This is a genomic window from Stenotrophomonas sp. S4 (genome assembly GCF_054187805.2).
Genome location: NZ_CM196188.1, coordinates 113,921 through 171,591, shown reverse-complemented (window position 1 = coordinate 171,591; position 57,671 = coordinate 113,921). Strand labels below are relative to the sequence as shown.

Annotated in this window: 37 protein-coding genes (2 of these 37 running past the window's edge); 16 read left to right on the top strand and 21 right to left on the bottom strand. The window is 67.3% G+C overall.

Features of this window, described 5'->3' with window-relative positions; all coding sequences use genetic code 11:
* From ACUZUJ_RS00670 to glnA, 9 genes are all read right to left on the bottom strand, one after another.
* Positions 1-7 carry the start of a hypothetical protein gene (locus tag ACUZUJ_RS00670; RefSeq protein WP_008268793.1) on the bottom strand. It extends 308 nt beyond the left edge of the window, so 7 of the gene's 315 nt are visible here — the first part of the coding sequence; the start codon lies at positions 5-7; the stop codon falls past the left edge of the window.
* Between the two features lie 72 nt (positions 8-79).
* Positions 80-1,246: a murein transglycosylase A gene (gene mltA / locus ACUZUJ_RS00665; RefSeq protein ID WP_119007405.1), complete on the bottom strand. Its 1,167-nt coding sequence runs from the start codon at positions 1,244-1,246 to the stop codon at positions 80-82.
* A gap of 67 nt (positions 1,247-1,313) precedes the next feature.
* Positions 1,314-2,060: an N-acetylmuramoyl-L-alanine amidase gene (locus tag ACUZUJ_RS00660; RefSeq protein WP_119007358.1), complete on the bottom strand. Its 747-nt coding sequence runs from the start codon at positions 2,058-2,060 to the stop codon at positions 1,314-1,316.
* Between the two features lie 258 nt (positions 2,061-2,318).
* Positions 2,319-2,666, bottom strand: a complete 348-nt coding sequence (locus ACUZUJ_RS00655) for a hypothetical protein (RefSeq protein ID WP_147416465.1) — start codon at positions 2,664-2,666, stop codon at positions 2,319-2,321.
* Between the two features lie 10 nt (positions 2,667-2,676).
* A complete protein-coding gene (locus ACUZUJ_RS00650) occupies positions 2,677-18,150 on the bottom strand; it encodes a hemagglutinin repeat-containing protein (protein WP_458220608.1) in 15,474 nt (5,157 codons plus the stop codon).
* A gap of 106 nt (positions 18,151-18,256) precedes the next feature.
* Positions 18,257-19,981 carry a ShlB/FhaC/HecB family hemolysin secretion/activation protein gene (locus ACUZUJ_RS00645; RefSeq protein ID WP_458220607.1) on the bottom strand — a complete coding sequence of 575 codons (1,725 nt, stop codon included), beginning with the start codon at positions 19,979-19,981 and terminating at the stop codon, positions 18,257-18,259.
* A gap of 295 nt (positions 19,982-20,276) precedes the next feature.
* Positions 20,277-21,707 carry an ammonium transporter gene (locus ACUZUJ_RS00640; protein ID WP_101764672.1) on the bottom strand — a complete coding sequence of 477 codons (1,431 nt, stop codon included), beginning with the start codon at positions 21,705-21,707 and terminating at the stop codon, positions 20,277-20,279.
* Between the two features lie 21 nt (positions 21,708-21,728).
* Entirely contained in the window at positions 21,729-22,067 is a 339-nt protein-coding gene (locus ACUZUJ_RS00635; protein WP_004134334.1) for a P-II family nitrogen regulator, read from the bottom strand.
* Between the two features lie 323 nt (positions 22,068-22,390).
* On the bottom strand, positions 22,391-23,800 hold the full coding sequence (gene glnA / locus ACUZUJ_RS00630) for a type I glutamate--ammonia ligase (protein WP_004153533.1): 1,410 nt from the start codon (positions 23,798-23,800) through the stop codon (positions 22,391-22,393).
* A gap of 223 nt (positions 23,801-24,023) precedes the next feature.
* Here glnA and ACUZUJ_RS00625 point away from each other — a divergent pair, with 223 nt between their 5' ends.
* The 3 genes from ACUZUJ_RS00625 (at position 24,024) to ACUZUJ_RS00615 (ending at position 26,320) form a co-directional block, all read left to right on the top strand.
* Positions 24,024-24,818 (top strand): undecaprenyl-diphosphate phosphatase, encoded by a 795-nt coding sequence (locus ACUZUJ_RS00625; RefSeq protein ID WP_049444436.1) that lies wholly within the window; start codon positions 24,024-24,026, stop codon positions 24,816-24,818.
* A gap of 73 nt (positions 24,819-24,891) precedes the next feature.
* Positions 24,892-25,719: an META and DUF4377 domain-containing protein gene (locus ACUZUJ_RS00620; RefSeq protein ID WP_049444434.1), complete on the top strand. Its 828-nt coding sequence runs from the start codon at positions 24,892-24,894 to the stop codon at positions 25,717-25,719.
* 142 nt (positions 25,720-25,861) lie between these two features.
* Positions 25,862-26,320 carry an META domain-containing protein gene (locus ACUZUJ_RS00615; protein ID WP_049444482.1) on the top strand — a complete coding sequence of 153 codons (459 nt, stop codon included), beginning with the start codon at positions 25,862-25,864 and terminating at the stop codon, positions 26,318-26,320.
* Between the two features lie 126 nt (positions 26,321-26,446).
* Here ACUZUJ_RS00615 and ACUZUJ_RS00610 read toward each other — a convergent pair whose 3' ends face one another.
* The 9 genes from ACUZUJ_RS00610 to ACUZUJ_RS00570 form a co-directional block, all read right to left on the bottom strand.
* Entirely contained in the window at positions 26,447-27,058 is a 612-nt protein-coding gene (locus ACUZUJ_RS00610) for a YbhB/YbcL family Raf kinase inhibitor-like protein (protein WP_049444432.1), read from the bottom strand.
* 10 nt (positions 27,059-27,068) lie between these two features.
* Entirely contained in the window at positions 27,069-29,138 is a 2,070-nt protein-coding gene (locus ACUZUJ_RS00605) for a tetratricopeptide repeat protein (RefSeq protein ID WP_049444430.1), read from the bottom strand.
* Positions 29,139-29,194: 56 nt separating this feature from the next.
* On the bottom strand, positions 29,195-30,184 hold the full coding sequence (locus ACUZUJ_RS00600; protein WP_042359058.1) for a YheT family hydrolase: 990 nt from the start codon (positions 30,182-30,184) through the stop codon (positions 29,195-29,197).
* A 52-nt stretch (positions 30,185-30,236) separates the two neighbouring features.
* Positions 30,237-31,028, bottom strand: a complete 792-nt coding sequence (locus ACUZUJ_RS00595) for a lysophospholipid acyltransferase family protein (protein WP_049444428.1) — start codon at positions 31,026-31,028, stop codon at positions 30,237-30,239.
* Positions 31,029-31,146: 118 nt separating this feature from the next.
* Entirely contained in the window at positions 31,147-31,581 is a 435-nt protein-coding gene (locus ACUZUJ_RS00590; protein WP_049444426.1) for a hotdog fold thioesterase, read from the bottom strand.
* Positions 31,582-31,591: 10 nt separating this feature from the next.
* Positions 31,592-33,649, bottom strand: coding sequence for a phospholipase D family protein (locus tag ACUZUJ_RS00585; RefSeq protein ID WP_049444424.1), 2,058 nt, complete (start codon positions 33,647-33,649; stop codon positions 31,592-31,594).
* Positions 33,646-34,263, bottom strand: a complete 618-nt coding sequence (locus ACUZUJ_RS00580; protein WP_049444423.1) for a YceI family protein — start codon at positions 34,261-34,263, stop codon at positions 33,646-33,648. Before ACUZUJ_RS00580 ends, ACUZUJ_RS00585 begins: the two co-directional genes overlap by 4 nt.
* Before the next feature lie 4 nt (positions 34,264-34,267).
* Positions 34,268-34,744: a SixA phosphatase family protein gene (locus ACUZUJ_RS00575; protein WP_101764668.1), complete on the bottom strand. Its 477-nt coding sequence runs from the start codon at positions 34,742-34,744 to the stop codon at positions 34,268-34,270.
* 38 nt (positions 34,745-34,782) lie between these two features.
* Positions 34,783-35,412 (bottom strand): nucleotide-binding protein, encoded by a 630-nt coding sequence (locus tag ACUZUJ_RS00570; protein WP_010487235.1) that lies wholly within the window; start codon positions 35,410-35,412, stop codon positions 34,783-34,785.
* Positions 35,413-35,535: 123 nt separating this feature from the next.
* Between ACUZUJ_RS00570 and ACUZUJ_RS00565 the strand changes: the two genes are divergently transcribed.
* Positions 35,536-37,020 (top strand): AAA family ATPase, encoded by a 1,485-nt coding sequence (locus ACUZUJ_RS00565; RefSeq protein ID WP_005420987.1) that lies wholly within the window; start codon positions 35,536-35,538, stop codon positions 37,018-37,020.
* 629 nt (positions 37,021-37,649) lie between these two features.
* Here the strand turns inward: ACUZUJ_RS00565 and ACUZUJ_RS00560 are convergent.
* Positions 37,650-38,285: a tetratricopeptide repeat protein gene (locus ACUZUJ_RS00560; protein WP_049444419.1), complete on the bottom strand. Its 636-nt coding sequence runs from the start codon at positions 38,283-38,285 to the stop codon at positions 37,650-37,652.
* 169 nt (positions 38,286-38,454) lie between these two features.
* Between ACUZUJ_RS00560 and ACUZUJ_RS00555 the strand changes: the two genes are divergently transcribed.
* The gene (locus ACUZUJ_RS00555; RefSeq protein ID WP_101764667.1) at positions 38,455-42,141 is read left to right on the top strand and encodes an indolepyruvate ferredoxin oxidoreductase family protein; all 3,687 of its coding nucleotides are present in this window, start codon (positions 38,455-38,457) and stop codon (positions 42,139-42,141) included.
* 47 nt (positions 42,142-42,188) lie between these two features.
* Here ACUZUJ_RS00555 and ACUZUJ_RS00550 read toward each other — a convergent pair whose 3' ends face one another.
* Positions 42,189-42,803: a DUF938 domain-containing protein gene (locus ACUZUJ_RS00550; RefSeq protein WP_458220985.1), complete on the bottom strand. Its 615-nt coding sequence runs from the start codon at positions 42,801-42,803 to the stop codon at positions 42,189-42,191.
* Between the two features lie 472 nt (positions 42,804-43,275).
* Between ACUZUJ_RS00550 and ACUZUJ_RS00545 the strand changes: the two genes are divergently transcribed.
* The 11 genes from ACUZUJ_RS00545 (at position 43,276) to ACUZUJ_RS00495 (ending at position 57,098) form a co-directional block, all read left to right on the top strand.
* Positions 43,276-43,569 carry a transposase gene (locus ACUZUJ_RS00545; RefSeq protein ID WP_087921478.1) on the top strand — a complete coding sequence of 98 codons (294 nt, stop codon included), beginning with the start codon at positions 43,276-43,278 and terminating at the stop codon, positions 43,567-43,569.
* The gene (locus ACUZUJ_RS00540; RefSeq protein ID WP_101764920.1) at positions 43,566-44,426 is read left to right on the top strand and encodes an IS3 family transposase; all 861 of its coding nucleotides are present in this window, start codon (positions 43,566-43,568) and stop codon (positions 44,424-44,426) included. The genes ACUZUJ_RS00545 and ACUZUJ_RS00540 overlap by 4 nt, the downstream gene beginning before the upstream one ends.
* Positions 44,427-44,746: 320 nt before the next feature.
* Positions 44,747-46,378 carry a TldD/PmbA family protein gene (locus tag ACUZUJ_RS00535; protein WP_049443616.1) on the top strand — a complete coding sequence of 544 codons (1,632 nt, stop codon included), beginning with the start codon at positions 44,747-44,749 and terminating at the stop codon, positions 46,376-46,378.
* A 30-nt stretch (positions 46,379-46,408) separates the two neighbouring features.
* Positions 46,409-48,043, top strand: a complete 1,635-nt coding sequence (locus tag ACUZUJ_RS00530) for a TldD/PmbA family protein (RefSeq protein ID WP_049443614.1) — start codon at positions 46,409-46,411, stop codon at positions 48,041-48,043.
* 21 nt (positions 48,044-48,064) lie between these two features.
* Positions 48,065-49,399, top strand: a complete 1,335-nt coding sequence (locus ACUZUJ_RS00525) for a TldD/PmbA family protein (RefSeq protein WP_014035492.1) — start codon at positions 48,065-48,067, stop codon at positions 49,397-49,399.
* A complete protein-coding gene (locus tag ACUZUJ_RS00520; protein WP_014035491.1) occupies positions 49,399-50,106 on the top strand; it encodes a DUF4159 domain-containing protein in 708 nt (235 codons plus the stop codon). Before ACUZUJ_RS00525 ends, ACUZUJ_RS00520 begins: the two co-directional genes overlap by 1 nt.
* Positions 50,107-50,122: 16 nt before the next feature.
* The gene (locus tag ACUZUJ_RS00515) at positions 50,123-51,106 is read left to right on the top strand and encodes an AAA family ATPase (protein WP_458220847.1); all 984 of its coding nucleotides are present in this window, start codon (positions 50,123-50,125) and stop codon (positions 51,104-51,106) included.
* Between the two features lie 7 nt (positions 51,107-51,113).
* The gene (locus ACUZUJ_RS00510) at positions 51,114-52,010 is read left to right on the top strand and encodes a DUF58 domain-containing protein (protein ID WP_101764665.1); all 897 of its coding nucleotides are present in this window, start codon (positions 51,114-51,116) and stop codon (positions 52,008-52,010) included.
* Entirely contained in the window at positions 52,007-53,128 is a 1,122-nt protein-coding gene (locus ACUZUJ_RS00505; RefSeq protein WP_458220848.1) for an N-terminal double-transmembrane domain-containing protein, read from the top strand. The genes ACUZUJ_RS00510 and ACUZUJ_RS00505 overlap by 4 nt, the downstream gene beginning before the upstream one ends.
* Positions 53,125-55,293, top strand: a complete 2,169-nt coding sequence (locus tag ACUZUJ_RS00500; protein ID WP_458220849.1) for a hypothetical protein — start codon at positions 53,125-53,127, stop codon at positions 55,291-55,293. Before ACUZUJ_RS00505 ends, ACUZUJ_RS00500 begins: the two co-directional genes overlap by 4 nt.
* Complete coding sequence (locus ACUZUJ_RS00495; RefSeq protein WP_101764662.1) at positions 55,290-57,098, top strand: hypothetical protein; 1,809 nt, start codon at positions 55,290-55,292, stop codon at positions 57,096-57,098. The genes ACUZUJ_RS00500 and ACUZUJ_RS00495 overlap by 4 nt, the downstream gene beginning before the upstream one ends.
* 60 nt (positions 57,099-57,158) lie before the next feature.
* On the opposite strand, the gene ACUZUJ_RS00490 is transcribed toward ACUZUJ_RS00495, so the two are convergent.
* A protein-coding gene (locus tag ACUZUJ_RS00490; protein WP_197622187.1) for a hypothetical protein crosses the window boundary here: on the bottom strand, positions 57,159-57,671 show its 3' portion. 162 nt of this gene lie beyond the right edge of the window; only the last 513 of its 675 coding nucleotides appear in the window; its start codon lies off the right edge, out of view; the stop codon is at positions 57,159-57,161.

Below are 57,671 nucleotides of genomic sequence, written 5' to 3'. Positions count from 1 at the left end.
AGGTCATTGCAGGGGTCCTGGCCGCAGGCGCGGCCGGAAAGTTCGGAATGGCGCCATTATCAGGCATCCGGGGGCCAACCTACTGCGGCAACGCCACGCCCTTCGGCCACAGCATCCAGATGTTGCCCTTCTGCTTCATGTCGCCGGCCAGCTTGCCGGCGGCATCGCCGCTGCCCCAGTACAGGTCGGCGCGCACTTCACCGGCGATGGCGCCGCCGGTGTCCTGCGCGGCCACCGGTCGCACCACCGGGCTGCCGTCCGGGCGCGTGGTGGACAGCCACAGCAGGCTGCCCAGCGGCACCACGGTGCGATCCACGGCGACGCTGTAGCCGGCGGTGAGCGGCACGTTCAGTGAACCGCGTGGACCCTCCGGGCTGTCCGGATTGCGCACGAAGAACACGTAGCTGGGGTTGCTGCGCAGCAGCTCCGGCACGCGCGCGGGGTTGGCCCGGGCCCAGGCGCGGATCGCGTCCATGGTGACGTCTTCCTTCTTCAGCTGGCCCTGGTCGACCAGCCAGCGACCGATGGCGCGATACGGGTGGCCATTCTGCTCGGCATAGGCCAGCCGCACCTGCGTGCCGTCTGCCAGGCGCACCCGGCCGGACCCCTGGATCTGCAGCAGCTGCAGGTCCATCGGATCGGTCAGCCAGGCCAGCACCGGGGCCTTGGCGCCCTTGGCCGCGATGGTGCCGGCGTCGTCATAGGGCTTGAGCACCTTGCCGTCGAGGCGACCGCGCAGGCGCTTGCCCTTCAGTTCCGGGTAGACGCTGTCCAGCTGCACCACGATCAGATCATCCGGCGTGCCGTAAACCGGTACGGTGGCAGCGGCCGTGCGGGTGAGGCTGCCGGCGTAGATCGGCTCGTAGTAGCCGGTAATCAGCCCATCGGCCTGGTGACCGCCGGCACGCAGCGCATAGACATCGAGGTCGCGCTGCAGGAACTGGCGGATCGCGGCCGGGTCCTTGTCCGATACCGCGGCGGCGGCGGCGCAGGGCTTGGCCCAGACCGCATCGTTCTTCAGGCGGGTGCAGCTGCTGCGCCAGGCAACGAAGCCGGCCTGCAGGTCGCTGTCGGCGACCGGCGGCAGCGCACTCCAAGCGGCCTTGGCATAGGTGGCCGCGGGCGGCGTGACCGGCGTCGGCACTTCGGATCCAGTGCGGGGAGCGGTGGTGGAGCAGCCTGCGAGCACGGCCGCTGCCAGCAGGATGCAGTGCTTGCGCTTGAAGAAGGTGGCGGAATCGATCATGCCGCCATGGTGGCCGGCCGGCCGCTGGGCGGCAACCCAGCGCGGGGTCAAGCGTTCATGCGCGTGGTCACGGCGTCTGCAGCAGCAGCGAGTGCAGGATGCGGGCGTCTTCGGCATCCAGCGTCTTCGGCAGGTCGTCGCGGCCACGGAAACGGCGGTGGAAGGCAGCGACGGTGGCGTCGCGGTTGTCCAGCGGATAGCCGAAACGGGCCAGCGCATTCCACGCGTCGAAGCCTTCCGGCGCAGCACCATCGGCCGCACGCGGCCAGACGCCGAATCCGGCCTCGGCCAGCTGCTGCCACGGGAAGAACCGGCTCGGATCCTGCTTGCGCGTCGGCGCCAGGTCGGCATGGCCGATCACCTGTCGCGGCGAAATGTTCAGGCGCGTGGTGAGATCGCGCAACAGCACGATCAGCGATTCGATCTGCGCCGCACTGAACGGGCTGCGGCCATCGTTGTCGAGCTCGATGCCGATCGAGGCGGAGTTGAGATCGGTGATGGTGCCCCAGCGCCCGGCCCCGGCGTGCCAGGCACGGCGCTCATCGGCGACCAGCTGGTAACGATGGCCATCGGCGCCGATCAGGTAGTGCGCACTGACCGGTCCACCGCTGTTGGCCGTGCGCAACGTATGCAGGCTCTGCTGCACCGACTTCTGTTCGGTGTGGTGGATGACGATGATGACCGGCGTGCGCGCGTTCTGGTTGGGTGACGGCACCCAGGTGGCGAGCGGGTTGTGCTGCACGGGCGCGGTGGCGGTGCAGGCCGCCAGGGCCAGCGCCAACAGTGTGGAAGCCAGGAGGCGGGGGCTGATCATGGGCAGATTGTAACCATGGACCGCAGCCGTGGTTCGGCGCAGCGCGCCGATCGTCCAGACACCCCTTGGCCCTGAAACCGGATATTCGACAGTCAAAATTCGCCTAATGACCTGCACGAGTCCAAAGGAACAATTGCACGCAGAAAAGCCTGCCCGACACCAGCCACAGCCCCACCCCCAATAACAACCAAAATAATCAAAAATCCGTAACTTCAATCAGACCCTAAAGTACCAACTAGCACCCGAAAACAGCTGACATCAAACTATCACTTCAAATACCAATTCATCCCTAAAAAGCGTAAGCCTTGAAACTTCCGCAATGGACGCAAGGTCTCTCCGGGTCGTCCCTTCGCGAACTACTCCCGATATGAGGATCTCATCAAAGTATGAGGCAACACCACCAACCCATCCTCCCACGGCCTCATCAAGCAATCTTTCGAGACCAGGTGAACTCACCTCCACCCTAAGATCAGAAAATTGATGATCACGACTATCTACCAGAAAGCATTCCCTACCACGAACAACCAGAAAAGCCCTCAACGATACAACGCTTCCATACAGAGCCGGAAAATCAATACAAGAGAATTTTTCGAAACCATCAGACATTAAATATCACCTATTTACTAGTAATAATTGCTTCACCAGAGAATTTTCTTTTAAACTCATCAATGGGCGTGAAATACTGCCTGCCCATTGCAGGGTCACGTATGGCAACTACATATTGCCCGTTCCTCATCGTAACACCGTCCACGACAACAGCATGACCTCCTCGATCCAAGCTCATTCTAACGATTGCAGGATCACCCTTCGCTGTTGCTTCCGCGAGCTCTTCAATAGTGACCGACGCCCTTCTGGTTGAAGAAAGTCCGTTGTTTCTTAGAACTTGGGCCAAGGCAGGCATAGTGGTCCCTTCAGCTCTTACATTGGACTGTATGATAATGGCGCCCAGGTCCACCTTTTTACCGGCGGTATCCAGCACCATTGCACAAGAAGTCGGCCCACAGGTGGGAAGCTGTCCCTGATCAATTAGCAGCCTATCCCCGAAACGCGGGAGACTTGAACTACTTGGGTTGCCCGGCTCAAGTTTGCCGATGACATCGCCTGATGGTGCATCTGAATGAGGCGTTCCATCTTTGACGCCGACTGCTGGCTTCGCACCTTCCACGCCATTCGTTGCGACCTCCCTCTCCAACGCCGCCAGCTTCCTGGCCTTCGCGGCCGCCCGCATCGCGGTGACATCACCCAGGCTGACCACGGCCAATGCGACGTCCAGTCCCATGTCGCCCTTGATGAAGCCGTTTGCTGCCACATCTGCCAGGTTCCACTTCTGGTTCAGGCCCAGCTCGTAGGTCGCCGCATCCCAGCCGTTCCCGAAGTAGCCTGAAATGGACGACCAGGCGCCGGCACCCTTTTCCTTCACGACACCCCAGCCGCCAATTTCGCCGATGCGCTGGAAGTCGTTCAAGGCCTGCTTGGTGCTCTCAATGGACATGTAGATGGCATTCATCTTCGCCATGTCCATGACCATTCCACCCGCGTTGGTCACCACGCCTGCTCCCGAGCCCACCTTGTCGAACAGCAGATTCAGTGCCGCGTTGGCTGCCGCCTCCTGTGTCTTCCCATTCAACGCGAGCACGCCGGCGGTGAATGGATCGCAGCGCCCTGCCGCTGCACAGGTGATCTTGTAACGGGCATCCAGCGAGGACGTATGCGTCAGCAGATCGGAGGCGACCTGGCCACCATTGCCCTTCGTCAGTGCCGCCTGGGCCAGATCAAGGCCATTGTCCTTGATCCATCGCAGATAGGTGGAATCATTCTGGGTAAGTGACCAATAGGCGTCACCCAGCTTCGTCTGCTCTGCGCGGCAGGCAGGCGAATCGGCAGCCGCGGTACATGCAGCAATCAGTGCCGCATTGCGCGCGTCCGACAGTGCTGCCAGCTCCTTCTGTTCGCCGCAACGCTTCCCGCTCTTCATGCAGCTCAGCATGGCGTCGAGGAACTGCATGCGCTCGGCATGATTCAGATAGTTGTTCTCGACGGAGTTCCTGGCGATGGTGGCTCCCAACGCCGCACCCATGGCTCCGTCTCCACCAATCCCACCTGCCATCGCGCCGACCGCCTGGCCCAATGCCTTGATCTGCTGTTCCTGCTCCGGAGTCAGCTGCCCGCCATTCTGCCGCGCGTAGTAGTCACCCAGGAATTTGGCTGCCAGTTCACCCCCTCCGGCAGCAGCGGCTCCGGTACCCGCCGAACCCCCATTCGCCTCCGCAAGCAGCGCGCCCAGAAGCGCATGCGAGAGCATCTGCATCGCCTCACTGGGGACGGCGCTCTGCTTGTTGGGATCGAATGTCTTTCCAATCAGCTCAGCGGCGTAGGGCGCGAGTGTGTTCGAGATGACCTGACCACCCGCCTGCCCTGCCACGCCGCCGACCAGCGCGGTGGAGACCGCGTTGAGCGCACGGCCATAGGTACCGTCGGGTGCCCACTTCTGCTGCGTGACCAGCGCATCAGGGTAAGAGCTGTCAAAGCCGGCAAGGGCGGTGTACTGGTCCTTGGGACTGAGGTTGGCAAAGGCCTCCTTCTCTGCGGCGCTCTTACCCTCCAGGTAGGCATCGGTGATCTTGTTGATCCCATAGCTGCCAATGTCCGATGCGATCTGCTTGCTGGTGGCCAGTACTGTGCCGGCTGCGTTCGCCAGTGCCTGCTGGTCGGCCAGCATCTTGTTGGCATCAGGCATCGCCTCCAGCGCACGGTGTGCCGCAGCCGCATCGGTATTGACACCAAGTTCGGCCGCCGTGGTCTTCCTGCCGCCGATGGTGATATTGCCCTCGGTCAGTGTTGCACGCGTGCTTGAGCTGTCGCTGCCACTTTCATGCATCGGCAGTCCACCGCCGAACGCGATACCATCCACGCCGCCGAACGTTCCGGATTTGATGTTGCTGCCGATGCCTTGCAGCTGCTCAACCGCTCCCACACCCTTGTCCGTCGGGCCCTTGCCACTGCTGCCGAAGCCACCACTGATGCTGCCCGACGTGGCCTTGTAGTCCATGTGGTTCTGCAGGTCGGTGAACGTCAGCGAATCCGCAGTCAGTTCACTGTTGCCCGCATTGGTGCTGGCAATCGTGCCGCCCACCAGGTTCACGTGACCTGCATCGACGTGGTACCCGCCATTGCCGGCAAACAGGCCGCTCTGCTGGCCAACACCCTGATAGCTGCCGTTGGCCTTGCCCGCACTGGCATACCCGTCAGCATTCCATGCGGTACCGAACGACACCTGCACGCGACCGCCCACCTGGCTGTTCTTCGACATGCTCTCGGCGATGTCCTGCAGCGATTCGATGGTCAGCGTCCCGCCGGTCTTGACGTCGATGCGATCAGCGGTCGCCGTGGCGCCACGCAGCGTGGTATCGCCCTCGGCCTTCATCGAAATGTTCTTGCCTGTCAGTGTGGTGTTCTGCCAGGTGCTGCTCTCGGCATTGGACTTGCTGCTGCCGACGCTCGCTTCGGCGTACACATACACACCGGTCTGCGCGCCCACCGCAACGCCCACGCCGACTTCGGCGCCGGCATTGCTGCTCTTGCTGCGGTCGGCCACATGCGCCTTGCCCGCTTCCAGCAGGATGTCGCCGGCCGAATCCAGACTGAGCGTGTTACCCGCGCTCAGATTGCCCTGCACCACGTGGATGTCGCCCTGGGTACTGGTCAGGTTGACGTTGCCGCCACCTTGGATGGTAGAGCCGCGCGAGACTTGGCTGCTGCCATCGGCACTGCTGCTGGAGGTCTTGAAGCCGACGCCGGCCTCGGCACTGAGCAGTGCCCCGCCTCCGCCCTTGCCGGCCATGCTGGAAATCGCACTGGCCGCTTGATAGGCATTGGCACCAGCAGCAAGTCCCTGCATCTTCTGCAGGCGATCGTCGGACTTGCGCGCGGCGTCGACGTTGTTCAACAGATCGATCAGCGGCGACTTCACCCGCGCGAAGGCACCGATCTTCAGGTCCTTGTCGCTCTGCGAGTAATGACCACTTTCGTCGGCGGTCAGCAGCTCGATCTCGGCAGCGGTGATGTTCACGTCCTTGGCGGCCACTACATTGCTGGCGCTCTGCGTGTACTTGCCACCTGCGGTGAGGTTGACGTTGCCGCCAAGGCTGCCGACAGTGCTGGCCACCTGTGAGACCTGCGCGCTGTCATCGCGATGCTGTTCGCGATGCCAGCCGGAGAACTTCTCGGTGTCGGAGATCTGCACAGTGCCGATCGCCTTGCTGTCGGAGCGGTTGGCATTGCTGACCGTATCCTGCCCGCTACGGATCGTCAGGTCGCCCGCAGCGCGGATGTTGACATCCTTCTCGGCCGCGATGTTGGCGGCGGTCAGGCTGATATCACCCTCGGTGGTGGCCATGCGCACGCCACCACCGACCGACAGCTGGGTGCCGGTGATGGTGTCGCTCTGTCCGGCGCCATCGCTGCGTGAGTTGTTGGTGCCGAACGGCAGCCCAGCGGAGTTGGTGGCGATACCCCAACCCTTGCCACGGCTGTCGCTGCCACTACGCTCGGTGTTGTGCGCGACGTCGAAGACGATGTCCTTGGTGGCCAGCAGGACAGCATCGCCCTCGGCCGACATCTGCGCGCCCTGGCTGGTGATCGAGCCGCCATTGGCGATCAGCGAGAGATTGCCCCCTGCATTGAGGTTGCTGACCCGGGCATCACTGCTGGAGTGGCTCTGGTTGCTGTTCGAGCGCTGGCTGCCGGCCGTGATCGCCGGCAGCACGGCGGCCACACCGGCCGCCACGCCTTCGGCGGTGCGCGTGATCCGGCCCATCATCGTGCCGCTGTCGGCCATGCCTTCGGTGGCCTTGTCGCGTGCGGTGCGGTAGGCCTTGGCGGGATCGTAGGTGACGCCCACCGAGAACCCGCTGGACTTGGTCGACTGGCTGGACTGGGTGTCCTCGGTGTCCTGGCGGGCAATCAGATTGATGTCCTTGCCAACCAGGGTCAGGTCCTTGCCGGCCGCCACGTCCGAGGCAGCGATGGTCAGCTGGTTGCCCGCGTTGATCAGCACGCTGCCCTCGCGCGAGGCAATGGCCGAGCCGACCTGGGTGGTCGACTGCTCGGCAGTGCTGCTGCTGTTCTTCGAGCTGCCGTAACCGATCGAGGCGGTGCCATTGGAGAAGCCACCGGTGAAGCCGGACTTCTTCCTGCTCTCACTGGACTCGCTGCTGTGATGGTCTTCAGCGGAGGTGATCAGCACATTGTTGCCGGCGCCGAGAACGACCGTACCGGTGGCATCGACTACCGCACCCACCGCGGTCAGGTCACGGCCGGCGGTGACGCTCACGCTCTCGCCCATCAGACCGGTGCCGATCGCGTAGCTGTCGCTGCTCTCGGCATGGCGGGTGGTGGTGGTGCTCGAAAGTGTCTTCTTTTTCTTATCGTAACTGTCCAGGCTGAAGTCATGCGTCTCGCTGGCCGAGAGCAGGTTGAGGTCGCGACCGGCGGTGACACTCAACGTGCCATCCGAGCTGGTGGCCTGGGTAGCGGTCAGATTGATATCGCGGTTTGCCCTCAGCACCATGTTGTCGCCAGCCAGCAACTGGCTGCCGCGCACGGTCTCATCACTCTGGCTGATCTGCAGCGAACTGCGCTTGCCGCCTGCATTGAAGTCGCTGCTGCGGCTGTCCACCAGCACCTGGCTGTTGATATCGCCGCCGGCCTGCAGGGCCATGCCGCCATCGGCCTTGATGCGGGTCGCAGCCAGGTTGATGTCCTTGCCCGCTGCCAGCACCACATCGCCGGCGCCCTCAATCGAAGTCACCGCGTGCGTGGTCTGGCTGTTGCTGGTGTGGTTGCGGCTGTCGTGGTTCAGCGCGCTGCTCTGGCCCAGCGTCTGTGCACCGAGGTCCAGGTTGCCGCCGGCAACCAGCTGGGTGATGCCATCCTTGCCGGCATTGCGGATCTCCGCCGCCTTGAGGCCGATGTCACCGCCAGCCACCACCGACAGCACACCGTCGCCGCTGGGATTGGTGACATACAGGCCTGCCACGCGGTCGAGCGTGGTCTTCTGCTGCGACAGGCGATCGCCCTGGTCCTTCCATTCCGTGGTGGTCGAGGCCACGGTGATGTTGCCGCCGGCCTTCAACGCCAGCGCGTCGGTAGCCTTGACGGTGCTGCCGATGATGTCGATGTCCTGCCGTGCCGACAGGCCCACCTGGGCACCGCTGATCTGGCCGCCGGACAGGTTGCGGATGTTGCCGGCATCGATGCTGACCAGCTGGCGGCCGGCAATCGTGCCGCTGTTGACCAGGTCACCGCGCAGCTTGACGTCCACCTCCGCGCCGGCCAGCAATGCGCCATCGTTGCCAAGGTCGCCCGGCAGCACCCGCAGGTAGACCTGCGGCACCAGCGCGCGAACCACCGAGCCATCGGCCAGGGTGACGTCCTTTTCCACCAGCCAGACGATGTCGCTGGTCAGGCGCGCCATCTGCTCGGCCGTGAGCGCTACGCCGGGGCGCAGGCCCCATTCGCTCGCCACTGTGGCACCGGCCTCCAGCAGCGCGCGGTACTGCTCCTCGTCGCTGGCGTGGCCGGTAAGGAAGCGACGGCCGGTGAGTTCGCCGATCTGTTCGCGCACCAGCTTCTGCTCGTAGAAGCCATCACCCAGGCGCTTCTGCGTCTGCGCGGGATCAAAGCCTGCGCGCTGCAGAAGGTAATCCGAGCTGAGCCAGTCACGGTAGCTGGTAAAGCGCGGATCGGTTTCCACGATGTGGCTGCCACGGTTGGCGTCCACGTTGAACAGGCTGGCCGTGGGCGCACTGGCATTCGGGCGGGTGGTCACCACCACGCGCGGGTCAGAACCGGTCGTCGTGGTGGCCTGCTTGCCCTCCACGGCGGTGTTGCCACCACTTCCAGTGTGCTCCCCAGCGCGGACCGTGCCCGGGCCATTGGCATTGGCCTGCCCGGCCTGTGCCGCACTGATGTCCTGCGCCGTGCCGGCACCGGTGCCTGCATTACCGGCCTGGCCCGGTCCTTGTGCACCGGCTGCATCCGCGCGCACACCGTCGGCCTGGGCTACCGCCTGCTGGTGGCCGCCATTGGCGCCCTGCGCCGCGCCGGCCGTGCCCGGCCCCTGCGCATCCACGCTGCCCGCACCCTGGCCGGTGCTATGGCCAGGCCCCTGCACGCTGCCCGCGCCCGGACCGACCGCGCCTGTGCCGCGGCCACCGGTATCCAGCTGCGCCGTGCCCTTGCCGCCACCGGCATTGGGGTTGCTGCCACCGCTGTTGTCGTTGCGCAGGTTGCCGACATCGATGGTGAGCTTGCCGCCCGCCGTTATCGACGAGCCCAGCGCACCGGTCTTCTCGGTGATGGGGGCCGCCTTCCAGCGGCTGGAGGAGCCACCGTACGTGATGGACACATTGTCGAAGGTGCTGGTGCGGGTCAGCTGCTCGGCGGCATTGATCACCTCGGACTGGTCACGGTTCAGGCCGACGATGGCCAGGTCGCGACCCGCGGCGATGTTGGCGAAACGGTTCTCCAGCCGATCAGTGTTGATCCGCATGTTGCCACCCGCATTGATCACGGCATTGTTGCCTGCCGAAACCACCACATCCTCCACGGTAGTGCGGGTGGCAATGCGGGTCTTCTCGTTGCCGCTGGTCTCCTGCGGGTGACGCTGCATGTTGATCAGCGTCGCGTCCGGATTGTCATAGTCCGGATAGGTGATGATCTGCACGCAGGTGGTGGTGCAGGTGCCGTAGGCGTTGTTGTACCTGAGGGTGTCGGTCACGTACTCGACGGGCGGCGAACCGGGCCCCCGGGTGGACAGGTCGCGGAACGGATCCTCCGCCCCCGCACCGAGCTGATCGGGGTTGTTGCGGTTGTCGGCACGGCCGATGTAGTAGACCGTAACGGTGCCGTCCTGCACGTTCAGGCGTTCGCGCGAAGCGCGCGCACCATATGCGCCACCGCGGGCGAAGGCATAGGCACTGGTGTTGCTGGTCAGCCGGATGACCGCCTTGCGGATCTGTTGGCCATCCGGGGTGACATAGGGGGTGTCTTCGAGGATGTCCGACGGATCAAGGTAGTAGATCTCGTACGGCTGGTAGTTCGAAGTCGCCCTGAAATCGCGGTTGTTGTTGGTGGCGTTCTTGAACCAGCCAGGCTGCTCCAGCCGGACCGGCGCGTGCACGGTGGTGACCTTCTCCACGACTACGTTCTCGCGGATGTTGTTCACTGCCAGTGCGGACAGGTCCAGATTGCCGCTGACCTCGATGGTGGAACCGATGTTGTCCACCTTCTGGGCACTGCCTACCGCGCCCAGGCCGTTCAGGGCGCCGCCGATCGCGGCGTCACCATCACTGAAGATCAGGCTCTTGCCGCTGTTGGTCAGCGTGCCGACGCCGAGGTCCAGGCGCTGACGCGCGGCGATGGTGCCCGCACGGTCCGCGCCACCGATGTTGGCGGCGAGGTTGTTGAGCGATCCTGCCTGGATGGCGACGTGGTCACCGTAGATGCGGCCGCTGCCGATGTTGTCGACGGTCGCGGCGGTGATATGGGTGACATTGCCGTCCAGCAGGCCGTAGTTGACCAGTGCGCCACCCGCTGCAAGGCGGGTCAGGCCGATGCTGCTGATCTCGCCGGTGGAGGCGTTGGTGATGTTGCCGGCGTTGATGTTGACGTTGGCGCCGGCCAGCTTGCCGCTGTTGTCCAGGTTGCCCTGGATGGACAGGCTCAGCGTGCCGTTGGCCACCATCTCGCCACGGTTGGTGTGGCTCTGGCCCAGCTCCAGGGTCATGTCACCCTGCGACATCAGCCGGCCGTCGCCGATGATCTCGCGGGTGCGGAGCGTCTGCTGCCGGCCGGCCACCAGGGTGCCTCCGCTGTTGACCAGGGTATCGGCGCGGACATCGGAGGTCAGTGCCGCCGACACCTGGCCACCGCTGTTGTCCAGGCGCTGGTTCACCTGCAGCAGCAGGTTGTCGGCAATCACCTGGCCGTTCTGGTTGTCCAGGTTGCCGGTGGTCACCTGCAGGGTCTTGCCCTGCAAGCCCAGCGCAGGGCCATTGGCCTGGCTGAGCGTATTGCGGTTGTCGATGTAACCGGCCTGCAGGTCGAGGCGGCCGGTCGCGGCCACGAGGCCGCCACTGTTGAGCAGCGCGCCCTGCAAGCCGATGTCGGCATTACCACCGGCGGTTACGCTGCCACCGCTGTTGGCCAGCTGCTGCGCACGCAGCAGTAGATCGGCAGCACTCACCAGCGAGCCGCCACCACTGTTGTCGATGTTGATGGCCTGCACGTCGGCACCGGCCTTGGCGAACACGGCGCCACCACGATTGTCGAGATCGCCGCTGCGGATCTGCAGCGTGCCGCTGCTGACGATGCCATTGCCATTGGAACCGGCATTGATCAGCCGCTGTCCCGCGGTGTTGATGCTGAGTGCCGCCGCCGACTGCAGCAGCCCACCGGTGTTGTCCAGCGCACCACTGCGCAGCTCCGCATTTCCGGAGAGGCTGGCAATGATCCCGCTGCGGTTGTCCAGCGCCTGGCCGCGACTATCCAGCTGCAGGTCGTTGGCAATGATCCGGCCACTGTTGTTGTTCAGGCCACCGGCCGAGACCTGCAGGTGCTTGCCGGCCTGGACCAGGCCGCCGTCGTTGCGCAGCAGATCGGCACTGGTCAGCCGCAGATCCTGCCCCGCGGCCACAGTACCGCCGCTATTGTTGATGGCCTGTGCCTCGGCCAGCAGCGTGCCTCCCGCGGACAGGGTGCCCTTGTCACTGTTGTCGAGCAGTCCGTCCACGCGCACGGTCAATGCGCTGTTGCCATCGCTGTGCACGGTGCCGCCACGATTGTCGAGCGTGCCCGCGCTGATGCCTGCGTTGCCTGTGGTCAGGATGCGGCCGCCGCGATTGTCCAGCGCGTGGGTGATCGCCAAGGTGCTGCTGCCGCTGCCGGCGGCCTGGATCGTGCCCCGATTGTTGAGCAGTTGCGCGCTGCGCAGATCCAGCGCGCCATTGCCGGCAAGAGTGCCTCCGCTGTTGTCCAGCCGATCGCGGGCGGACACCTTCAACGCATCGGTGCCGGAGGCGATGATCGAACCGCCCGCGTTGAGCAGCGTGCCCGTATCCACGGCGATGCGGACCGCGGACAGCGTGCCATCACGCAGGTCGGTGGTCTCGCCGGTCAACTGCAGGGCGCCATTGCTGAGCAGCTTGCCGCCCTGGCCATTCAAGGTGTGCGCGTTGATGGCCAGCGTGCCGGTACCGGCCTGCTGCACGGTGCCGCCGGCATTGCCGAACCGTGCGCTGGTCAGGGTCAGGTCGCCATTGCTGGCGATCAGACCGTTGCCACCATTGTCCAGTGAGGTGGTGGCCTGCACGCCGCTGGCCTGCGTGCCCGTCGCCAGCAGCTTGCCATTCTGGTTGTCGAAGCGGTCGGTATTGATGTTGAAGTGATCGGCACTGAGCGTGGCGTCGCGATGGTCCACAGTCATCGCATCCAGCTGCAATGCGCCTGCCGTGGCGATGCTTCCGGCGGCTCCATCCAGCTGGTCGGCATGCACGTTCAACACGCCCTTGCCTGCATGGACGATGCTGCCCGTGGCGTTGACCAGCTGCCCAGCATCGATACGCAGGTTGGCGGCATTGCTGGCGAGGGTGCCGCCACCGTTGTTGAATCGGCCGGTGACGGAGATCCGGCTGTCGGACGTACCTGCCGAGCTCAACGTGCCGCCTGCATTCGACAGCGAATCGGCTCTGATCTGCTGCGCGCCGTTGGCGGCAATGGTGCCGCCGTCATTGCCCAGCGCGCCGCGCACCTGCAGCGCCATCGCCTGGTTGCCGGTGGCGTTCAGCGTACCGCCCGTGTTGTCCAGCTGCCCGGCCTCGATGCTGACCTGCTGCGCGGCAGTGGTGCCTGCGCTGAGATCCAGCGTCTCACCCTTCAGCTGCAGCTCGCCGTTGCTGACGATGCGGCCGGCGTGGCCCTGCAGTGTGGTGGCATCGATCTGCAGCAGGCCGTCGCCTGCCTGCTCGATGCTGCCGCTGCGGTTGTCCAGCGAAGCCGCCGCCACCTGCATGCCCGCGCCGCTGGCGATGGTGCCCTTGTTGCTGTTGTCGAGCAGGCCATCGGCCTTGACCACCAGCCGTGCTGCGCTGTGCAGCGTGCCGCCCTGGTTGTCGATGCTGCCGGAGGTGATGCCGAGCCCGCCGTTGGCCAGGATGCGGCCGCCGCGGTTGTTGAGGTCCTGGCCGATGATCAGCTGGCTGGCCGCCGTGCCAGCGGACTGCAGCGTACCGCCAGCGTTGACCAGCACGGTGCTGCGCAGATCCAGCCCACCGTTGCTGGATACGGTGCCGCCGCTGTTGTCGATGCGCTCGCGCGCGCTCAGCCACAGCATGTCGCTGCCGGTCGCAGTGAGCGTGCCGCCGGCGGTGATCAGGGTGCCGGTATCCACCTCGATCCGCTTGGCCGAGGTGACACCCGCCCGCAGGTTGGTGGTGGTGCCCTTGAGCAGCAGGCTGCCATTGCTGACCAGCGTGCCGCCAGTACCGTCGAGCGTTCCGGCGTTGATCGACAGCACGCCTTCGCCGGCGTGCTGCACGGTACCGCCGGCATTGCCGAACACCGCCGCATGGACATCCAGGTCGCCGTTGCTGGCCAGCAGACCGCCCTCACCGTTGTCCAGGTTGCCGACCACGTCGATCCGGCTACCCTCTGCACCGGTCGCGATGACCTTGCCGGCCCGGTTGTCGAACGACTGTGCATCCAGTTCGATGCGCTCGGCCTGCAGGGTGGCGCCGCGATGGTCCACGCTGCCCGCCTGCAGGGTGATGCCGCCTGCGGTGGCGATGGTGCCGCCCTGGCCATCCAGTTGCCCGGTGCGCAGCAGCAGGCCCTGGCTGCCGGCATGGCTGAGCGTTCCCTTGACGTTGGTCATGTGGCCGGCATCGATCTTCAGCGCGGCGCCGTTGCTGGCGAGCACGCCGTTGCTGTTGTCGAACAGGCCCGCTACGTGCAGCTCGGTCGTGGCGCTGCCTGCCGAACTGAGCGTGCCACCGCGGTTGGAGAGTTCGCCGGCTTCGATGCGCTGCGCACCGTTGCTGGCGATGGTGCCCGCGTCGTTGGCCAAGCGGCCGCTTACCTGCAGTGCCAGCGTCCCGCTGCCGGTTGCGCGCAGCGCGCCTGCGCTGTTGTCCAGGCTGTCGGCCACGATATCGAGCTGCTCGGCCGCCACGCTGCCGCCGCGGAGATCCAATGACCCGCCCTGCAGTGACAGCGCGCTTGCGGCACCGATGCTGCCGCCCTGGCCCGACAGCGTATCCGCCTCGATGTGCAGCTTGCCGTTGGCGGAGATCGAGCCGCTGCGGTTCTCCAGCTGCGCGGCGCGGATCACGGATGCAGCATCACCGGCAGCAATCAGCGTGCCATGGTCGTTGACGAAGCGGCCTGCGCGCACATCGACGGTGCCATTGCTGCCCAGCGTTCCGCCGGCATTGTCGAGCAGGCTGCGGGCCTGCAGCTGCAGCGCCCCGGTGCCCAGCGCACTCAGTTTGCCGCCCGCGGTGATCACGCTGTCACCGTCGATGCTGATGCGCTGCGCGGTCGTGGTGCCGTTGCGCAGATCGAGGGTGTCGCCCTGCAGCTCCAGCGAACCGTTGCTGAGCAGGGTGCCACCGGCGCCGGTCAGGTCCTGCGTGGTGATGACCAGGCTGCCGGACCCGGCCTGCTGCACGGTTCCACCGGCATTGCCGAAGGTACGCGCGTGGATATCCAGGTTGCCATTGCTGGCCAGGGTGCCGCCATTGCCGTTGTCCAGCGTGCCCTGCACGCGCAGCGTATTGCCGCCGGTGCCGGTGGCGATGATGCGCCCGCCGCGGTTGTCGAACCCGGTCGCCGTGATGTCCAGTTGCGCGGCAGCCAGCGATGCGTCCTGGTGGTCGACCTCGCCCGCAGTGAGCTGCAGGGCGCCAGCAGTGGCGATCTGACCCTTCGCCCCGTCCAGGCGCCCGGTGTCGATGGCCAGGCCGGCGCTGCCCGCATGGCTGAGGGTACCGTTGGCATTGACCAGTGCGCCGCTCTTCAGCTGCAGATTTGTCGCATTGCTGGCGATGCTGCCGCCGCTGTTGTCGAGCGTGCCGTCGACCCGGATCTCCGAAGCCGCCGTGCCCGCCGAGTTGAGCGCGCCGCCGCGGTTGGACAGCGCGCCCGCCTGGACCTGCTGCGCACCATTGGCGCTGATGCTGCCGCCGTCGTTACGCAGCAGGCCCTGCACCTGCAGCTGCATCGCGTTGTTGCCCAGTGACAACAGGCTGCCACCGCTGGTGTCCAGGCCCGTGGCCGTGATCTTCACGTCACGGGCGCGGGTGTTGCCCTTCTGCAGGTCCAGCTGCTGCCCGCTCAACTGCAGCTGGCCGTTGCTGGCGATGCTGCCGCCAACCCCCTGCATGGTGGTCACTTCGATCTGCAGCGTGCCGGTGCCAGCATGATCGACGCTGCCGCCCTCATTCAGCAGGCCATCGGCCTTGATGTCCAGATCGCCATTGCCGGACAGCAGGCCGCGCTGGTTCTGCAGCCGCTGGCTGGCATGGATGCGGCTGGTGCCGGTGCCTGCGGCGATCAGTTTGCCGCCATCGTTGATGAGGATGCCGCCGTTGATGTCCAGCGCACCATTGGCGCCAACGGTGCCGCCGCTGTTGTCCAGGGTGCGCGATACCTGCAGCTGCAGCGCGTCGCTGCCCGTGGAGGTCAGCATGCCACCGGCGGTGGTCAGGTCGCCGGCGCGCACATCGATGCGCTGCGCGGCGGTGGTGCCGTTGCGCAGGTTCAGCGTATCGCCGTGCAGCTGCAGGGTGCCGTTGCTGAGAACGGTGCCGCCCTGGCCCTGCAGGTTGGCGGTGGCAAGGCGCAGGTTGCCAGCGCCCGCCTGCTGCACGGTGCCGGCAGCATTGCCGAAGGACGCTGCATCGATCTGCAGGTCAGCATTGCTGGCCAGCAGGCCACCGTCGCTGTTGTCCAGGTGATTGCGGACGTTGAGCGTACTGGCCTGCTGCCCGGTGGACAGCACGCGGCCGCCACGGTTGTCGAAGTCCTGTGCGGTCAGCTGGAGCTGGCGGGCGACCAGCTGCGCACCGCGGTGGTCGGCACGGCCCAGCTGCAGGCCTGCCACGCCAGCAGTGGCGATGCTGCCCTGCACGCCATCCAGCACCCCCGCACGCAGCAGCAAGCCCTCGCTGCCAGCGTGGTTGATGCTGCCTCGCGTGTTGACCAGGGTGCCGATGTCCAGACCCAGGCGCGTGGCATTGCTGGAGATGTTGCCCTCGCTGTTGTCGAGCTGGCCAATCGTCCAGGTCGTTTCGGCGCTGCCACCGTGGGCAAGGCTGCCGCCGCGATTGATCGCCGACTGCGCCTTCAACTCGAAACCACGGGCGAAGGTCATGCGGCCGCCGCTGTTGTCCAGCTGTTGCACCTGCGCGCTGGCCGCGCCCTGGACCTGCAGGGTGCCACGCATGTTGCGCAGCGCTTCTCCCTGCACCTGCAGGGTGCTTGCGCCCAGCATGCCGTCGCTGTTGTCCAGACTGTTGCGGGCGCTGAGCTGCAGGTCACCACTGGCTTCAATGCGGCCGCCATCGTTGCTCAGGGTTCCGGCGATGTTGAGCAGGCCGGTTGCCAGAGACGGGAGCGGCGTGACCGGCGGGGTGCCGGTGCCAGGGGAGCCGGTGCCCGGAGTACCCGTGCCTGGCGTGCCGGTGCCCGGGTTGCCGGTACCCGGTGTTCCGGTTCCCGGCGTACCTGTGCCCGGAGGGGTGCCGGTCCCCGGCGACGCACTGGCCACGTTGCCGATACGGCCCTGCAGATTGCTGACGTCGGCCGCCTGCAGCTGCAGCGCCTGCGCTCCAAGCTGTTCGATGCTGCCACCGCGGTTGCGCAGCGCATCGGCATTCACGTCGATGCGCCGTGCGTTGAGCGTGCCGCCGCTGTTATCGACATCTGCCGGGGTCTGCAGGCGCAGCTCGCGCTCGGCACTGAGCGTGCCGGGATTGGCGATGCCCGCGCTGGCGTCGATGCGCAGGTCCTGCTGCGCATGCATCGCGCCGGTGTTCTGCAGCCGGCCGTCGGCGGTGACCACCAGCTCGCCAGCCTGTGCGCCGATCTTGCCGGCGTTGCTCACACCCACGCCGTGTTCGTTGCCGACCAGCCAGATGCGGTTGGCGTACATGCCACCCAGCGCGCCCACATCCAGGGCAAAGGTGGGAGGCGCAGATGCAGGCTTCTGCAGCTGCACGCTGCTGTGGTCAGCGCTGACCACGTTGCTGCCCAGGCTGGCCTGCAGCTGGTTGGCCCAGATGCCGGCGTTGACCTGCAGCGAACGGGTGATGATGTCGGTGTAGTCGGCGCGACTGGTATCCAGGCCTGCGCCACCGACACCGATGCTGCCGCCCTGCACGCGATAGCCCTCCAGCACGCCATTGTTCACGATCGGCGTACCGGTGGTGAGGGTCACCCGGCTGGCATTGAGGAAGCCCGCGCCATTGACCTGGATGCCGGCCGGGTTGGCGATGACCACCTGCGCCCGCGCACCCGCCACTTCCACATAGCCATTGAGGTGGCTCGGATTGCTGCTGTTGACCTCGTTGAGGATGACGCGCGCGGTACCTGTGGCCAGCCACGGATTGCCCTGTACCCAGCCGCCCAGCTGGGTCTGCACCTCACCGCGCGAGTTGTTGAGGATGACGCCCTGCTGGCCGACGTCGAACTGCTGGTAGGTATTGCGCGACACCCCACCAGCGCTGGGCGTGGTGATGTTCACCTGGGGCGTGCCGTTGGCCGAGGTGATCACCGTCGGGCGCTGGTTCGCCGGCGCACCGGGGTCTGCGGCAATACGGCCCGGGTCGGCCGGCGCCTGCTGCGCGGACAACGGCTGCACCAGACCCACCCACCCCAGCATCAGCCACAGCGCGAAACTGATCGGACGCAGCGTGCCAACCGCACGGCCTTCCCGGTTGTCGGCGCCGCCGTGCGCGGCGTTGACCAGCTCGGACACAACCTGCATGACCCCGAGCGTACGGTTGAAGACCAGACGGTAGATTCTGTTCACGGCGCTGATTCCTTTCGGTGCTGTTGGGTTGTATGCGCAGCAGGCTGCGCGGTACCGCATCGTGCTGGCCGCGCAGCAAGCAGCGCAGGCCGGCCATGTGCAGGCGTCAGAACGAGACGCCCATGTTCATTCCGAACGTGGTGTAGGCAGTCTGGAAGCCGCGTGGCTTGGACAGGGGGCTGCCGACGAACGCTTCCCAGTTGATGTGGCGGGTGCCGCCGCGAAGCCCGAGGGCCGTGCCGGTGAGCCGGTCGCCCGCCAATCGCGCCGTGGAAGGTCCACCGACACGCCCGTGATCGACGGCGACATAGGCCTCCACGCCACCGCCCAGGGGCACGCCGAGTTCATTGCGCAGCAACCAGCCACGCTCGCCGGTCAGCGACATTTCGCCATCGAAGCCACGCACCGTGTAGCGGCCACCAATCGAGAATCGATCCTGCGGCACCAGCGGCGAGCGGTTCCACTGCGCTCGCCAGCTGCCGGTGTAGCGCAGGCTCTGGCGGCCCCATTGCATCGGCAGCACCAGCTGCGCGTCGGCGGTGTAGATGCGGCCATGCGCCGTACCTTCGCCAAACGCCTCTTCCGGCGCACGCAACGCGTTGAAGGCGCCGGTACCCTTGCGGTACGCCAGGTTCACATCCAGTGTGGTCTTGCCGATGAAGTGACGGTGGCCCAGGCCCAGCTCCCAGCCGGCCATGCGGCGGCGCTGCACTTCGATCTCGGTATCGTTGATGAAGTTGTCCGATTCGCGATACCAGCCGCGCGCATACATGTTGGTCTTGGCACGCGCGTTGCGGAACAGCATGCGTGTCAGGCGCAGCTCGGCGTTGCGGCTGGAGCCACTGTAGACGTAGTTCTCGAACGCGCCGGCAACGGTCTGCTCATAGTCGAAGTTGCTGGCGTTGGCGCCCAGCAGCCATCCGCCCAGCGGCACGCTGTAATGCACCGCCCAGCTGTCGGTGCCACGCTCGCTGCCGTTGAACACCGATTTGCCCACGTTGATGTAGAACAGGTCGCTGAGACCGGCCGCGTTGTCCACCGACACCGTGGTACCGGCCTGCATCTTGCCCGTGGACTGGCTGCCGGCATCGTCCAGGGTCAGGTTGACCCGTACCAGATGCGCCTGCTGCCAGCTGATCACCAGGTCGCTCTCGCCCGGTTTGGCAGCCGCGCCCTCGGCCGGGGGGGCGATCTGGATGTCCACCGAAGCGGTCGGCACACGCTGCAGGTTTTCCAGCGCCTGCTCGATGTCACGCAGGTTCAGTACTTCGCCGCGCGCGACCCGCACCGCGTTCCAGAGCGCGGGCGTACGGCCTTCGCCATCGGCGAAGCGGATGGCATTGACGCGCCCTGGCACGACCGTGAGCGTCAGCACGCCGGACTTCAGGTCCTGCGGCGCAGCGAGGATGCGGGTGGTGACGTAGCCACGCTCGATGATTGCGTTCTGCACGCGCTTCATCACGATGTCCACGCCGGCGGTGCCCAGGCAGCGCCCGGTGGCGGGGTCGCTGCGCGGATCGGCCGCCGCCAGTGCCCAGCGGAAGCGTTCGGCCAGATCACCCTGCAGCGCGATGCGGTTGATGGTGAAGCAGGGCGACTCGTCCGCCGGCAGATGGCCGAGACCTTCGGTGGCCGGCTGCAGCCGGACATCCGGCGCGGATTCCTGTTGTTCCCGCAGCGCGCGCTCGCGCTCCTGCTGCCGGAGCAGCTCCTGCTCCGGTGACACTACCTGCGCCAGGACAGGTGCCGGGATGCCAACGATGGCCAGTGCCACGCCCACGGACAACCGCCACTGCAACGCGCGGCTGCGCACACTACGTCCCTGTTTCACGATGCTCTGTTCCCTGCGGATAGCTGCCAGTCCGACGAATAGTCGGCTGGAAGAGGCAGCACTTTAGGGGAATCGCATCGCAGGCAACAGGGCCGGCGAGCCAAGCGGAGCGGGGCTTTCCCGGCAAAGTGTGATGTCCGACGGAGCGTCTTTCGCGAGCCGGCGATGCTTGGAATCTGTGCCGGATCTGCCCGCGTACCAGCAGACACCGGCCGCACTAAGGCTGCCGGTGATGGACGCCCGCCACTGACTGCGGCGCAGTAGTGACGGGGCGTCCACGAAACCGTGAAACCGATCAGGCCTCGTAGGCGGACTCGCCATGCGAAGTCACATCCAGACCCGTGCGTTCGGCTTCCTCGGTGACGCGCAGGCCGACCACGCTGCGCACCACCAGCAGGATCAGCGTGGTCACCACCGCCGACCAGACCACGGTCAGGCCGACGCTGACCACCTGCACCCAGACCTGATGGGCGATATCCAGATCGGGCTTGGTACCGCCCAGCGACTGTGCGCTGAACACACCGGTAAGAATCGCGCCGACGATGCCGCCGACACCATGCACACCGAATACGTCGGCGGTGTCGTCCACCTTCAGCAGGCGCTTCAAACCGGTCACGCCCCACACGCAGACCACGCCGGCGACGAAGCCGATGATGATCGCGCCGAGCGGGCCGACGGTGCCGCAGGCCGGGGTGATGCCGACCAGGCCGGCCACCGCGCCCGAAGCGGCACCCAGTGCCGACGGCTTGCCCTTGCTGATTGCTTCCACCAGGGTCCAACCGAGCACGGCGGCGGCGGTGGCCAGCACGGTGTTGAGGAAGGCCAGTGACGCCACGGTATCGGCAGCGGCGGCGGAGCCCGCGTTGAAGCCGAACCAGCCCACCCACAGCAGCATCGCGCCGATATAGGTGAACGGCACGTTGTGCGGCTTCAGCGCGGTCTGGCCATAGCCCAGGCGCTTGCCGACGAACCATGCGGCCACCAGGCCAGCCACACCTGCGTTGATGTGGACCACGGTGCCACCGGCGAAATCGATCGCGCCCATCTCACCCAGATAGCCGCCGCCCCAGACGATGTGCGCCATCGGGATGTAGCTGAGGGTGAACCACAGCGCCGAGAACAGCAGCACCGCACGGAACTTGATGCGCTCGGCGAAAGCACCGACGATCAGCGCGGTGGTGATGCCGGCGAAGGTCGACTGGAAGGCGACGAACAGGTAATCCGGCAGGCCCTTGATCGGCGTGTTGCCAACCGAGTCGGGCGTGAAGCCCTTGAGGAAGGCGAATTCGGTGAACGAGCCGAAGAACGGGTTGCCCACGCTGAACACCGCGCTGTAGCCATAGGACACCCACAGCAGCAGGACCAGCGAGAACACCACCAGGATCTGGCTGAGCACCGACAGCACGTTCTTCGAACGCACAAGGCCGCCGTAGAACAACGCCAGCCCCGGCACCACCATCAACAGCACCAGCAGGGTGGAGGTGAGCATCCACGCGACGTCGCCGCGGTCATAGGCGGCCGCCGCTTCGGCCACGGCCGGTGCAGCCGCTGCGGCAACCGGATCCTGCAGCGGTTCAACTGCCACGCTCTCGCTCGGCAACGGCGACACCTGCACCTGGGCATGGGCACTGCCCGGCCAGGCACCGGCCGCCAGCGCGCTGAGCAGCATCAACAGGCACACCAGATGGAACCGGGCTTGCCACCCGGTGAGAAGGCGCATCTTCATGGGGGAGTCTCCGGAAGGGGGTTACAGCGCGTCGGCACCGATTTCGCCGGTGCGGATGCGGATGACCTGTTCGACGGCAGTGACGAAGATCTTGCCGTCACCGATCTTGCCGGTGCCTGCCGACGACTGGATCGCTTCGATCACCGCGTCGGCACGCTCGTCGGTGACCACGGTTTCGATCTTGATCTTGGGCAGGAAATCGACGACGTACTCGGCGCCGCGATACAGCTCGGTGTGGCCCTTCTGACGACCGAAGCCTTTCACTTCGGTCACGGTGATGCCCGACACGCCCGCGTCGGACAGGGCCTCGCGGACCTCGTCGAGCTTGAACGGCCGGATGATGGCGGAGATCAGTTTCATGCGCATGTCCCGAGGGTGGATGGGGCCAGCGCGCCAGCGCGCGTTGGCATCAGGCAACCAGCGGCCATCAGGGTGATGGCCGTGGCTGTTGCACCGGACACGTACAGGGCCGGGACGGCCGTGCCTCTCTCCTTGCACGACCGACGCGGGAGGGAGGGCAGCCCTGGTCGCGTATCCGGTCTCTCTCTTGCCCCTGGATCAGGGGTCAGAGCCCATTCGTAAACGAACGGGATCCGACCCCGATCTGACCGCGGCTCCCCAGCCGCGAAAACGGGTGCGATGGCGGCGGGTGGGAGGGGGATGCCCACCGCCATCGCGCCCGGTCAGCTGGCGTAGTACAGCTGGTATTCCAGCGGGTGGGTGGCCGCGCGGAACTTGGTCACTTCCTGCATCTTCAGCGCGATGTAGCCGTCGATGAAGTCATCGCTCATCACGCCGCCGGCCTTCAGGAACTCGCGGTCCTTGTCCAGCGCTTCCAGCGCCTGGTCCAGCGAAGAGCAGACCTGCGGGATCAGCTTCTCTTCTTCCGGCGGCAGGTCGTACAGGTCCTTGTCGCTCGGTGCGCCCGGGTCGATCTGGTTCTTGATGCCGTCCAGGCCGGCCATCATCAGCGCGGTGAAGGTGAGGTAGCCGGACTGGATCGGGTCCGGGAAGCGCATTTCGATGCGGCGCGCCTTCGGGTTGGAGACCCACGGAATGCGGCACGACGCCGAACGGTTGCGGGCCGAGTAGGCCAGCATCACCGGTGCTTCGTAGCCCGGCACCAGGCGCTTGTAGCTGTTGGTGCCCGAGTTGGCGAAGGCGTTGATGGCCTTGGCATGCTTGAAGATGCCGCCGATGTACCACAGCGCCAGCTGGCTCAGGCCACCGTAGCCGTCACCGGAGAACAGGTTGGTGCCGCCCTTGGACAGCGACTGGTGCACGTGCATGCCGCTGCCGTTGTCGCCGACGATCGGCTTGGGCATGAAGGTGACGGTCTTGCCGTTGCGGTGCGCGACGTTCTTGATCACGTACTTCATGCGCAGCAGTTCGTCGGCCTTCTGCACCAGGGTGCTGAACTTGGTGCCGATCTCGCACTGGCCGGCGGTGGCCACTTCGTGGTGCTGCACTTCCACTTCGATGCCGACCTGTTCCAGGGTCTTGCACATCTCGGCGCGCAGGTCGTGCAGGGTGTCGGTCGGCGGAACGGGGAAGTAGCCGCCCTTCACGCCCGGGCGGTAGCCGCTGTTGGCGCCGTCGTACTTGGCGCCGCTGTTCCACGCCGCTTCTTCCGAGTCGACCTGGAAGAAGGTGTGGCCCATTTCATTGGCGAAGCGGACCGAGTCGAAGATGAAGAATTCCGGCTCCGGGCCGAAGAACGCGGTTTCGGCGATGCCGGAGGACTTCAGGTAGGCCTCGGCGCGCTTGGCGATGCCGCGCGGGCAGCGGCCATACGGCTGCATGGTGGCCGGGTCGAGGATGTCACAGCTGATCACGATGGTCGGATCGGCGTAGAACGGGTCGACGTAGGCACTGGCGGTATCCGGCAGCAGCACCATGTCCGATTCGGCGATGCCCTTCCAGCCGGCGATCGAGCTGCCATCGAACATCTTGCCTTCTTCGAACAGCGACGGCTCAACGATGCTGACCGGGAAGGTCACGTGCTGCTCGACGCCACGCATGTCGACGAAGCGCAGGTCGACGAACTCGATCTGGTTGTCCTTGATCAGCTTTTCTACGTTTTCCACGGACATCGGTACGACCTCGGATGGGGATGAATGCCTGCTGAGGTACAGCAACAACCGTGCCAACTTTTCGCTGGCCGCAAGTCATTGATTTCAAAAAGGGCGCCCCGTGGCGGTGCGGAACCGTGCGCACCAAACGGGTGCGCCCGTCACCAGACGCACCCGTTTGGTGCAGCAGGGATCGTCTATCCTCTCGACCTTCTTCCTTCCGCCGCGCGTGCACGCACCGTCCATGTCCGACCTGCTCTCCGCCCTGCTGCTGGGCATCCTCGAAGGCCTCACCGAATTCCTGCCGATCTCCAGCACCGGCCACCTGCTCATCGCCCAGCACTGGCTGGGGGCCCGCTCGGACTTCTTCAACATCGTCATCCAGGCCGGCGCGATCGTGGCCGTGGTGCTGGTGTTCCGCCAGCGCCTGCTGCAGCTGGCCACCGGCTTCAACCAGCGCGAGAACCGCGAGTACGTGTTCAAGCTGGGCGCTGCCTTCCTGGTCACCGCAGTGGTCGGCCTGGTGGTGCGCAAGGCCGGCTGGTCGCTGCCGGAGACGGTCAGCCCGGTGGCCTGGGCGCTGATCATCGGTGGCGTCTGGATGCTGCTGGTGGAGGCCTACACCGCGCGCCTGCCCGACCGCGACCAGGTGACCTGGACGGTGGCGATCGGCGTGGGCCTGGCGCAGGTGGTGGCCGGCGTATTCCCCGGCACTTCGCGCTCGGCCTCGGCGATCTTCCTGGCCATGCTGCTGGGCCTGAGCCGCCGCGCCGCCGCCGCCGAGTTCGTGTTCCTGGTCGGCATTCCCACCATGTTCGCCGCCAGCGCCTACACCTTCCTGGAAATGGCCAAGGCCGGGCAGCTGGGCAGCGAGAACTGGACCGACGTGGGCGTGGCCTTCGTTGCCGCGGCCATCACCGGCTTCGTCGTAGTGAAGTGGCTGATGGGCTACATCAAGTCGCACAGGTTCACCGCCTTCGCGATCTACCGCATCGCGCTGGGCGCGGCGCTGCTGCTGTGGTTGCCCTCCGGCAGCTGAACAGCGCCGGGGCACGGTAACCCCGTTGCCGGCCCCACCCCGTTTCCCCCACGGTTCCCCAAGGAGAATCACCATGAACCGCAAGCTCACCCTGCTCCTCCCGCTGGCCCTGATGGCCGCCTGCAGCCAGACCCCGGCCCCGGCCGGCAACGGCGGCGACGACGTGGCCCCGGCCGCGGCCAAGGCAGCAGACCAGCAGACGCTGGCGCACCTGGATGCGCAGCGCCTGCAGAGCCAGCACTGGCTGCTGCAGCAGGCCACCGGCGCCGACGGCAAGCGCATCGACGCGCTGTTCGCCCGCGAAGACAAGCCGGTCACCCTGGACTTCGCTGATGGCCGCCTGTCGGTCAGCAACACCTGCAACCGCATGGGCGGCGGCTACACCCTGGCCGACGGCAAGCTGACGGTCAGTGCGATGGCCTCGACCCTGATGGCCTGCACCGACAAGGCGCTGATGGCGCTGGACGAAGCCGTGTCGAGCCGCCTGCAGGGCGAGCTGAAGGCCGAGCAGGATGCCGATGGCAAGCTGACCCTGACCAACGCCAAGGGCGACGTGCTGGTGTTCAACCCGGAGCCGACCGCTGAAACCCGCTACGGCGGCGCCGGCGAAACCGTGTTCCTGGAAGTGGCCGCCAAGACCGAGAAGTGCTCGCATCCGCTGATCCCGGACTACCAGTGCCTGCAGGTGCGCGAAGTGAAGTTCGACGACAAGGGCCTGAAGCAGGGTGAGCCGGGCAAGTTCGAGAACTTCTACGGCAACATCGAGGGCTACACCCACGAAGACGGCGTGCGCAACGTGGTGCGCGTGAAGCGCTACGAAGTGAAGAACCCGCCGGCCGATGCGCCGTCGCAGGCGTACGTGCTGGACATGGTGGTCGAGTCGGCCATCGAGAAGAAGTAAAACCACAGAAGGGCGGCCGCGAGGTCGCCCTTCTTCGTGGTGGGTAGAGCCGGCCGCTGGCCGGCTGCCCTGCGGAGCACCGCCAACACACGGATGATGCCGGCCAGCGGCCGGCACTACCCACATGCATCGGGAGATCGGCATGAAGCATGTCCCCGCCCTCATCGTTGCTGCGCTGCTGGCCATGTCTGCGGATGTGGCCGCTGCCAGCACACCCAGCACCGATCAGCTCGAGGCACACCGGTGGCAACTGGAGCGCGCCACCGACGCGCAGGGCCGGCGCATCGATGCGTTGTTCGTGCGCGGTCGACCGCCCTACACGCTGCGCTTCCAGCCCGGTTACATGAGCCAGTTGAACCTGTGCAACCAGGCCAGCAGCACCTATCGCCTGCAAGGTGACCGGCTGGTTCTTGAGGGCGGCATCATCACCACGGCCGCCTGCATCCGGGCCGAGGTGGCCGAACAGGAACGTGTCGCCGGGACGGTGGTGAATGCGCGCGCAGAGATGACACTTGCGCTGGATGGGCGTGGCCGCCTGCTGCTGCGCAACGCACATGGCGATGTGCTGGAGTTCGCGCCGGTATCCGGTACGGACGAATGAAAAGGGCGGCCGAAAGGCCGCCCTTCTTCATGGTGGGTAGAGCCGGCCGCTGGCCGGCTGCCACGTCTGGCTCAGGCAGCACACGGACGTTGCCGGCCAGCGGCCGGCACGACCCGTTATGCCGCCTCAGCCCAGCGCGAGGTTCAACGTGTAGGTGCCATGCAGCGTCGCTTCGGCCAGCACGTGGCCGTGCATGGCGCGGTAGGCGTCGGCGGCGGTGAAGCGTGCCGGCAGCTGCAGCGAGGCCACGTCCAGCGCGAACACACGGAAGAAGTAGCGGTGCACGCGCTCGTCGTTGAACGGCGGGTACGGGCCGTCGTAGCCCAGGTAGTCGCCGGCCATGTCCGGGTTGCCGGCAAACCAGCCGGTGAAGTCGTTCAGGCCCTGGCGGCTGCCTGCCGGGCCGGCCGGTGCGGACTTGCCCTTCACCACGAAGCCGTCGCTGCAGCTGCCTGCGGCGATCTCGTGCACCGAGGCCGGGATATCGGCCATCACCCAATGCACGAAATCACAGCGTGGCTGATCGCGCGGCACGCTCATGTCGGTGCGGCCAACCGTTTCCGGCACGGTCGGCACGTCCGGATCGACGCACACCAGCAGGAACGAACGGGTGCCCTCCGGCACATCGCTCCAGGCCAGGTGCGGATTGCGGTCGGGTGCGAAGCCCGCGGCATCGCCGGCGGCGAATTCGCGGTCGATCGGTGCACCGTTGGTCAGGCTGTGGCTGCTCAGTTGCATCGGCGTGTCCTCACTCTTCCGGGTAACCCAGGCGCACCGCGATCGGGGTGAGCTTGGCGAAGGCGGCGCTCATCACGTCGCGGTAGTTGCGCCAGTGGCCCGGCGGGAAGCGCGGCGCGCCCAGCTGCGCGGCCGGCGGCATCGGCCGCTCGAACAGGCGGCCCAGCAGATCGGCCATTGCCTGCGGATCGTTGCCGATCTGGTCGATGCGCAGCAGCACCTGCGGGTACAGGTCGTCCTCGTGCAGCGCGGCGACCTGGGCCAGCGCGCGCGCCAGCCATTCGCTGGCTTCGGCCAGCGAGGTCATCGCCAGCGGTGCAGCCGCACCGTAGGCCACCCAGTCCAGCAGCATGTCGCGCGGATCACGCAGCACCACCAGCAGGCGGCCCTGCGGCAGCTGCGGGCGCAGCGCCCACAGCAGCGCGTTGTCCCACCACAGCAGCCAGTCGATGACCGCGTCGTCCTGCACGCCGCGCGACGGCAGCTGTTCGCGCCAGCGCTGCACCAGCCGCTCCGGGGTCAGCACGCCGGAGGCGAGGTCCTGCAGCGTGTGGTAGTTCTGGAAGGCGTCGTCAGGCGCGTTGGAGGTATAGCGGTCGCTGCGCAGCACCGGGCTGGCGGCGGCCAGGCCGGTCGCCACGCGCTCCACGCCCGAACCCGGCGCGCCCCACAGGAAGATCGGCGCGGAGGTGGCATCACCGTCGATCTCGCCCTTGTCCGGCCAGCTCGGCGGCGCCTTGGCCTGCGGCGGCAGCGGCAGGCGCTGCGAGGCCTGGTCGGCCTGCAGTGCCAGCCAGGTCTGCAGCGCATCTTCGTGCTGGCCGGCGCGATCCTGGATCTCACCCAGCCAGGTGCGCAGGTCGGCGCGGTGGCCTTCCGGTGCCATGTCGATCAGCGCCTGCACGCGGGCGACCGCGGCGGCCGGATCGCGTTGCAGCAGGCCTTCGACCAAACGGGTTTCGCCGCTGACACGACCCGGTTCGAGGCTGACGATGCGCTCGGCGATCGCTTCGGCCTGGGCGTGTTCGCCCACCATGTCGTGCAGGCGCAGGCGCGCTTCCAGCGCCGGCAGGTGGCCCGGCATCGCGTCCATCCAGCGCTCGACCGTGGCGGCGGCGGTGGCACTGCCAACCTCTTCCACCGCCAGGCGTGCCAGCCACAGGTCGTGCAGCTGCGGGTGCTGCTCCAGGGCGGCATCCAGGCGGGCGCGGGCCTCGTCTTCGCGGCCCAGGCGCTGCCAGGACATCAGCAGCAGCTGCAGCACGTCGCGGTCGTCAGGCAGCGACTCCAGCAGCGGCAGCAGGTGCTCCAGCGCCTGCAGCGGCTGGCCGCCGCGCAGTGCCAGTTCACCGGCCAGGCGACGCATCGACGGCGTATCCAGGCCCTGCTGCTGCAGCGCGATCTGCATCGCTTCGGCGGCAGCGTCCAGGTTGCCCTGGCGCATGGCCAGCTGCACCACCAGGCCATGCAGCGAGGCAATGGTGGGGTTCAGTTCCAGCACGCGGCGGAACGCCTGCTCGGCGAAGGCCAGCATGTTCTTGCCCAAGTAGGCAAAGCCCAGTGCATAGAGCACGCGAATGTCGTTGGGCTGGGCCTGGTTGGCGGCCGACAGCAGCGTCAGCGCGCGATCGGCATCATCGCGGCGCAGCGCGATCATGCCGTCGATGGTCAGCAGTTCCGGGTGGTCCGGTTCGACACGCGAGGCCAGGGTGGACAAGCGCTGCGCTTCATCGAAATCGTTGCGGCCGATCGCCAGGTGGGCCTGCATCAGGTAGGCGGCGAATGCGTTCGGGTCCAGCCCGGTGGTGCGCGTCAGTGCCTCGCCCGCGCCGTCGAACTGGCGCAGGGCCAGCAGCAGGCCGGCGTGCTGCAGGTGCAGCTGGGCATTGTCCGGGGCCAGCTGCAGCGCCTGCTGCAGGGCCTGCATCGCGTCCTCGGCCTTGCCCTGCTGCTGCAGCGCAAGCGCCAGCCAGCGGTGGGCCTCGGCCTGGCCGGGTTCATCACGGGTCCACGCCTGGGCCAGCTGCACGGCCTGGTCGGCCTCGTTCTGGCGCAACGCTTGGATGATCTGGTCTTGCATGGCGGTCCGGTTCAAGGGCAAACCCGCATTGTAGCGGCCTGCGCGCCCGTGCCGGTTCAGCCTTGCAGCACGCGCTGCAGGCGCTGCGCCACCCAGCGCTCGGAGAAGCCGTCACCGCGCCAGTTTTCCAGGAAGCCGCAGTGGCCTCCCCAGCAGGCGGTTTCCAGGTGCGCCTGGCGCGGCAGCTGCCAGTCGCTGAAGGTCGCGTACGGGATCACCGGGTCGTCCTGCGCCATCAGGATGTCGGCCGGCACCTGCAGGGTGGACAGGCGATCGCCGGCAATCGAGTAGCCATCGAAATAGGCCTGCAACGAGCCGAAACTGGTGTGGCGTTCGACCAGCCAGGCGGTCAGCGCGCGGATGTCCAGCTTCAGCACGCGGTCGTCGCAGTCGCTCAGCTCGGGGAACAGGTCGCGCTTGCGCCGCAGCGAACCGGCCCACTTGCGGCGGAAGTACCAGTCGTACATCGCCGGGCCGTTCTCGATGCTTTCCATGGTCAGCGCCGGGTCCAGCACCGGGCATACCGAGGCCACGCGCAGCAGCGGCACGCCGGCCGCCGGCGCGCGCAGGGCCAGGCGCAGCACGAAGTTGCCGCCCAGCGAATAACCGGCGGCCACCAGCGGCAACTGCGGCCAGCGCTGGGCGATATCGCCCGCGGCATGCACCACTTCGTCGATCAGGTTGGAGTGGAAGATGCCGGGGTTGAGATGATGGGTATTGCCGTGGTCGCGGAAATTCAGCCGCACCACGTCGAAGCCCTGTTCGAGCATGCGCGCGGCCGCCATGCGCATGTAGCTGGATTCGGCGCTGCCTTCCCAGCCGTGCAGCAGCAGGGCCATGCCCTTGGGTTCGCGGCCTTCGACGTGGCTGTGCCAGCCCTGCAGGCGCACGCCATCGCCGCCGTCGAGGATCAGTTCTTCGCTGATCGCGCCGGTCGCGGCCAGCAGCAGTAGGCCGCGCTGCAGGCGCATGCGGCTGGAGCTGAGCATCGACTGCAGGTGCGGATTGCGCAGCCAGCGCGGAGGCTGGTAGTCAGCCGCGTGCAGCGTCGGCGTGCCGGCGTCCAGGACGGGTGGCGGGATCAGGGCCACCGCACCCTCACTGCGTGCTCATGGCCGCCACGATGCGCGCGCGCGAAGTCTCCGCGATGCGCCGACGGCCTTCCAGGTCCTGCGCACCGATCGGTGCCAGGAAATGCACTTCCGCACGCCGCGCCGGCTCACCGAGCAGGCGCAGGAAATTGGCGAAGAAACTCTCGCCGGGGCCGAACGCGACAATGGTCTGCGCATCGCCCTTGACGCCGTACACCAGGGCCACCGGCTGCACCGGCACGCCGGTTTCAACCGCCGCCTGGAAGATGCGGGCATGGAACGGGCCGACTTCATGGCCGCCGCGGGTACGCCCTTCCGGGAACACGCCCACCGCCTTGCCTTCGCGCAGGCGATCGGCCATCACCTGCATCACGCCACCGAGTGATTCGGTGTTGCCGCGCTGGTGGAAGATGGTCTGGCCACGCGCGGCCAGCCACCCGACCAGCGGCCAGCTGGCGATCTCGCGCTTGGCGACGAAGCCCATCATGCGCTGGCTGTGCAGGATGCAGATGTCGACCCAGCTGACGTGGTTGGCGACGAACAGCACGGCACCGGGTAGCGGCCTGCCGATCTGCACCAGGCGGAAGCCGAAGATCCACATCAGCCCGCCCTGCCACCAGTTCACCACCTTGGCACCGAAGGTCGCTTCGCCCACGCGCAGTTCGCCCCACGGCCGAAGCATGCCGATCAGGATGAGCGGCAGGAACACGAGGATGTGGACCAACAGCAGCGGTACGCGGTACAGGTAACGGCACACACGCGCCACGCCGCCACGGGGGGCCGGAGTGGGGGAAGTCATCCGCGCACGATACCGGAGGGCCGTCATCGCTGCCAGCCGATTTAGGCCATAACCTCCATCGACCGGGGCAATCGGCAGGGAACGCTGGGTTCCGCTGCCGTCACCGGCCGTCCGAGGCTCAGCCGTGGCCGGCCGCCACCACCGCCAGGGTCAGCCGCGAGATGCATACCAGCCGGCCCTGCTCGTCCTCGATGCGGATCTCCCACAGCTGGGTGCTGCGGCCCACGTGCAGCGCGCGGGCAGTGCCGGTCACGGTGCCCGAACGCACCGCACGCACGTGGTTGGCGTTGATTTCCAGGCCCACGCAGATCTGCTTGGCCGTATCCACGCACAGGTTGCCGGCGCTGCTGCCCAGGGTCTCGGCCAGCACCACCGAGGCGCCGCCATGCAGGATGCCGTAGGGCTGGCGGGTGCGCTCGTCCACCGGCATGGTGGCCTGCAGCCAGTCGTCACCGGCCGCGCTGAAGACGATGCCCAGCGACTCGATCGCGGTGTTGCGGCTGAGCGTGTTGAGCTCCTCGAGGGAAACGGCTTCGCGGAACACCTGGGTCATGCGGGCACCTTCAGAGGATGGGAACGAGGCCAGCGCCGAATGCGGTCAGCATGCGTACCAGCAGCCACTTCGGGCCGACATTGACCTCGGGGAAGTCGCCCACGGCGACATAGCAGCGGTGGAAGCCCGGGTCCTGCCGCGGCAGCGGCTGCGGGCAGTCCGGACCGGGCTTGAACTCGTAGTCGGTGGCATAGCGCCACGGCCAGAAGTCGAGGATCGGCAGTGCTTCGGAAGCCTTGCCGACGCTGTAGTTGAGCCCGGACAGCACCGGCGGCTTGGCCCGCGGCGCCACCGTCCACGAGTTCTGTGGGTGGGTGTCGCGCAGGATGCTCTCGGCCAGCTGCTCGGCGAAGGCCGGGTCATCGATGATCACCGCGCCTTCGGTGTTGTAGTTCTCGCTGCGCGGATCGAAGTTGTGGGTACCGACCACGCCGATGCGGCGATCGACCACCAGCGACTTGGCATGCAGGCCCATGCGCGCGCCCTTGCGGGTGACCGGCAACGGCTTGTTGACCGCCTTGCTGCCCAGGAACGAGGGACGGGTCTCGGTGCGCAGCAGGCGGGTCTCGACCTCGCTGCCGGCCGCGCGGCGGCGCTCGCGCGCGTTCTGGTAGGCACTGCCGGTGCGCGGATGGTTCACCGGCCCCTGCTTGCCGGTGGGTGCCGGGGGCTCATCGCGATCGCGGCTGTCGCCGGCGTTGCTGCCGGCGGCGCTGCCGCCGATCAGCGGATTGCGCCCGCCGTCGTCGTCGCCTTCCGCCGCGGCGATCGGGTCGGGCAGCAGGTTGCGGTAATCGACCGGTGCATCCAGCGGGAACGGCTTGTATTCGAAGATGTTGAAGCCCAGTTCGCGCATGTTGCGCCGCTTGTACTTGTACGACAGCGCATACACGATCGGGTTGTCGGTAGCCGCCAGGCTGTTGCTGGACACCACCACGCGCGGCGGCTGCGGGCGCTTGCGCAGCTCGCGGAACAGCTTCTGCGCCGGCTTGGACAGCACCAGGTACGGCGTCTGCAGGATCACTTCCTTCTGCGCGCCGGCGATCAGCGCATCCAGCTGCGGCTCGGTCACGTGCTGGCCGGCCAGCGGCGCATCGGCCTTCTCGCGCCGGTGCTTGCGCGGCAGGTCGGCGACATAGCGCACCGAGGCCACCGGCAACGCGGTATCGACGAAGGAACGGCTGACGAAGTCCATGTCGTTGGCTTCGGCACTGACCCGCTGCACCCGCTCGGGGCGTCGGAAGCTGGCCGGCGGCAGGGTCGGCACGCCCTCGCGCAGCAGGGTGCGGCCGACATCGTTCAGGCGCTCGGCCGGCACGCTGCGCCTGGCGCGCCAGAAGGCATCGAAGTTGGCCGCCATCGCCCGCGCCTCCGGGCCGGCGATCAGCACGTCGCGGTCGCGGAAGTTGTACTCGCGGTCCCAGTCGTAATAGTCGTCCTGGTAGTTGCGGCCGCCGACCACGCCGATCGCATCGTCGATCACCAGCAGCTTGTTGTGCATGCGCTGGTTGAAGCGGCGGAAGCAGCACAGCACGCTGCCGGCATAGTCGAAGTAGTTCAGCCGGGCCTTGCCGAAGGTCGGGTTGTAGACCCGCAGCTGGAAGTTCTGGTGCGCCCCGGACAGCGCGCCGAGGATCTGCAGGTCGGAGATCGCCGAGAGCTGGTCGATCAGCACCCGCACCTTCACCCCACGCCGCGACGCGGCCAGCAGCTCGTCGATGACCAGCCGGGCGCTGTCGTCCTTGTCGAAGATGTAGGTCTGCAGGTCGATGCTGCGGGTGGCGCTGCGCAGCAGGTTCAGGCGCGCCACCAGGGCGCCCTCGCCCTCGTCGAGCAGGGTGGCGTAGTGGCGCGGCTGTTCCGGGGTGGATTCGGTGAACGCCCGCCCGGCCAGCGCACGCAGCGGCGAGTCCTGCGCACAACGGTCGGCGCGCTGGCAGTCGACGTCGGTCGAGCGCGCCTGCACGGCGATCGCTTCGGCGCGGTCACGCTCGGCATGCGAGAGCGATGCACAACCACTGCCCAGCAACACGGTTGCCAGCGCCAGTACACGCAGCAGGAGGTTCACGGTTTCGGCGCCTCGCTCAGGCGCGCACGCAATACGAAGGTCACTCGGTCACTCAAGGCAAGCTGCCAGCTGTCCATTCCATACCGGCCTCGCTGCACGGTACCGCGGCTGACGACGTCGCAATCATAGCCGGGTCGGGCGCACTCCGCTTTCTCGACCTGCAGCGACTCGGGGTGGCTGATGCCGCGCAGGGTCAGCCGGCCGTTGATGTCGCCGCCCTGTTCCACGGTCTCCGGCCAGTATGGCAGCGAGTCGAACTCGACCACCGGATGGCGCCCGGCATCGAAGAACTCCTCGCCACGCATCCAGCCCGTATAGCGTGCCTTGCCGGGGATCTCCACCGAACGGGTGAACATCTTCAGGTGCACCTGGTGGCGGCCATCGGACAGGATCTCGATACGCCCCTCGAAGTGCGGGAACACGCCTTCGATGCGCTGGCCGAAGCGGGTGCGCACCTCGAAGCCGATCCGCGAGCGCTGGGTATCCAGGCGCAATACCCGTGGCGCTTCGGCGGACACGGGCGGCAACGGGGTCGGTGGCGGCGCCGCGGCCCAGGCCGGGCCGAGCGCCAGCAACGCGGGCAGCAGGAAGCGGCTGCGCCGCGCCAGGCTCATCGGATCACGGCCACCAGAACGCGTTCAGGCTGGCCACGCCGGGTTCGATCGAAGCCTCGCGCGGGAAGCCAAGCACGGCCACGCCGCCCGGCGGCATGCCGCGATAGTCACTGCTGGTGCCGTCGGTCATCAGGGCCACCAGCTGCTCCAGACCCGGGTTGTGGCCGACGATCAGCACCCGGTCCATGTCACGACGCTCGTCCACCAGCGCCGCCAGGGTGCCCGGGGTGGCTTCGTAGATGCGGTCTTCCAGGCGCTTTTCGACATAGCCGATGGCCGTCATCACCGCTTCCAGGGTCTCGCGGGTACGTCGCGACGGCGAGCACAGCACGCAGTCGGGCAGCAGGTTGTTTTCCTTCAACCACTTGCCGGCGGCTTCGGCCTCGGCGAGCCCTACCGGCGACAGCGGCCGGTCGAGGTCGGCCTGGCCGGAAACGGCGGGTTCGGCATGGGCATGGCGCAGCAGGATCAGTTCACGCATCGCGGGTTTCCATGAAAAGAGGGTGGAGACGTGCAGCGTTACAGCTTCAACCAGGACAGCAGCGGCTCCCAGTCGGCCTGGTGCTCGCGCACCTGGGCCGAGCGGTAGTCGAACAGGCTGCGGCCCAGGCCGGTCATGACCACGTAGCTCTGGCTGTCACGCAGCTGCGCGACCACCGGGTACGGCCACTCGCCCAGCATCTGCAGCGCCTGCTGCGAGGTCTGGGTCCAGGGTTTGGTGCGGTTGAGGACCAGCCCCACCGGCAGCTTGCGGCTGTGCACGCGCGGGTTCTGGGCCAGGCTGTTGAGGAAGCCGACGATGGCTTCGATATCCAGTGCCGAGGGCAGCACCGGCACCACCACGGCGTCGGCCGCGTCCAGGAAATGGGGGATATCGTCGGCCAGCGCACCGGCTGGTGCATCGATGATGACGGTATCGGTACCGTCCGGCAGCTTCTGCGCCCACTGCTTCTTCCGATACACATCGATGGGGAGCACCGCGCTTTCCAGCCCGGCACGCCGTTGTGCCCAGCGGGTGCTGGAGCCCTGCGGGTCGGCATCGGCGATCACCGTGGCCTTGCCCTGCAATGCCGCGTACGCGGCCAGGTGGGTGGCGACGGTGGTCTTGCCCACCCCGCCCTTGGAACCGGCCACCAGGATCGTCTTCATGCCAGCCTCGCTTCCGGGTACGTGCCCCGAGCGTACACCGGCGGTGGTGACGGGAGGTAGCACCGTGCTGAACCAGTGGCCATCGCCTTTGCTATCGTGGCGCCCCCGAAGGATCGAACCGGCATGAGCGAACTGCAGGACCTGAGCGCACTGATCCGCGCCAATACCCCCCTGATCGTGATCGAGACCCAGGATGAGGGCCGCATCGTCGAGCTGTTCCGGCAGACGCTGATGCACGTGTGGCGGGCCCTGCACCGCTGGTCCATCACCGAGGGCCTGCGTCGCATCGACCTGGACCGCGAGGACCCGCCGGTCGGTCCGCCCGATGCCAGCGCCGCCCTGCAGATGATCCGCCAGGCCGACCAGCGGGGCGTCTACCTGCTGCTCGATTTCCACCCCTACCTGGGTTATGCCAGCCACCAGCGCGCGCTGCGCGACCTGATCCAGCGCCGCCACAGCGAGCCGCACGTGCTGGTGCTGATCGGCGCCAAGGTCGAGTTGCCGGCCGAGCTGGAAGCGCTGGCGGTGCGCTTCAACCCGCGCCTGCCCGATGCCAATGCCCTGCTGAAGATGCTACGCGAGGAGGCCGATGCCTATGCGCGCGAGCACGGCGGCCGCCGCGTCGAGGTCGACAGCGAGGCGGTGAAGAAGATCCTGAAGAACCTGCAGGGCCTGAGCCTGGTCGATGCCCGCCGCATCGCCCGCCAGCTGATCTACGCAGACGGCGCGCTGCGCGACGACGACCTGCCGCAGCTGGCACGGCTGAAGTTCGAGCTGCTCAACCGCAGCGGCCACCTGTTCTTCGAGCATGACAGCGCGCGCTTCGGCGACGTGGCCGGCGCCAACCGGCTCAAGCGCTGGATCAGCCAGCGCCGGGTGGCTTTCATCGCCGGCTCGGCACCGGCCGGCCTGGACCCGCCGCGCGGCATGTTGCTGCTGGGCGTGCAGGGCTGCGGCAAATCGATGCTGGCCAAGGCCACCGCCGCCGGCTTCGGCGTACCGCTGCTGCGCCTGGACGTGGGCGCGCTGTACAACAAGTACCACGGCGAGACCGAGGCCAACCTGCGCCAGGCGCTGGCCTCGGCCGAGCAGCTGGCGCCCTGCGTGTTGTGGATGGACGAGATCGAGAAAGGCCTGGCCAGCGGTGGCGAGGACGGTGGCGTATCGCGCCGCGTGCTCGGCTACCTGCTGACCTGGATGGCCGAACGCAAGGCGCCGGTCTTCATCGTCGCCACGGCCAACCAGGTGCACGAGCTGCCCGCCGAACTGCTGCGCAAGGGCCGCTTCGACGAGATCTTCTTCGTCGACCTGCCCACCCCCGAAGTGCGCGTGGAACTGCTGCGGCTGCACCTGGGGCGACGCCAGCTCAATGGCGACGACTTCGCGCTGCCGGCGCTGGCGGCGGCGGCGAATGGTTTTTCCGGCGCCGAGATCGAGCAGGCGATCGTGGCCGGGCTGTATGCGGCGCACGCCGAAGGCCGGCCGCTGGATACCGAGCTGCTGATGAACGAGATCCGTGCGACGCGGCCGCTGTCGGTGCTGATGGCCGAGCAGGTCGAGGCATTGCGGGCGTGGGCGTCGGGGCGGACGGTTTCCGCGGACGACTGAGGTTCCCGCGAACGGCGCAGCCCCTCGTGGCTGGTCGCTCAACGCAAATGCCGGGTAGGGCCGGGCGGGTAGGCTGCGCAGGGGGCGCTGCAAGTACGTCCCTGTAAGCTCGATCGCCGCATCCATGCGGCTCACGCCCCTGCGCAGCCTACCCGCCCGGCCTCTGACAGTTCCCGGGGCGTCCATCCACGTAGAAGAAAGTAGAAGAGCAAAAGCAAAAGCGCTTGGCTGGCTGCTTTTTGTAGAGCCGAGCCCACGCTCGGCTGCATTTCGATCAGATATCGAATAGTTGATTCCGATGCGGATGCATCCACGCATGGCGTGGATCTACCCACCGTCGCCGAGAACCTGTCGGGGTCGGGGCGGTCTGGGGCTGCAGGACCGTTGGCGCCATGGATGGCGCCATCGAGCCCCCAGGGGTGAGGGCGCTTTGCCTGCGAGGCATGCCTCGCAAGCGCCCGAACGCACAGCCGCCAGCGGCTGGGCCGGACCCCGGAGGGGGGTTTACGGCGTGTCCTGCAGCCCCAGACCGCCCCGACCAAGCCACAGATAGCTCAGAGCCGGCTGTTGCTGTTGCTCCAGCCGTTGCCTCTGCGGGTGCCGGGTGCAACCCGGCCAACCCCCTTCCCTCAGGGCCAGGCCGGCGGGGCGGCCGCCCAGGCCTGCTGCACTTCCGCCAGCGAGGCGCGCTCGTCGTCACGCCACAACGGCAACAACTGCGCATAGCGGCTGCTGTCGCTCCATTGCGTCGGCTCGGTACGCACCGCTGCGGCATACCACTGCACCGCCTCCTGCTTCTGCCCGGCCCGCCACAGCGCCAGCGCATAGGTGGGTGGCAACCAGCCCGGCTTGCTCAGCGAACCACCTGCGGCGGCCTGCCATTGCTCCAGGGCCGCCTCGGCCTGGCCCTGCCGCAGCAGGTCCCAGCCGTAGTTCCAGCGCACGCCACGGCCCAGGCTGCCCTGCACCGGCGCATCCTTCAGTGCTTCGCGATACAGCTGTTCACCCAGTTCGGTGCGGCCCTGCGCAATGGCCACTGACGCCAGCTGCACGGTGGCCTCCACGGTACGCCGGCCGCGCTCGCGCTGCTTGAGCAGCTGCGCCACCAGTTCATCCCCGTCGGACTGGACCACGACCATCGGCACGGCGGCCGCATCGCTGTCGAAGTAGAACTCCTGTGGTGCCGGCACCGCCGGCGCGGCCCACACCGGGGCCGTTCCCGAGACCAGCAACATGCTGCCCAGGATCTTTCCTGCAACTGACATCCCTTCTCCCCAGGCCGCAACCGCAGCCTCCCTCTCTCTCCCCGATCCTAACCCCAGCATGGCCGCCGGCGCGAGTGCCGGGGCGGAAGGGCCTCGCTGCTACAATTCGCGCCTTTCCCGCCGCGTGCCTGCACGCGGCCGGTGCCAGCCGATCCTGACCGGGCCAGCCATGACCAGTACCGCGCAACTCACTTCGCCCTCTTCCGCCGACCTGATCGACCGTGACTACACGCTCGACCACAAGTACACCCGCAACGAGGGGCGGATCTACCTGAGTGGCGTGCAGGCGCTGGTGAAACTGCCGTTGATGCAGCGGCTGCGCGACGCGCACGAAGGCATCGACAGCGCCGGCTTCGTCAGTGGCTACCGTGGCAGCCCGCTGGGCGGCTTCGACCTGGAACTGTGGCGCGCGCGCAAGCACCTGGACGCGGCCAAGGTGAAGTTCACCCCCGGCCTGAACGAGGACCTGGGCGCCACCATGGTGTGGGGCACCCAGCAGACCAACCTGTTCCCCGGCGCCAACGTGCAGGGCGTGTTCGGCATGTGGTACGGCAAGGGCCCGGGCGTGGACCGCTGCGGCGACGTGTTCAAGCACGCCAATGCCGCTGGCACCTCGCGCTACGGCGGCGTGCTGGCGCTGGCCGCCGACGACCATGCCTGCCGCAGTTCAACCCTGCCGCATGGCAGCGAGGATGAGTTCGTCAGCGCGATGATGCCGGTGCTGAATCCGGCCGGCGTGCAGGACATCCTGGACATGGGCCTGCTGGGCTGGGCGATGAGCCGCTACACCGGCCGTTGGGTCGGCTTCAAGACGATTGCCGAAACGGTGGAATCGTCGGCCTCGGTCGAGGTCGACCCGATGGCGCGCCGCATCGTGCTGCCGGAAGACTTCGAAATGCCCTCGGGCGGCCTCAACATCCGCTGGCCGGACCCGCCGCTGGACCAGGAAATGCGCCTGCACCGCTATGCGGTGAAGGCCGCACAGGCATTCGCCCGCGCCAACGGCATCGACAAGGTGGTGATGGACGCGCCGCGTGCGCGGCTGGGCATCGTCACCACCGGCAAGAGCTACCTGGACGTGCTGCAGGCGCTGGAATACCTGGGCCTGGATGAAGCCGCGTGCGCCGACATCGGCATCCGCGTGTACAAGGTCGGCATGACCTGGCCGCTGGAGCCGCAGGGCATCGCGCGCTTCGCGCAGGGCCTGGAAGACATCATCGTGGTGGAGGAGAAGCGTGCCTTCATCGAGCGCCAGATGAAGGAACAGTTCTTCAACTGGCCGGCCAGCTGGGGCCAGCGCCCGTCGATCGTCGGCAAGTACGACGAGAGCGGTGAGTGGATCCTGCCATCCACCGGCGAACTGACCCCGGCCACCATTGCCGGCGTGATCGGCCGCCGCATCCAGAAGTTCTTCAACAACGAGTCGATCGAGCAGCGCCTGCAGTGGATGCAGGAAAAGGAAGCCGAGCTTGCGCTGCCGCGCGCCAGCTTCCCGCGCGTCCCGCACTACTGCTCCGGCTGCCCGCACAACACCTCCACCAACGTGCCGGAAGGCTCGCGCGCGCTGGCCGGCATCGGTTGCCATTACATGGTGACCTGGATGGACCGCAGCACCGACACCTTCACCCACATGGGCGGCGAAGGCGTGACCTGGGCCGGGCAGGCGCCGTTCACCGACACCCCGCACGTGTTCCAGAACCTCGGCGACGGCACCTACTTCCACAGCGGTTCGCTGGCGATCCGCCAGGCAGTCGCGGCCGGCGTCAACATCACCTACAAGATCCTCTACAACGATGCGGTGGCGATGACCGGCGGCCAGCCGGTGGACGGCCCGCTGAGCGTGCCGGACATCGCAAAGCAGATGCGCGCCGAAGGCATCCACACCATCGTGGTGCTGTCGGACAACATCGGCAAGTGGACCGGCAAGCGCGAGCACTTCCCCAGCGATGTCGAGTTCCACGACCGCAGCGAACTGGATGACGTGCAGAAGCGCCTGCGCGAGGTGAAGGGTGTTTCGATCCTGATCTACGAACAGACCTGCGCCACCGAGAAGCGCCGCCGCCGCAAGCGCGGCAAGCTGGAAGACCCGCAGAAGCGGGTGCTGATCAACTCGCTGGTCTGCGAAGGCTGCGGCGACTGCGGCAAGAAGAGCTTCTGCGTGTCGGTACTGCCGAAGGAAACCGAGTTCGGGCGCAAGCGCGAGATCGACCAGTCCAACTGCAACAAGGACTATTCGTGCGTGAACGGCTTCTGCCCGAGCTTCGTCACCGTGCACGGTGGACAGCCGCGCAAGGGCAGCAAGCGCGATGCCTCCACGCTGCTGGACAACCTGCCGGCACCGTCCCTCCGCGGCACGCTTGAGCAGCCCTGGAACATCCTGATCACCGGCGTCGGCGGTACCGGCGTGGTGACCATCGGTGCGCTGCTGGGCATGGCCGGCCACCTGGAAGGCAAGGGCGCGACCGTGCTCGACCAGACCGGCCTGGCACAGAAGGGCGGCGCGGTGACCACGCATATCCGCATTGCCCGTCGCCCTGAAGACATCCACGCCGTGCGCATCGCCGCCGGCGAGGCCGACCTGGTGCTGGGCTGCGACATGGTGGTGGTCAACGATTACTGGGCGCTGTCGAAGGTGCGCGCCGGCCGTTCGCAGGTGGTGCTGAACACCTATGAAGCGATGCCGGGCACCTTCACCACCCGCCCGGACATGCAGTTCCCCGCCGCCGACATCGTGGCCGGTGTGCGCGTGGCACTGGGTGGGCAGGAGCCGCTGCTGCTGGATGCCACCCAGCTGGCCACCGCGCTGCTGGGCGATGCGATCGCCGCCAACCTGTTCATCCTCGGCTACGCGTGGCAACAGGGCCTGGTGCCGCTGTCGTTCGAGTCGCTGATGCGCGCCATCGAGCTCAACGGCGCCGCCGTGGCGATGAACCAGCAGGCCTTCGCCTGGGGCCGCCTGGCCGTGGTCGACCCGCAGGCCGTGCAGCAGGCCGCCGGCCTGGTGCGCAACCGCCACACCGATACCGAATCCACCCCGGGCCCGCTGCATCCGCTGCCGCCGGGCGAGTGGGAGGGCAACGAATGGGGCGCCACTGCGGCGCCGCGCAATACCGGCGACGAACGCGAACTGCGTGGCCTGCCCTCGCACGGTGGCGATGTTGCGTTCCTGCCGCTGGACGACGCCCGCCTGTCGCGCTCGCTGGATGAAATGATCGAGCGCCGCGCCGCGTTCCTGGTCGAGTACCAGGACGCTGCCTACGCCAACCGCTACCGCAGCCTGGTCGAGCGCGTGCGCGCCGCCGAAGCCGACCGCATCGGCGGTTCCACCGCGCTGACCGAGACCGTGGCCCGCTACCTGTTCAAGCTGATGGCCTACAAGGACGAGTACGAAGTGGCCCGCCTGTACACCAGCGGCGACTTCCAGCGCCGTCTGCAGCAGCAGTTCGAAGGCGATTACCAGCTGCGCTTCCACCTGGCGCCGCCGCTGTTCGCCAAGAAGGACGAGCAGGGCCGGTTGCTGAAAAAGGAATACGGCCCGTGGATGTTCAAGGCCTTCGGCCTGCTGGCCAGGCTGAAGTTCCTGCGTGGTGGCCGCTTCGACGTGTTCGGACGCACCGGGGAACGCCGCATGGAGCGCAAGCTGATCGGCGATTACGAAGCCACCGTGCAGGTGCTGCTGGACGGCCTGGATGACGACCGCCTGGCGCTGGCGGTGGAAATCGCCAGCGTGCCCGAGCACATCCGCGGCTTCGGCCACGTCAAGGAAGCGCATTTCGAGCAGGCCAAGGCACGCGAAGCCGCCCTGCTCGCCCAGTGGCGCAATCCAAAGGCGCTGCACATCGTGCAGGTGGCGTAACGCCGCGAAACAGGGAGTGCCGGCCGCTGGCCGGCACTACCGGCGGGTCACCCCAGCCGCCACAGCAGCAACCGGTTGTTGGCCGGCATCGCCACATCGCCCAAGCGGGTGAATCCGTGGTCGGCGGCCAGCGCCTGTACCGCTTCGCTATCGCGGATGCCGCTGCGCGGGTCGCGCGCCTTCAGCCAGGCATCGAACTGCGCGTTGCTGTCGCTGGTGTAGCGGCCACCGTAGTTGAACGGGCCGTACACCGCCAGCAGCGCACCATGCCGCAGCACCGGTGGCAGCGCGGCGAACAGCGCCTGCACGTGCTCCCAGCTCATGATGTGCAGTGTGTTGGCACTGAATGCGGCGTCGAACATGCTGCCTTCCGGCAGGCTCAGGCCGGTCGCCGGCGGCAGCTCCACCTGCAGTGCCACCGGCGGCAGCAGGTTCAGCAGCGCTGCTTCCGCGCGCCAGTCCTCGATGCCCGGCAGATGGTCCGGATGGTCGCTGGGCTGCCAGCGCAGCCACGGCCAACGCTCGGCGAAGAAGGCCGCATGCTGGCCGGTACCACTGCCGATCTCCAGCAGCCGGTGACGGTCGCCCATCCACGGGTCGAGTGCGGCGGCGATCGGTTCGCGGTTGCGCTCGCAGGCTTCTGAATACGGCTTGCTCGACATCAGGACGGTGTCCAGGCGGGGTCGGCCCCATTGTGCATGAGGGGGTGTCTGCAGGGCTTGCAGCCCTGCACCCGCAGGAGCAACGGCAAAGGCCGAAGCAACGTCAAAAGCTGGCATTCCGTGGGATGGCGGGATGGGTCCGGTTGCGGGGGACGCCGTAAACCCGTCCTTGGGGGCTTGGCCGCGGCATCCATGCCGCGGACACCCCCGCAACCGGACCCACCCCACCTTCGACAGTTTCCAGCGATCTGTTGGAACGGCGCTTGGGGTCAGATCCGTTTTCCGCAGGAAAACGGATCTGACCCCGGATTCATTTCGATATCTGACAGATGTGTCGACCAAGGTCGACACCTACCAACAGCCGAGTGAACCTGTCGAAGGTGGGGCGGTGTCGGATTGCGGGGTGTCTGATCTGGCCCCCCGTCCGCGGACGCCAAGAGGCGATACTTTGATCGCACTTGGAGGTCCCCTTATGTCCCGTATCACCCGTCGTAGCTACACCGATGAGTTCAAGCACCAAGCCGTGGAGTTGGCCGAGTCGCTCGGGCCTGCCGCAGCGGCCCGTCAGCTGGAGATGTCGGTCAAGACGCTGGCAAATTGGATTGACGCGGTCCGTGCTGGCCGGTCGTTGACCTCTGAGGCCCGCAGGCCGGCCACTGACCTGGAAAGCGAGATCAGCCGCCTTCGGGCCGAGAACGCCAATCTGAAGATGGAGCGGGAAATCCTAAAAAAAGCGGCGGCGTTCTTTGCCAGAGAGTCCAAGTGAGGTACGCCTTCGTCGCCAGTCAAAGGACTCGCTACCCGACCAGGTTGCTGTGTCGGCTTTTTGGGGTTTCTGTCTCTGGATTCCATGACTACCTGCGCCGCCAGTGTGCCCAAACGTGCGATGTCGATTCGGCCCTCCGTACCGAGCTTCGGGCCATCCATGTGGCCAGCAAACGCAGTTATGGGCGGCGTCGGCTGGTCAGGGCCTTACGAGCCAGGAATCATCCAGTTGGCCACAAGCGCGTGGCACGGTTAATGGCCGAGGAGCGAATCCAGGGCAAGACCAAAGGCCGATTCCGGCCCAAATCCTCCGGCGGCTCATCTCAGCTCGCCCCCAACCTGCTGGATCGGCAATTTGCCCCCGGAACCGGACCGACGGCGTGGGTCGGAGATATCACGTATGTCCCCACCCGCCAGGGATGGCTGCATCTGGCCGTGGTCATCAGCGTCCAGACCCGGCAGGTGCTGGGCTACAGCGTTTCCAGGCGCCTGACTGAAGAACTGGTAGTGAAAGCATTCGCCAATGCCTGGGCTCTGCATCCACAACGACCTGGCCTGATCTTCCATTCCGATCGTGGCGGGCAGTACTGGGGGAACGAGTTTCGCCAGCTGCTGCAGTCCCATGACGTGGTCCAAAGCATGAGCCGGCCTGGCAATTGCTGGGACAACGCCGTGGTCGAGAGCTTCTTTGCGACGCTCAAGACAGAAGAGGCTGCCGAGCCTTACGCCAGTAAGGAACAAGCCAGCCAGTCCATCGCTGCTTACATCCACGGCTTCTACAATCCAGCCCGGCTACACTCGGCGCTGGGCTACCACTCGCCTAACAACTACGCCCGGCAGCTCCGGGCTGCCGCCTGAAACGGCTTCATGGCGTCCGTTTTCAGGGGGCCAGATCAGTCAGCCGCATGGATGCGGCTGCCAAGCCTACATGGACGTACTTGCGGCGTCCCCGCAATCCGACACCGCCCCGCCAACCCACGGAATACCGCTCTGGCTCTGGCTCTGGCTTTGGCCGTTGCCGTTGCATTGAGCAGGTGCAGGGCTGCAAGCCCTGCCGAAACCCACCCAACCATGACTGCAGTCACTTGCCCGAAGCCGCCGCGCTGGCGAAAGTCAGGCAGTTGACGTGATCGGCTCGGCCTGTTGCCGACCGCACGCAAGCGAGAGAGAGAAACGCTGTGCAACGACGTGAGTTCCTGGCTTTTTCCGGTCTGGGCCTGGCGGGCCTGCTGCTGCCGCATTCCCGTGCCATCGCCGCCGAGCAACTGCTCGCCCCGGTCGACACCCTCCAGCGCAGGCGCCTGGCGGACGTGGCGCTGGCCACCGCACGCACGGCCAAGGCCAGCTACTGCGATGTGCGCATCGGCCGCTACCTCAACCAGTCGGTCATCACCCGCGAGCACCAGGTCGGCAATGTGACCAACCGCGAATCGTCCGGCGTGGGCGTGCGGGTGATCGTCAACGGTGCCTGGGGATTTGCCGCGACCCACCAGCAGACCGAGGCCGCCGTGCGCGCAGCGGTCGAGCAGGCGGCGGCCATCGCCCGCGCCAACGCCGGCATCCAGACCCGGCCGGTGCAGCTGGCGCCGACGCCCTCGGTGGGCGAGGTGCGCTGGCAGACGCCCGTCCGCAGGAACGCGATGGCGGTGCCGATCCAGGACAAGGTCGAGCTGCTGCTGGCACTCAACGCCGCCGCGCTGAATGCGGGTGCCGACTACATCAATTCCACCCTGTTCCTGGTCAACGAACAGAAGTACTTCGCCTCCAGCGACGGCTCGTTCATCGACCAGGACATCCATCGCATCTGGCTGCCGTTCACCGCCACCGCCATCGACAAGGCCAGCGGCAGGTTCCGCACCCGTGCCGGCCTGTCCTCGCCGATGGGCATGGGCTACGAGTTCCTTGATGGCGATGCGCGCGGCAAGGTACACCTGCCCGGTGGCATCACCGCTTACCGCGATTCCTACGACCCGGTCGAGGACGCCATTGCGGCCGCCCGCCACGCGCGCGAGAAACTGAAGGCGCCGTCGGTGAAGCCCGGCAAGTACGACCTGGTGCTGGACCCGTCCAACCTGTTCCTGACCATCCACGAGAACGTCGGCCACCCGCTGGAGCTGGACCGCGTGCTCGGCTACGAAGCCAACTACGCCGGCACCAGCTTCGCCACGCTGGACAAGCGCGATGCGGGTTTCCGCTGGGGCAGCGACATCGTTACCTTCTTCGCCGACAAGACCCAACCCGGCAGCCTCGGTGCAGTCGGCTACGACGACGAAGGCGTCAAGACCCAGCGCTGGGACTTGGTGCGCGACGGCATCCTGGTCGATTACCAGGCCACCCGTGATGAAGCCCACATCCTCGGCCGCGATGCATCGCATGGCTGCAGCTATGCCGATTCCTGGTCCAGCGTGCAGTTCCAGCGCATGGCCAATGTCTCGCTGGCGCCGGGCAAGCAGCCGCTCAGCGTCGAGGACATGATCAAGGACGTGGAGAACGGCATCTACATCCACGGCCGCGGTTCGTATTCGATCGACCAGCAACGCTACAACGCGCAGTTCGGCGGCCAGCTGTACTACCAGATCAAGGACGGAAAGATCGCCGGCATGGTCGAGGATGCGGCCTACCAGATCCGCACGCCGGAATTCTGGAATGCCTGCACCGCCATCTGCGATGAACGCGACTTCCGCCTGGGCGGTTCGTTCTTCGACGGCAAGGGCCAGCCCGGCCAGGTCTCGGCGGTCTCGCACGGTTCGTCCACCACCCGCTTCAACGGCATCAACATCATCAACACCGCGCGCAGTCTCGGCGCTTGAGCCACCCATCCTTCGACATGGAGAGCAGCCTTGCAAAGACGTGACTTCCTGGCCCTGACCGGGCTTACCGCGGGCGGGCTGATCGTGCCCTCCTTCTTCGGCAAGGTGATCGCCGCCGAACAGCTGCAGTCCAGCCTCGACCCGGCGCTGAAGAAGCGCCTGGCCGACGCCGCCCTGCAGGCCGCGCGCAGCGCCGGTGCCACCTACTGCGACGTGCGTATCGGCCGCTATCTGCGGCAGTTCGTGATCACCCGCGAGGACAAGGTGCAGAACGTGGTGAACACCGAGTCCACCGGCGTGGGCATCCGCGTGATCGTCAACGGTGCCTGGGGCTTCGCCGCCACCAATGCGCTGGGCACCGCCGACGTGGCCAAGGCCGCGCAGCAGGCCGCGGCGATCGCCAAGGCCAATGCCGGCGTGCAGACCGCCCCCGTGCAGCTGGCCAAGACGCCGGGCGTGGGTGAGGTGAGCTGGCGCACGCCGATCCGCAAGAATGCGATGGAGGTGCCGATCAAGGACAAGGTCGGCCTGCTGCTGGACGTCAACGCCGCCGCGATGGGCGCCGGTGCCAGCTTCGTCAACTCGATGCTGTTCCTGGTCAACGAGCAGAAGTACTTCGCGTCCACCGATGGTTCCTACATCGACCAGGACGTGCACCGCATCTGGGCACCGATGACGGTCACCGCCATCGACAAGACCAGCGGCAAGTTCCGCACCCGCTCGGGCCTGTCCTCGCCGATGGGCCTGGGCTACGAGTACCTCGATGGCGCCACCGCCGGCAAGGTGGTCAGCCCCAATGGCGTGGTCAACTACAGTTCTTCCTACGACATGAAGGAGGACGCCATCGCCGCCGCCAGGCAGGCGCAGGAGAAGCTGAAGGCACCGTCGGTGAAGCCGGGCAAGTACGACCTGGTGCTCGATCCGTCGCACACCTGGCTGACCATCCACGAGTCGATCGGCCACCCGCTGGAACTGGACCGCGTGCTCGGCTACGAAGCCAACTACGCCGGCACCAGCTTCGCCACCCTGGACAAGCGCGAGCAGCATTTCCAGTACGGCAGCGAGCTGGTCAACATCTTCGCCGACAAGACCCAGCCGGGCAGCCTCGGCGCGGTGGCGTACGACGACGAAGGCGTGAAGTGCAAGCGCTGGGACCTGATCAGCAACGGCAAGCTGGTGGACTACCAGACCATCCGCGACCAGGCCCACATCCTCGGCAAGACCGAGTCCGACGGCTGCTGCTATGCCGACTCGTGGTCCAGCGTGCAGTTCCAGCGCATGGCCAACGTGTCGATGGCACCGGGCAAGAAGCCACTGAGCGTGCCCGACCTGATCAAGGACGTGGAGAACGGCATCTACATCATCGGTGACGGTTCGTTCTCGATCGACCAGCAGCGCTACAACGCGCAGTTCGGCGGCCAGCTGTTCTACGAGATCAAGAACGGCCAGATCACCCGCATGCTGGAAGACGTGGCCTACCAGATCCGCACGCCGGAGTTCTGGAATGCCTGCACCGCCGTGGCCGACGAGCGCGACTACCGCCTGGGCGGTTCGTTCTTCGACGGCAAGGGCCAGCCCGGCCAGGTCTCGGCGGTCTCGCACGGTTCGTCGACCGCGCGCTTCAACGGCATCAACGTCATCAACACCGCACGCAGCCTCGGCTGACCGGTCAGGAGCCCTTACACCATGAGTATCTTCACCGAAGCCCAGGCCAAGGCCATCCTCGACAAGGTCATCGCCCTGTCCAAGGCCGACGAGTGCACCGCCGTGCTGGCCGGCGCGATCAGCGGCAACATCCGTTTCGCGCTGAACAATGTCTCCACCAGCGGCATCGTCGACAACACCGAGCTGGCGGTCACCGTCGCCTTCGGCAAGCGCGTCGGCACTGCCTCGATCAATGAGTTCGACGATGCCGCGCTGGAACGCGTGGTGCGCCGTGCCGAAGACCTGGCGCGCCTGGCCCCGGAAAACCCGGAGTTCATGCCGGCCATCGGCAAGCAGAGCTACCGCGCCAGCCCGACCTTCAGCGAATCCACCGCTGCGATCGATCCGGCGTTCCGCGCCAAGGTTGCCGCCGATTCGATCGCCCCGTGCCGGGGCCACGGCCTGATCGCCGCCGGCTTCCTCGAGGACGGCCAGGGCTTCCAGGCTACCGCCAACAGCAACGGCAACTTCGCCTACCAGCGCACCACCAACTTCGATTACACCTGCACCGTGCGCACCGAAGATGGCCGCGGTTCGGGCTGGGTCGGCCGCAACCTGAAGGATGCCGCCGACTTCAAGGCCGACCAGGACATCCGCATCGCCATGCGCAAGGCCACCGAATCGGCCGAAGCCAAGGCGCTGGAGCCGGGCAAGTACACGGTGATCCTGGAGCCGGCCGCGGCCGCGGGCCTGATCAGCTTCATGATGAACTTCTTCAGCGCACGCTCGGCCGATGAAGGCCGCAGCTTCCTATCGAAGAAGGGCGGTGGCAACAAGCTGGGCGAGCAGGTCTACGACCCGCGCGTGACCATGATCGCCGACCCGTGGCATCCGGATGCACCGGTGCTGCCGTGGGACAACGAAGGCCTGCCGCGCGAGCGCATGGCCATCATCGAGAACGGCAAGGTCGCCAACCTGGACTACTCGCGCTTCTGGGCGCAGAAGCAGGGCAAGACCGCCAAGGCCTCGCCGGGCAACCTGCTGATGAGCGGTGGCGACAAGAGCACCGCCGAGCTGGTGCGCGGCACCCAGAAGGGCATCCTGGTCACCCGTACCTGGTACATCCGCATGGTCGATCCGCAGACCGTGCTGCTGACCGGCCTGACCCGCGACGGCACCTTCTACATCGAGAACGGCCAGATCAAGCACCCGGTGAAGAACTTCCGCTTCAACGAGTCGCCGGTGATCATGCTCAACAACATCGAAGAGCTGGGCAAGCCGGTGCGCGTGGCCGGTGATGAATCCAGCTACGTGATGATGATCCCGCCGATGAAGCTGCGCGATTTCACCTTCACCTCGCTGTCCGACGCCGTCTGATGGATCGCCGGGCCTGCCTGCGCTGGTTGGCCGCTGCCGCTTCGGCGGCGGCGCTGCCAGCCTGGGCGCAGTCAGGCCCGCGCAGTTCACGCTACGACTTCTGGTTCACCCGGCTGCAGTACGACTCCGGTGACTGGGACGTGGACGCGCGCATGCCGTCCAACCTGATCACCTCGCTGATCGACTACACCTCGCTGCGCGTGGACCCGCAGGAACACGTGGTGGCGCTGGCCGACCCGCGCATGCTGGAAGCGCCGTTCTGCTACCTGGCCGGGCACACGCTGGTGGAGTTCAATGCCGCCGAGCGGCAGAACTTCGTGCGCTACGTGCGCAATGGCGGCTTCGTCTTCGTCGACGACTGCAACCATGATATCGATGGGCTGTTCGCCACCTCGTTCGAGGCACAGATGGGCCGCCTGTTCGGTCCGAAGGCATTGCAGAAGCTGCCCAACAGCCACGCGCTGTACCGCAGTTTCTTCCGCTTCCCGGATGGCCCGCCCGCCACCAGCTTCGAACTCAACGGCTGGGGCGACGACCTGGTGCACGACTACCTGAAGGGCATCGAGGTCGACGGCCGCCTGGGCCTGCTGTACAGCAACAAGGACTACGGCTGCGAGTGGGACTACGACTGGCGCAACAAGCGTTTCCTGGCCGAAGACAACACCCGCTTCGGCGTCAACATCGTGATGTACGCGTTGAACAATTGATAGGACCTGCACGCCCATGACCTCCCCCGACCTCGATTCCCTGTTGCCGCGCCTGGATGCGCTGCGCGCCGCGCTTGCACGCGCAGTGGTGGGCCAGCACACCGTGGTCGAGCAGCTGCTGATCGGCCTGCTCGCCGGCGGCCACTGCCTGCTGGAAGGCGCGCCGGGGCTCGGCAAGACCCTGCTGGTGCGCTCGCTCGGGCAGGCGCTGGAGCTGCAGTTCCGGCGCGTGCAGTTCACCCCGGACCTGATGCCCAGCGACATCCTCGGCACCGAGCTGCTGGAGGAAGACCACGGCACCGGCCATCGCCATTTCCGCTTCCAGCAGGGCCCGATCTTCACCAACCTGCTGCTCGCAGACGAACTCAACCGCACCCCGCCGAAGACCCAGGCCGCGCTGCTGGAAGCGATGCAGGAGCGCACGGTCAGCTACGCCGGCACCACCTACGCATTGCCCGCGCCGTTCTTCGTGCTGGCGACGCAGAACCCGATCGAGCAGGCCGGTACCTACCCGCTGCCGGAGGCACAGCTCGACCGCTTCCTGCTGCACGTGCTGGTGGATTACCCCAGCGAGGACGAGGAACGGCAGATCCTGGAACAGACCACCGGCGGTGCCACCGACGCGGTGCCGAAGGTGATGGAGGCCGAAGCGGTGATCGCCCTGCAGGCCGCAGTACGCCAGGTGCATGTCAGCCCGGATGTGCTGGCCTGGATCACCCGCCTGGTGCGCGCCAGCCGTCCAGGCGAAGGCGCACCGGCAGCGATCAACCAGTGGGTGAAGTGGGGCGCGGGCCCGCGCGCCGGGCAGTCGCTGGTGCTGGCGGCGAAAGCACGCGCACTGCTGCAGGGCCGCTTCGCCGCCACCCGCGAGGATGTGCAGGCACTGGCCGCGCCGGTGATGCGTCATCGCCTGCTGCTGTCGTTCGCCGCCGAGGCCGAGCAGAAGCGTGCCGACGACGTAGTCGCCGCCCTGCTGCAGGCCGTGCCGTTCCCGGGTTGAGCCACGCGTGAACGCAGGTGCCCCGCTGACGTTGCCACCGGAACTGCGTGCGCGCCTGCGCATGCTGCGGTTGCGGCCGCGCCTGGCCAGCGGTGCCAGTGGCATCGGCCAGCACGCCAGCCGCAGCCGCGGTGCCGGCCTCGAATTCGCCCAGTACCGGGCCTACGAACCGGGCGACGAGCTGCGTCAGATCGACTGGAAGCTGTACGCACGCTCGGACCGCTTCTTCGTGCGCGAATCCGAACGCGAAAGCCCGATCACGGTCTGGCTGCTGCTCGATGCCACCGCCTCGGCCGGCCAGGCCGATCGCGTGGCACCGCAGCGCACGCGCCTGGACCACATGCGCGGCGTGGCCGCGTGCGTGGTGGAGCTGGCCCTGCAGCAGGGCGACCGTTTCGGCCTGCTGGCGATCAATGGCGATGGACTGCAACTGGTGCCCGCAGCGAACGGCGCACGCCAGCGTGATCGCGTGCATCTGCAACTGCATGCCCTGCAGGCACGCGGTGGCTGGCCTGCGGCCGATCGACTGCGTCCCCTGTGGGAGCGCGTACGCCCGGGCGACCTGCTGCTGGCAGTTGGCGACGGCTTCGACGAAGCCGGCATCGCGCTGCTGGAACAACTGGCCAGCGCGCGCCGCGAAGTGGCGCTGCTGCAGATCCTCACCGCCGACGAGCGCGACTTCCCATTCGACGCCGGCCATCGCTTCCGCGATCCGGAGACCGGCGAGGAACTGCTGGGCGATGGCGCGGCGATCCGCACCGACTACCTGCAGCGCTTCGCTGACGCACGCAGCGCATTGCAGTCGCGCCTGCAGGCCAGCGGCATCGCCAGTGCCACCGGCTGGCTCGACCAGCCGCTGGACCAGGCACTGCAGGCGCTGTTCGGTCGTGGGGGCGGTGCATGAACCTGCTGTTCCCTTTGGGCCTGGCCGCGCTCGCTGCAGGGTTGCTGCCGCTGCTGATCCACCTGGCCCGCCGCCATCCGTACACACCGCTGAATTTCGCCGCGCTGCGCTGGCTGCGCGCACAGATCCGGCCACGCCAGCGCATCCGCTTCGATGACTGGCCATTGCTGCTGGTGCGCCTGCTGTTGCTTGCCGCGCTGGCTTTGCTCCTTGCACGGCCTGCGTTGACCGGGCCTGCACCAGCCCCCACTGCGTGGACGGTCGTTGCTCCAGGGCTGGACGCGACCGCTCTGCGCGGCGTCGCCGACGCGGGCAACTGGCATTGGCTGGCGCCCGGCTTCCCGGCCATTGATCAAGTGCCACCTGCGTCCACGGCCTCCCTGCCCAGCCTGCTGCGCGAACTGGACGCACAACTGCCCGCGGGCACCGCAGTGACCGTGCACGTTCCCGATCCCCTGACCGGCCTGGACGGCGCACGCCTGCAGCTGTCGCGCGAGGTGCAGTGGCGGCCGCAGCCGATGCCGGTCGCTGCGCAACCGCGTGCCGCAACATCGCCGCGCCTGCGCGTGCACAGCGATGCTTCGGCCACCGCCCAGCATTGGTTAAATGCATTGCAGCGCGCGTGGGGCGTGCAGGCGCCGCTCGCTCCTCTGGTGGCGGATGCGCTGCCCGAACGCGGCGAGATCGGCGTATGGTGCCGCGACGGCGCACTGCCGGCGAACTGGCAGGCGTGGCTGCAAGACGGCGGACATGTAGTGACTGCCGGCAAGCCTGCCGCCGAGGCCAGCATCCTGCTGCGCAACACCGAGGGCGCCCCGCTGCTGTGGCGGCAACGCATCGGCCACGGTGTCCTGCTGTCTCTGCCCGGCGACTGGGATGCCTCAGGCAATGCTGCGCTGCGCGATCCGCAGTTGCCGCGTGCCCTGCTGCTGGCCCTGCAACCGCCTCCGCTGCCACGCCTCGGCGATGCACAGGACCAGGCACCCCGCCAGGCAACACTGCCTGCGGCAACGCCGCCGCTGCGCGAGCTCACCCCGTGGCTGCTGCTGGCCATCGTGCTGCTGTTCGCGCTGGAGCGCTGGATGGCCAGCAGTCGCCGACGCAGGGTGGCCGCATGAACACCCTGCAGCACGCCTGGCAACGCGCGCGCCGCCGCCGTGCACTCATCACCCTGCTGCTGGGCCTGCCGTGGGCGCTGGCCGCAACGGCGCTGGCGCTGCGCCTGGCGGGCTTCGACATCGCCTGCGTGGTTGGCACTGTCGGCCTGCTCGCCTGCGCAGCGCTCGCCACGGCACGCTCCCGCCAGCTGGACCAGCTGTGGTTGCAGCGCCAGCTCGATGGCAGCGGCGCCAGCGAGGACAGTGCCGACCTGCTATTCGCCGATGCCGCCATGCTCAATCCGCTGCAGCAGCGTCAGCGCGCGCACGTGCTGGCCGCGCTGGAACGTGCGCTGCCGGAACTGCGTCCGCGCTGGCCGCGTTGGGCATTGGCGCTGTGCTGGATCGCAGGCCTGGCCATCGTTGCGCTGGCAGTCGGCTGGCCACGCTCCAGCCCCGGCTCCGCGCCAGCCCGTGCGTCGGCGCCTGGCAGCACGGCTTCCGCGGGCCCACTGCACCTGCAGTCCACCCGCCTGCGCATCGACGCGCCAGCCTATACCGGCCAGGCCACGCTTACCCAGAACGCACTGGATGCCAAGGTCGCCGCCGACAGCCGGCTGTCGTGGTCGTTGCGCTTCGATCGCGCGCCGGACAAGGCATGGCTGCAGTTCCACGATGGTCGCCGGCTGCCGCTGAACGAACACGACGGCCAGTGGCAGGCACAGGACGTGGCGCGCACGCCGGTGCTGTACCGCGTGGTGAGCGAACCGGCATTGGCCGGAACCCGCCTGCATCGCCTGGACGTGGTCGCCGACCGCGCGCCCAGCGTACGCGTGCTGGAGCCGGCCGCCAGCCTGGTGCTGGGCACGCCCGGGCAACGCCAGTGGTCGCTGCGCTTCGAAGCCAGCGACGACTACGGCGTAGCCGCGCAGGCAACGCTGTCGATCACCACCACCCAGGGCAGCGGTGAGAACATCACCTTCGTGAAACGCAGCGTCACGCTTGCCGGCAGTGGCGAAGCCACCGCGCGGCGTTTCGCCCACACGCTTGATCTGGCTGCGCTGGGCGCACAACCGGGCAACGATGTCATCGCCCAGCTGGAAGTGCGCGACAACCACGCGCCAACACCGCAGACCGGGCGCAGCAGCAGCGTGATCCTGCGCCTGCCCAGCGCCGAAGTCGCGCTCGGTGCCGAACTGGAAGGCCGCATCAAGAAGACCCTTCCAGCCTACTTCCGCAGCCAGCGGCAGATCATCATCGATGCCGAAGCACTGATCCGGCAGCGTCGCAGCCTCGCCGCCGAGGACTTCGTGAAGCGCAGCGATGCGATCGGTGTCGACCAGCGCATCCTGCGCCTGCGCTATGGCCAGTTCCTGGGCGAGGAGAGCGAGGGCGCACCCAAGCCGCCGCCGACCAGCGACCTGCCCACCAGCGATGCACCGGCTGCAGACAGCCACAACGACGAACACGATCACGATCATGGCGCCGAGGCCGGAGCGCACGACGCGCATGGCCACGATCACGGCGGCAAGACGTCCAATGCCGATGCGCCACCGGTGTTCGGCGGCGCCACCGATGTGCTCTCCGAGTACGGCCACACCCATGACCATGCCGAGGCCGCGACCCTGCTCGACCCGCAGACGCGCGCCACGCTGAAGGCCGCGCTGGACCAGATGTGGTCAGCCGAAGGCGAGCTGCGCCAGGGCCGCCCAGAGCAGGCGCTGCCGTTTGCCTACAAGGCGCTGGCTTTCATCAAGCAGGTGCAGCAGGCCGAACGCATCTACCTGGCGCGGGTCGGGCCGGAGCTGCCACCGATCGATGAGGGCCGCCGGCTGGGCGGCGATCGCGCCGGACTGGCCAGTCGCGAACTACCGCTGGCCGCACGCACACCGCCCGACCCGGCCATCATCGAAGCCTGGCAACGCCTCGGCGATGACACGGCCCCCCCCGATCTCGATGCACTCGCCACCTGGCAGCAGCGCAATGCCGCCTACCTGCCCGATGCACTGGATCTGGCCGCCGCCATCGAACAGCTGCGCATCGAACCCGGTTGCCGCGACTGCCGCCAGCGCCTGCGCGCACAGCTGTGGCGGGCGCTGCAGCGGCCACTGCCGCAGGCGATGCGGCGCAACGCCGCCGATGCGATGGGGCAGCGGTACCTTGATGCGCTGGAGGCGCAGCCATGAACGCCTCCGCCGTGAACCTGTGGATTGCGCTGGCCCTCGCCCTGATCGTGGTCATCGCCAGCGTGCGCCAGCTGCGTGGCAATGCCACGCGCCGTGGCCGCCAGTGGATCGTGATTGGATTGCAGCTGATCGCTGCCACGCTGCTGTACTTCTGCCTGGCCCCCCCCACCCGCCAGCAACCTGCGGTCGGCCTGGTCGTGCTGGGACTCGATGCCGGCAAGGCCGGCGCGCCGCCGACCGGCGCAGGCCCGCTGCTGCTGTTGCCGGAAGCTACCGATGTGCCCGGTGGCCAGCGCGTGCCGGACCTGGCCACCGCGCTGCGCCAGCATCCGGCCTCCACGCTCACCCTGGTCGGTGCCGGCCTGGTTGCGCGTGACCGCGACGCGGTACTGCCACGCGACGTGCGCTGGCAGCCGGCAGCGCCGCCGCGCGGGTGGATCGCACTGCGGACACCCGCCGACACCACACCCGGCGCACGCTTCGACGTGCATGCACAGGCGCACGGCGTCACCAAGGCCAGGGCGGAACTGCTTGACCCCGCCGACAGCGTGGTCGATCGCGTCGACGTTGCCGAGGACGGCCACGTGCAGCTCAGCGGCATCGCCCGTGCCGAAGGCCGCAGCGTGTTCCAGCTGCGCCTGCTCGATGCCGAGGGTCATGTGGTGGACAGCACGCCGGTACCGCAGCAGACCCTGCCGGCGGCACCGCTGCGCCTGCTGGTGCGTGCCAGTGCGCCGGGCCCGGAGCTGAAGTACCTGCGCCGCTGGGCCGCCGATACCGGCATCCGCGTGCAGGTGCAGGCCGATACCGGGGCGGGCGTCAGCGTGGGAGATGGCGCGGTCGCGCTGGATGCAGCGTCACTCGCGCGCAGCGATCTGTTGCTGCTGGACGAGCGCAGCCTGGCCGCATTGAGTGCCGGCCAGCTGGCTGCCGTGCGGCAGGCGTTGCGCGACGGGCTCGGCGTTCTGGTGCGCAGTGCAGGCGCACCTGCAGCCAGCGCGCGCCAGCGCCTGCACGACCTGGGCCTACCGGTGCAAGGCGACGGCAGCAGCCATGCCCTCGAACTTCCCGGCGACGGCGACAGCGCGGTCCTCGCCGCACGGCGTGGCCCACTCGCCGCGGGTACGCTGCCGACCGGCTACGGCGAAGAGGCGGACCGCAGCTCGCACAATGCTCCCCTGCCTGCGCTGGAAGCACTCGCGCTGCAGGCACCGGGCAGCAACGCCCTGCTGCAGGATGGCACGGGCAAGGCGGTCGGCGGCTGGCGCGCTGCCGGCAAGGGCCGCATCGGCCTGCTGCCCATCACCGACAGCTGGCGCTGGGTGCTGGCCGGGCGCGATGACCGCCACGGTGAACTCTGGAGCAGCGTGGTCGCCACGCTGGCGCGTGCGCAGGGCAGCGGTGATGCGCTGTGGTCGACGCAGGCGCTCAGCTGGGCGGGCGAACGGCAGGCGCTGTGCGGCGTGAAGGCGCCACTGCAGGTGTTCAACGCACGCGGCGACAGCGTGCCCCTGATCGTCGACGGCGCGACGTCGGCCCTGCGCTGCGCCGGCTGGTGGCCGCGCGAGGCGGGCTGGCAGCGCCTGCAGCACGGCGACATCACGGTCTGGCGCTATGTGTTCGACCCGAAGGACGCACCTGCACTGCATCGGCAGGCAATGATCGACGCGACCTCGCAGGCGTTGGCCGTCAGCAGGCCGACGAACACGGCGATGATGCAGCCCGTGCCGGGCTCGCGCTGGCCCTGGTGGCTGGCGTTCGCGTTGTGCGCTTCGCTGCTGTGGTGGCTGGAGCGACGGCGCTGAGCCCGGGGTCGGATCCCTTTCGTCCACGAAAGGGCTCTGACCCCATCCGTCATGCGTCCTTCAACGCTTGCCAGCGCGCCGGTACACGCCATTGAAGCGCACGTTCATGCCACCGCACTCGCTGTTGTCGGCCACGACCAGTACATCCCCCAGCGAGTGCACCCGCACCTTGCAGGTGTCTTCAACGAATTCCACATCGGCGCCGCGCGGCGTTGCGCGTGCTTCCACCTGGCCCAGGTTCGGCCCATACGGGCGCTGTTCCGGCGTGGGGTTGGCAGAGGGCCAGTAGGCGTCGCCATCCACATGCAGTTGTCCACCCTGCACGGTGATGCGCAGGCCGTTGTCGCCATCTTTCCAGTGGCCCGTCCAGTCCTGCAGCGTTGGCACGGCCACCGGCAACGGCTGCAGCTTGCTGCGGTCGACCCAGCCGGCGCTGCCGCCCACCTTGTTCGGGAAGAACGCGCAGCGGTAGCGGCCCAGGTCGCGACCGGTCACCACCGTATCGCCGTTGACCACGTAGCTGCGCTGCCGGCAGGCCGGCTCGCCCTTTTCCGGGCAGCCGTCCATATCGCC

Coding starts and splice junctions, on each gene's coding strand:
- ACUZUJ_RS00610 (WP_049444432.1), bottom strand. CDS start 27,058: ATGCAACTGAGCAGCCACAGCCTGACCAACGGTGCACCGATCGACCGC.
- ACUZUJ_RS00495 (WP_101764662.1), top strand. CDS start 55,290: ATGAACGCCTCCGCCGTGAACCTGTGGATTGCGCTGGCCCTCGCCCTG.
- ACUZUJ_RS00505 (WP_458220848.1), top strand. CDS start 52,007: ATGAACCTGCTGTTCCCTTTGGGCCTGGCCGCGCTCGCTGCAGGGTTG.
- ACUZUJ_RS00520 (WP_014035491.1), top strand. CDS start 49,399: ATGGATCGCCGGGCCTGCCTGCGCTGGTTGGCCGCTGCCGCTTCGGCG.
- ACUZUJ_RS00590 (WP_049444426.1), bottom strand. CDS start 31,581: ATGACCCAGGTGTTCCGCGAAGCCGTTTCCCTCGAGGAGCTCAACACG.
- ACUZUJ_RS00575 (WP_101764668.1), bottom strand. CDS start 34,744: ATGCGTGAACTGATCCTGCTGCGCCATGCCCATGCCGAACCCGCCGTT.
- ACUZUJ_RS00515 (WP_458220847.1), top strand. CDS start 50,123: ATGACCTCCCCCGACCTCGATTCCCTGTTGCCGCGCCTGGATGCGCTG.
- ACUZUJ_RS00560 (WP_049444419.1), bottom strand. CDS start 38,285: ATGTCAGTTGCAGGAAAGATCCTGGGCAGCATGTTGCTGGTCTCGGGA.
- ACUZUJ_RS00635 (WP_004134334.1), bottom strand. CDS start 22,067: ATGAAACTGATCTCCGCCATCATCCGGCCGTTCAAGCTCGACGAGGTC.
- ACUZUJ_RS00545 (WP_087921478.1), top strand. CDS start 43,276: ATGTCCCGTATCACCCGTCGTAGCTACACCGATGAGTTCAAGCACCAA.
- ACUZUJ_RS00595 (WP_049444428.1), bottom strand. CDS start 31,028: ATGACTTCCCCCACTCCGGCCCCCCGTGGCGGCGTGGCGCGTGTGTGC.
- mltA (WP_119007405.1), bottom strand. CDS start 1,246: ATGATCGATTCCGCCACCTTCTTCAAGCGCAAGCACTGCATCCTGCTG.
- ACUZUJ_RS00605 (WP_049444430.1), bottom strand. CDS start 29,138: ATGCAAGACCAGATCATCCAAGCGTTGCGCCAGAACGAGGCCGACCAG.
- ACUZUJ_RS00580 (WP_049444423.1), bottom strand. CDS start 34,263: ATGAGCCTGGCGCGGCGCAGCCGCTTCCTGCTGCCCGCGTTGCTGGCG.
- ACUZUJ_RS00570 (WP_010487235.1), bottom strand. CDS start 35,412: ATGAAGACGATCCTGGTGGCCGGTTCCAAGGGCGGGGTGGGCAAGACC.
- ACUZUJ_RS00550 (WP_458220985.1), bottom strand. CDS start 42,803: ATGTCGAGCAAGCCGTATTCAGAAGCCTGCGAGCGCAACCGCGAACCG.
- ACUZUJ_RS00625 (WP_049444436.1), top strand. CDS start 24,024: ATGTCCGACCTGCTCTCCGCCCTGCTGCTGGGCATCCTCGAAGGCCTC.
- glnA (WP_004153533.1), bottom strand. CDS start 23,800: ATGTCCGTGGAAAACGTAGAAAAGCTGATCAAGGACAACCAGATCGAG.
- ACUZUJ_RS00615 (WP_049444482.1), top strand. CDS start 25,862: ATGAAGCATGTCCCCGCCCTCATCGTTGCTGCGCTGCTGGCCATGTCT.
- ACUZUJ_RS00525 (WP_014035492.1), top strand. CDS start 48,065: ATGAGTATCTTCACCGAAGCCCAGGCCAAGGCCATCCTCGACAAGGTC.
- ACUZUJ_RS00640 (WP_101764672.1), bottom strand. CDS start 21,707: ATGAAGATGCGCCTTCTCACCGGGTGGCAAGCCCGGTTCCATCTGGTG.
- ACUZUJ_RS00500 (WP_458220849.1), top strand. CDS start 53,125: ATGAACACCCTGCAGCACGCCTGGCAACGCGCGCGCCGCCGCCGTGCA.
- ACUZUJ_RS00555 (WP_101764667.1), top strand. CDS start 38,455: ATGACCAGTACCGCGCAACTCACTTCGCCCTCTTCCGCCGACCTGATC.
- ACUZUJ_RS00655 (WP_147416465.1), bottom strand. CDS start 2,666: ATGTCTGATGGTTTCGAAAAATTCTCTTGTATTGATTTTCCGGCTCTG.
- ACUZUJ_RS00565 (WP_005420987.1), top strand. CDS start 35,536: ATGAGCGAACTGCAGGACCTGAGCGCACTGATCCGCGCCAATACCCCC.
- ACUZUJ_RS00620 (WP_049444434.1), top strand. CDS start 24,892: ATGAACCGCAAGCTCACCCTGCTCCTCCCGCTGGCCCTGATGGCCGCC.
- ACUZUJ_RS00660 (WP_119007358.1), bottom strand. CDS start 2,060: ATGATCAGCCCCCGCCTCCTGGCTTCCACACTGTTGGCGCTGGCCCTG.